This window comes from Maribacter aquimaris (assembly GCF_014596745.1).
GTDB classification, from domain to species: Bacteria; Bacteroidota; Bacteroidia; order Flavobacteriales; family Flavobacteriaceae; genus Maribacter_A; species Maribacter_A aquimaris.
In genome coordinates, this window is sequence record NZ_JABTCF010000014.1 from 57672 (window position 1) to 115342 (window position 57671).

Annotated in this window: 33 protein-coding genes, 2 tRNA genes and 1 pseudogene (2 of these 36 cut by a window edge); 15 read left to right on the forward strand and 21 right to left on the reverse strand. The window is 39.7% G+C overall.

The features are described from left to right. From HPE56_RS17995 to HPE56_RS18030, 8 genes and pseudogenes are all read right to left on the reverse strand, one after another. Positions 1–775 carry the 5' portion of an oligosaccharide flippase family protein gene (locus HPE56_RS17995; RefSeq protein WP_188245142.1) on the reverse strand. The gene continues 605 nt to the left of window position 1, outside the view, so 775 of the gene's 1380 nt are visible here — the first part of the coding sequence; its start codon is at positions 773–775; its stop codon lies beyond the left edge, outside the window. A 221-nt stretch (positions 776–996) separates the two neighbouring features. Continuing rightward, positions 997–1446, reverse strand: coding sequence for an adenylyltransferase/cytidyltransferase family protein (locus HPE56_RS18000; RefSeq protein WP_188245143.1), 450 nt, complete (start codon positions 1444–1446; stop codon positions 997–999). Between the two features lie 15 nt (positions 1447–1461). Then, positions 1462–3276 (reverse strand): asparagine synthase (glutamine-hydrolyzing), encoded by a 1815-nt coding sequence (gene asnB, locus HPE56_RS18005; RefSeq protein ID WP_188245144.1) that lies wholly within the window; start codon positions 3274–3276, stop codon positions 1462–1464. A gap of 341 nt (positions 3277–3617) precedes the next feature. Next, positions 3618–3863, reverse strand: a pseudogene (locus HPE56_RS18010) (GDP-mannose 4,6-dehydratase); the annotation flags it as partial. A gap of 58 nt (positions 3864–3921) precedes the next feature. Beyond that, entirely contained in the window at positions 3922–4923 is a 1002-nt protein-coding gene (locus HPE56_RS18015) for a hypothetical protein (RefSeq protein ID WP_188245146.1), read from the reverse strand. Next, positions 4923–6620: a DUF6909 family protein gene (locus HPE56_RS18020; RefSeq protein ID WP_188245147.1), complete on the reverse strand. Its 1698-nt coding sequence runs from the start codon at positions 6618–6620 to the stop codon at positions 4923–4925. The genes HPE56_RS18015 and HPE56_RS18020 overlap by 1 nt, the downstream gene beginning before the upstream one ends. Positions 6621–6690: 70 nt before the next feature. Beyond that, the gene (locus HPE56_RS18025) at positions 6691–8193 is read right to left on the reverse strand and encodes a GH3 auxin-responsive promoter family protein (protein ID WP_188245148.1); all 1503 of its coding nucleotides are present in this window, start codon (positions 8191–8193) and stop codon (positions 6691–6693) included. A 1-nt stretch (position 8194) separates the two neighbouring features. Beyond that, positions 8195–9064: a M23 family metallopeptidase gene (locus HPE56_RS18030; RefSeq protein WP_188245149.1), complete on the reverse strand. Its 870-nt coding sequence runs from the start codon at positions 9062–9064 to the stop codon at positions 8195–8197. A 490-nt stretch (positions 9065–9554) separates the two neighbouring features. Between HPE56_RS18030 and HPE56_RS18035 the strand changes: the two genes are divergently transcribed. From HPE56_RS18035 to HPE56_RS18050, 4 genes are all read left to right on the forward strand, one after another. Then, positions 9555–9740 (forward strand): Sec-independent protein translocase subunit TatA/TatB, encoded by a 186-nt coding sequence (locus tag HPE56_RS18035; RefSeq protein ID WP_109648430.1) that lies wholly within the window; start codon positions 9555–9557, stop codon positions 9738–9740. Positions 9741–10082: 342 nt separating this feature from the next. Then, positions 10083–12557, forward strand: coding sequence for an OmpA family protein (locus HPE56_RS18040; RefSeq protein WP_188245150.1), 2475 nt, complete (start codon positions 10083–10085; stop codon positions 12555–12557). A gap of 190 nt (positions 12558–12747) precedes the next feature. Then, a complete protein-coding gene (locus HPE56_RS18045; RefSeq protein WP_170117773.1) occupies positions 12748–12918 on the forward strand; it encodes a DUF6747 family protein in 171 nt (56 codons plus the stop codon). 236 nt (positions 12919–13154) lie between these two features. Next, positions 13155–13331 carry a DUF6747 family protein gene (locus tag HPE56_RS18050; RefSeq protein WP_188245151.1) on the forward strand — a complete coding sequence of 59 codons (177 nt, stop codon included), beginning with the start codon at positions 13155–13157 and terminating at the stop codon, positions 13329–13331. Between the two features lie 68 nt (positions 13332–13399). On the opposite strand, the gene HPE56_RS18055 is transcribed toward HPE56_RS18050, so the two are convergent. The 3 genes from HPE56_RS18055 to HPE56_RS18065 form a co-directional block, all read right to left on the reverse strand. Then, positions 13400–14386 carry a DUF4837 family protein gene (locus HPE56_RS18055; RefSeq protein WP_188245152.1) on the reverse strand — a complete coding sequence of 329 codons (987 nt, stop codon included), beginning with the start codon at positions 14384–14386 and terminating at the stop codon, positions 13400–13402. 12 nt (positions 14387–14398) lie between these two features. Beyond that, on the reverse strand, positions 14399–16042 hold the full coding sequence (locus HPE56_RS18060) for a LysM peptidoglycan-binding domain-containing protein (protein WP_188245153.1): 1644 nt from the start codon (positions 16040–16042) through the stop codon (positions 14399–14401). A gap of 114 nt (positions 16043–16156) precedes the next feature. Further along, on the reverse strand, positions 16157–17350 hold the full coding sequence (locus HPE56_RS18065) for a phosphoglycerate kinase (RefSeq protein ID WP_188245154.1): 1194 nt from the start codon (positions 17348–17350) through the stop codon (positions 16157–16159). A 135-nt stretch (positions 17351–17485) separates the two neighbouring features. On the opposite strand from HPE56_RS18065, the gene HPE56_RS18070 reads away from it, so the two are divergent. Together HPE56_RS18070 and HPE56_RS18075 are read left to right on the forward strand one after the other, a co-directional pair. Continuing rightward, positions 17486–18661 (forward strand): DNA polymerase III subunit, encoded by a 1176-nt coding sequence (locus HPE56_RS18070; protein ID WP_188245155.1) that lies wholly within the window; start codon positions 17486–17488, stop codon positions 18659–18661. Positions 18662–18672: 11 nt separating this feature from the next. Then, a complete protein-coding gene (locus HPE56_RS18075) occupies positions 18673–19071 on the forward strand; it encodes a DoxX family membrane protein (protein WP_188245156.1) in 399 nt (132 codons plus the stop codon). A gap of 55 nt (positions 19072–19126) precedes the next feature. Here HPE56_RS18075 and HPE56_RS18080 read toward each other — a convergent pair whose 3' ends face one another. From HPE56_RS18080 to HPE56_RS18105, 6 genes are all read right to left on the reverse strand, one after another. Next, positions 19127–19633 (reverse strand): OmpH family outer membrane protein, encoded by a 507-nt coding sequence (locus tag HPE56_RS18080; protein WP_188245157.1) that lies wholly within the window; start codon positions 19631–19633, stop codon positions 19127–19129. Positions 19634–19946: 313 nt separating this feature from the next. Beyond that, positions 19947–20774 carry a class I SAM-dependent methyltransferase gene (locus HPE56_RS18085; protein ID WP_188245158.1) on the reverse strand — a complete coding sequence of 276 codons (828 nt, stop codon included), beginning with the start codon at positions 20772–20774 and terminating at the stop codon, positions 19947–19949. Then, positions 20752–21312 (reverse strand): hypothetical protein, encoded by a 561-nt coding sequence (locus HPE56_RS18090; RefSeq protein ID WP_188245159.1) that lies wholly within the window; start codon positions 21310–21312, stop codon positions 20752–20754. Before HPE56_RS18090 ends, HPE56_RS18085 begins: the two co-directional genes overlap by 23 nt. A 145-nt stretch (positions 21313–21457) precedes the next feature. Further along, on the reverse strand, positions 21458–23326 hold the full coding sequence (gene mnmG / locus HPE56_RS18095; RefSeq protein ID WP_188245160.1) for a tRNA uridine-5-carboxymethylaminomethyl(34) synthesis enzyme MnmG: 1869 nt from the start codon (positions 23324–23326) through the stop codon (positions 21458–21460). A 4-nt stretch (positions 23327–23330) separates the two neighbouring features. Then, positions 23331–23753 (reverse strand): rRNA maturation RNase YbeY, encoded by a 423-nt coding sequence (gene ybeY, locus HPE56_RS18100; RefSeq protein ID WP_188245161.1) that lies wholly within the window; start codon positions 23751–23753, stop codon positions 23331–23333. After that, a complete protein-coding gene (locus HPE56_RS18105; protein WP_188245162.1) occupies positions 23746–27162 on the reverse strand; it encodes a hypothetical protein in 3417 nt (1138 codons plus the stop codon). Before HPE56_RS18105 ends, ybeY begins: the two co-directional genes overlap by 8 nt. 153 nt (positions 27163–27315) lie before the next feature. On the opposite strand from HPE56_RS18105, the gene gltX reads away from it, so the two are divergent. Both gltX and HPE56_RS18115 read left to right on the forward strand, forming a co-directional pair. After that, positions 27316–28821, forward strand: coding sequence for a glutamate--tRNA ligase (gene gltX, locus HPE56_RS18110; RefSeq protein WP_188245163.1), 1506 nt, complete (start codon positions 27316–27318; stop codon positions 28819–28821). A gap of 89 nt (positions 28822–28910) precedes the next feature. Next, positions 28911–29837, forward strand: coding sequence for an SPFH domain-containing protein (locus HPE56_RS18115; RefSeq protein WP_188245164.1), 927 nt, complete (start codon positions 28911–28913; stop codon positions 29835–29837). 254 nt (positions 29838–30091) lie between these two features. Here HPE56_RS18115 and HPE56_RS18120 read toward each other — a convergent pair whose 3' ends face one another. Further along, positions 30092–31777, reverse strand: a complete 1686-nt coding sequence (locus tag HPE56_RS18120; protein ID WP_188245165.1) for a glutamine--tRNA ligase/YqeY domain fusion protein — start codon at positions 31775–31777, stop codon at positions 30092–30094. Between the two features lie 268 nt (positions 31778–32045). Here HPE56_RS18120 and HPE56_RS18125 point away from each other — a divergent pair, with 268 nt between their 5' ends. From HPE56_RS18125 to HPE56_RS18155, 7 genes are all read left to right on the forward strand, one after another. Then, positions 32046–34301 (forward strand): T9SS type B sorting domain-containing protein, encoded by a 2256-nt coding sequence (locus tag HPE56_RS18125; RefSeq protein ID WP_188245166.1) that lies wholly within the window; start codon positions 32046–32048, stop codon positions 34299–34301. A gap of 9 nt (positions 34302–34310) precedes the next feature. Further along, positions 34311–36446, forward strand: coding sequence for a PorP/SprF family type IX secretion system membrane protein (locus tag HPE56_RS18130; protein ID WP_188245167.1), 2136 nt, complete (start codon positions 34311–34313; stop codon positions 36444–36446). Between the two features lie 457 nt (positions 36447–36903). Continuing rightward, a complete protein-coding gene (locus HPE56_RS18135) occupies positions 36904–54048 on the forward strand; it encodes a T9SS type B sorting domain-containing protein (protein WP_188245168.1) in 17145 nt (5714 codons plus the stop codon). Positions 54049–54066: 18 nt separating this feature from the next. Next, the gene (locus HPE56_RS18140; protein WP_188245169.1) at positions 54067–55011 is read left to right on the forward strand and encodes a PorP/SprF family type IX secretion system membrane protein; all 945 of its coding nucleotides are present in this window, start codon (positions 54067–54069) and stop codon (positions 55009–55011) included. Between the two features lie 102 nt (positions 55012–55113). Further along, positions 55114–55473, forward strand: a complete 360-nt coding sequence (folB, locus tag HPE56_RS18145; RefSeq protein ID WP_188245170.1) for a dihydroneopterin aldolase — start codon at positions 55114–55116, stop codon at positions 55471–55473. Between the two features lie 51 nt (positions 55474–55524). Continuing rightward, positions 55525–55595: transfer RNA gene (locus HPE56_RS18150), tRNA-Cys, on the forward strand. A 72-nt stretch (positions 55596–55667) separates the two neighbouring features. Beyond that, a tRNA-Cys gene (locus HPE56_RS18155) sits at positions 55668–55738 on the forward strand. Positions 55739–55776: 38 nt separating this feature from the next. On the opposite strand, the gene HPE56_RS18160 is transcribed toward HPE56_RS18155, so the two are convergent. The 3 genes in view from HPE56_RS18160 to rnr are tightly spaced (at most 60 nt apart) and all read right to left on the reverse strand, a layout consistent with a single transcriptional unit that may run on beyond the window. Further along, positions 55777–56451 carry a LysE family translocator gene (locus tag HPE56_RS18160; protein ID WP_188245171.1) on the reverse strand — a complete coding sequence of 225 codons (675 nt, stop codon included), beginning with the start codon at positions 56449–56451 and terminating at the stop codon, positions 55777–55779. Positions 56452–56459: 8 nt separating this feature from the next. Continuing rightward, positions 56460–57140 carry a head GIN domain-containing protein gene (locus HPE56_RS18165; RefSeq protein ID WP_188245172.1) on the reverse strand — a complete coding sequence of 227 codons (681 nt, stop codon included), beginning with the start codon at positions 57138–57140 and terminating at the stop codon, positions 56460–56462. A 60-nt stretch (positions 57141–57200) separates the two neighbouring features. After that, a protein-coding gene (rnr, locus tag HPE56_RS18170; RefSeq protein WP_188245173.1) for a ribonuclease R crosses the window boundary here: on the reverse strand, positions 57201–57671 show its final stretch. Its footprint extends 1719 nt past the window's final position; 471 of the gene's 2190 nt are visible here — the last part of the coding sequence; the start codon falls outside the window, past its right edge; it ends in the stop codon at positions 57201–57203.

The following is a 57671-nucleotide window of genomic DNA, read 5'->3' on the forward strand; positions in this document are numbered from 1 at the left end:
CAGCAATTAGCATAGAAGCCATTATTATTCTCATTCCTGCTTGGTATAAACCTACATTTTCAAGAGTAGATAATATAGATAGTATAAACGTATCAATATAGATAATAGAAGCTCCAAGAATTAAGTGCACTCCATAAGGTGTAGCTGTTCTTATAGCAATTAAAGATTTCTTAAAATTAAAAGTGACTTTTTTAAAAAAACTTTTTCTAAATGCAAAAAAACCAAAAATCATATAAATAACTCTTACTATAAGTAAAATTATCGAATAATAGATAATATTTTTGCTTCCGTAAAAATGATTTAATCCAAAAAGGGTTAATAAAAAGGACCCTTGGATGATATAACCAATAGCTTCTTTATCAAATCTATCTACAATTTTAAAATTGTTTAAATAAAAATTTCCGAAAGATATAGGAATTGCAGAAACAGCCAAAATAGCAATCACTTTGTTTGTGTTAACATCATATTGACTTAATAAAAAAAATAATCCAAATCCTGAAATAATAATTCCTGAAATAATAATTTTCGAAAAAATCATTGTGGATAATTCTTCATTTACCTCATCTTTCGTTTTACGAGTTAAGACTAAGCCCTTTAAATTAAAACCATAGTCCAAACACAACGTAGCGATTGAAGCTATTATAAAAGCGATTGAAAAGCTTCCAAAGTCGGAGACACTTACCATTTTCGCTATATAAAAGATTACAAATACATTTATAAGCAACTTAAAAAAAAGAGAGATGCTTAAAAAGAGGTATTTTTTATAAAGGTGCATAAACGAAGCCTATTAAACTTATATTAACCATCCACGGCAAATTGATAACCCCTTTTTTAAGGCCTATTATTATTGATCTTTTAGAATGTTTTCAATCTTGGAAATCTATATTGGAGTTCAAAAAATGTAATATATACGATGTTGATGATCAAATGTATTTATCATAAATCAAACATTTTTCAAAAAAACGGATAACATGTTAAACGCTAGAGTTAAAAAAACTATTTGTCTTCTTTTCCTCTTAAATCTTTTAATGTTTTATTAATTAAAGTAGAGGAGGTTCCTTCGGTATATGGAAAGTAAATTATTTTTACTCCAACAACTTTAAATTTTTCGTCTAGTTCTTTCCATTTGGGAGTATTTAACCAATCATCTCCAACAAACATAACATCAAATTTGAGGCGTTCCCACATGGCAAACTTATCCATATCGTTTTGCGGAACAACTGCATCAACATATTTAATGTTTCGAACTATTTCCATTCTTTCTTGATGGTTAATAACCGCTCTTTTGTTTTTGTAACTAACCAATTCGTCACTAGTAACACCAACTATTAAATTATCACATAATCCTTTTGCGTTCTTTAACAAATTTAAATGTCCTATATGAAATAAATCAAACACACCAGAGGTGTATCCAATAATCGCTTTTTCGTCTCCTCTTTTATACATTTATATATCTTTTTACTACCATTGCCATTCCTTGGTAAAGTAATTTTTTTTAAAAATCTCAATATTAATAAACATCCAAAGAATCTGTCCTGCCCTTACTTCTTTTTTGCTTTTTAAAATTAGCTCCTCAACAACTCCTTCTTTTAGCCAGGAACACTTAGAAAGAAGATTTCTTGCCTGATATTCAAGGTTCTCAAACCATTCAGTTAAAGGAACAGGAAATCCTACTTTCTTTCTTTCTATTACTTCTTTTGGCAAATATTTATAAGAGAGTTTTCTAAGTAGATATTTTGGAATATCCAATTCTTCACTATAATCCTCTGCATACATGTTACAAGCCTCTGATTTGGCTTCTTCATTCTTCCATTTTAGCTTTAACACATAAGGTATCTCTTTATATGCGAATTCCAATAATTCGTGATCTAAAAATGGCACTCTTGCTTCAACAGAAGCTTGCATTGTAGTCATATCAACTCGTTGCAGCAATCCTTTAACATGATATTTATGAAAATAATTAAATATGTTTTCTCTATTATCTCTTTCCTTGAATTCCTCAACAATCTTTTTATCAAATATAGCCCTATAATCTACTGGTGTACATATTAATTGATCTCTCATTAATCTTGGAACATATTCATATTTTTCAATTAAACTTTCGTAAAAACTTTGCTCTTTTGAAGAATTTTCATAATCAAATGGTAATCGGAATATCTTTCCATACCCCCCAAGCAATTCGTCTGCTCCTTCGCCAGAAAGTACTACGGTTATTTTTTCTTTTAATTTTGATGACATTACGGCTAATGGAATTTCATTGGGCACACCAAGAGGGGCATCTTTATATCTTATAAGGCGCTCCCAATTCGCCATATAATCTTCCTTTTTCATTAGAATCTCATGATGGTTCGTTTGGTATTGATCTGAAACAAGTTTAGCATAAGAAAATTCATTTATTTCAGCAAAACCAATAGTATATGTATTGATTTTTTCATTGGAATTCATGGCGGTTATCGCTGTGATTAAACTAGAGTCAACTCCTCCACTTAAATAGGTTCCTAAAGGCACATCTGCAATTAATCTATATTTTATTGCTTTATTAATTTGAAAATCAAACCGTTCAAGAATATCATTCTCGTCAAAATCATTTGAATAATTGAATCCCTTAGGGATATCCCAATATTGTACTTCATTCATTGATAATTCTTGATTTACATGTAAATAAGTGCCTGGATTTACCTGATAAATATTCTTAAAAAAAGTAAAAGGAGCTCTTATATATCTGTTTGCCAAGTATTCATCAACTGCTAATTCATTAAATACCGATTTAACAAGTCCACTTTTCAAAATTGCTTTGATTTCAGAAGAGAAAATAAGATTTGAACCGTCATTGTAGTAATAAAGAGGTTTTATGCCAAGTCTATCTCTAATTAGAAATAAATCTTTTGTTTGGGAATTATACAATGCTATTGAAAACATTCCATTTGATTGTTCAATAAACCAGTCTATCCCTTTTTCTTGTACCGCTGCAAGAATGACCTCAGTATCGGAGTTTGTTGCAAAGGAATAATTCAATTTTTCCTTTATTTCTTTAAAGTTGTAAATTTCACCATTAAACACAACATGCCATTGTTCATTATTTGAGTGCATTGGCTGGTTTGAAACCTCACGATTGTCAATTATACTCAACCTTCTATGCCCTAAAGCTAAATTTTCATGGATATAACTTCCTTCAGCATCAGGACCTCTATGTACAATAGATGAATTCATGGTTTGAATTCTTTCCTTTAGATTAGGAATTCCCTTAATTAAATATATTCCAGCTATTCCACACATATAAGTATATCAAAAGTTTATTGTTCCCTTAGTTGTATATTAAGTGCCTAATTAAATTGCTTCGAATCATTCGTGTTTATATGTTATTTTTCTTTTTGAGAAATTCAACTTATACACAAAATATTTAAAAGTTACATGTTTATGACGACTAGCAAAACTACAATTATTATTGTCACTTACAAATTTTGTGGCTTCATACAATACTTCATTGTTTTTAATATAAAATCAAATTACGTCATTGCATCTGAATCTATAAAATTACATGTGCCATATTTTTATTTCTAAATGATAAATATAATCCAAAGAACCTATCGGCAGCATTGATTATTCCATATCTACTACATAGATCGGTCCACATGGGATTCCGCTGCTAAATGAACTACACCATCAAACTTATATTTCTTAAAGATTTCCTCGATAAAATCAGCATCTACAATATTCCCTTTAAAGAATGTATAATTTTGATGGTTTTCAATATCCCTTAAATTCTCAAGATTGTGAATATTATAATTTTTATATGTATTTACAAATTTGCGAACAACATGGGAACCTATAAATCCTGCACCTCCTGTAATCAATAATTTCATTGCCCATATTTTATCTATAATTCAAGTTCTTTTTATGTAATTTAGAATATGTGTAATGTTATTCTTGAATATTATATGCTTTCTTATTGAGGAATTTCAGAAAAGAGCCCAAAAAGAACAATCCAATTAGTATTAAAGGTATCAATATAATATTCTTTCCAAAAAATGTTTTTATGACTTCTTGTGGCTTCCCGAAATTTATAATTTTGATGGGATCCGTACGTTCTGTGAGTTCCAATTTTTTTGATTCAATATCTTTAATCAAACTATTCTTAAGATCAAACAACCCTGTAATATTCACTGTTTCTTGATTGTCCAAAACAATTCTATCATTACCCTTCACCCCATCATTTTTTGCTATTTTTTTTGCATAGTTGGTAATTATCTCATCCACCTGCTGTAATAGTTGCTTATTTTCCTCTATCCGAGAAGTTGCATTTTCCCTATATACCGTTATTAAACCATCAAAATACTCATTGGTATTAATATACTCCATCACTCCTTTTGCCAATTGTTGCCCTACCTTAGTATCATTGAAGTAGAAGGTGATGCGATGGTTAAACGAGCTTTTATTCTGTAATTCAGCCCTAACAATATCAGCAATTGACTCCGTATTTTCAAAACTTTGAAGCAATTCCAGATATTTCATTTCACTTTCACTGCTCACCCGATTTTCATCTACAGGGTTAATTGTAATTTCCAATCCATCAAAATTAGTTAAATGAACTCCCATAGCTGAAAAAAAAACTGTGTCCTTTGCCTTTAAATTCGCTTGAATTTCATTAATAACATCATACAAATAGTTCTTGCTCTCCAATTGAGGTTTCACAATAACCTCTATTTTCAGTTTCTTGTCCACAATTCTATTTAGTCCAAAGCCTATCGCCCCCCCTAAAACAATCAATCCAACAAGGATTAAGGCATTCTTTTTTAAATAGAGGAATACTCTTAACAAACCCCTGAAAATGCTGTTAAACCCTTTTCCTATGAGTTGAAACAACTGTCCCAAATCAATTTCATCCGAAGCGTTGGTGTTGTTGGGTGTATTATTTTCTGCCATTATATCTTATGAATTGAATTAAATATTTGTTCTAAAATTCGGTCTGTTATCAAATAAGTGGGTTTTACCCCCGTCGTCCCCAATCCGCCTGAAGCTAATGTTCCTCCGGTTTCCAAAGGGTTATCCGAGGCATAATAGGCATATCTGACTTTTACGTCCTCACGAATACTCTTGCGTATTTTCGATGCCGATTGAATGGCCTTTTGATAATGTACCCCTTCCATCTCCAGACCAATGACATTCCAGGTGGACTTATGGAAAAATTTCAAAATATCCCTATTCTGCAAGGAAGTACCCAAAACCGTAACCATGGCACCCTCAAACACTTCTAAACCATATCCCTGGAAATCCTTCGCACATAATTCATTCTTAAAAGGATAATTATCCGAAGTGCCTTCAAATATATGTGCCGAAGGTATCATTAAATCCCCTTTGCCCCCTTCCAAAATCCCGGCCTTGCCCATGATTGAAATCGAAGCAACATCCAAGAAAACATCCCCTTTTTGCTTGCTTTTATAGGGTTTCAACAGCTCATCTATAGTTTCATAGGCTTGCTCCCCAAAGGCATAATCCATCACAAATATAACAGGTTTTTCTTCTTGGGGAAGTCCTTTTGGTAAATCGTAACAACAAGCATCCTCCCCAATCTTTGCCAAATCGAAAATCTGTACATCAATATTGGTGCCCGTATGATCATCTATGGTGATCATCCCATTTTTTCTTGCAATATCACTCACTTTCTTTTGCAACAAATGATTTTGATGGGAACTCAACGCTTTATAGATTTCCAATGAGCCGTCTTTCGGATATTCCTTGGCCAATGCCTTTTTAGCAAACAAGGAGTTCATTACGCTATGCATATTCGCACTTATGATATGGATCGGCCGCGATAATAAATCGTTTTTTGCCATTACCTCTTTGATCGTATTCGCCCAACGTTCCCCATGTATATGGTGCCCCAATCTTTCGCGCAACATCGAAGTAAAGGTAATCGCCCTTTTATTTCCCGTCACTTCTTCCTCTATAGCCAATTTCCCCATCCAGTAAATGATGTGAAGAAACTTTTCCGGTTCGGCTTTGGTAGCGAATTTTTTGTGGTATTCCAACACTTCCTCAAAGGGCCGGTTCAATATATTTGAGGTGTGGATCAATGCCACTTCACGTTCGGCCAAGGAAAGTTTTTTCTTTTGAACAGCGGCTTCCAGTTTACCCCAATCACGAATGGTTTCCTCAGTATCCTCTATGAGGACATGTTTACAGATTTTATGGGACTCAATGAATAAAAACGTAAGATGCGTAAGAATGTCATAAATATCGGAACGCCCTCGGGTAATCTCGATATTCATCTGCTCGTCATCGATGCGATAACAATTCCTTCTTCTTTTGGGTGGAATTATCGGTGCAAAATGGGCCTTTCCGTACCCCTCGTCCGAGGTAAGGTTTATAAACCTACATTGTTCAATACCTTCTGGCAAGCGTTCCAAAACGTATACAAGTCCGTCCAATTCTGCCTTTTCCTCGCCAATGGAACCATAAATTTCTGGCCGTAATTGTAACAAGGCATTCCTTAAGGTTTCCCCTGAAACCCCCATAGGTTTATAAAAACCCCGGTTGAACAGATGGCGCATCGTAATATACAAACGCTCTATGGCATTGGTGGATTCTTGCGCCCTGGTAGTAACTCTAGTATTTTTCATAAAAAAATTTCAAGCAAAATTACAATTTAAATATATAAAATTAAGGGGTGCTTTAAAGTTCTTGGGATAGCTATCCTTCTGTGGTAAAGTGCGATAAGGCATCAGCTACCTTACGGTCATTGGCCAGGCGTTGTACCTTATTTTGCCCGCCCAGCTTTCCTACCGATTTCATATATTCCTGGAAACCCCCATTCTTTATCGGACAAACTTTTAGGGTCTGTAAAATCTTACCGTCGATCAAATCAAAATAATAGCTGTTCTGGGCCTGTAGGGATGTATCCAGTATTTCAATGAATTTTTCCATATCCGATGGTTGCTTTTCAAACTCAATGAACCATTCGTGATAGGGCAAATCGTTTTCCTTGGGGGTTATTTGTGGGGCCACCGTAAACTCATTGATGCGTGCATCCGTCGCATGAACTGCTTTTAACATCGCTTCTTCCACTTCCTTGGCAATAACATGTTCCCCAAAGGCCGAAATAAAGTGTTTTATACGCCCCGAGACCATGATTTTATAAGGATTCAATGAAATAAACTGAATGGTATCCCCAAGATTATAGGCCCATAATCCTGCATTCGTTGAAATAATCATGACATAGTTAACCCCAAGTTCCACATCCTTTAAGGTCAGTCGTTTCCTTTCTTCATTGAAGAATTCATCGGCCTTTACGAACTCGTAAAATATCCCTGAATTCAAGAGCAACAACATCCCCTTTTCGGTCTGGGAATCCTGGTAGGCGAAAAATCCTTCGCTGGCAGGGAAAAGCTCTATACTATCGACTTTTCGTCCGATCAGGTTCTCGAACTTGGCACGGTAGGGTTCGTAATTCACACCCCCATAAATGAACAATTGGAAGTTCTTGAACAGTTCACCGACCTTTTTTTGGCCTTTGGTACTCAATTTTTCAAAATACATTTGTACCCAAGAGGGTATCCCGGCAATGACGGTCATATTCTCCTCGATCGTCTCATCAACAATGGCATCGACCTTGGTTTCCCAATCCTCTATACAATTGGTCTTCCAACTGGGCAATCTATTTTTCTGAAGGTAGCTTGGTACATAATGGGCTGAAATTCCGGAAAGCCTGCCCAATTTAATTCCGTTTTTATCTTCCAATATAGGACTCCCTTGCAGAAAGATCATTTTTCCGTCCACGAAATCGGCATGTCCTGTTTCATTAATATAATTTAATATCGCGTTCCTTGAGGCCTCCACTTGTTGCTTTATCGAAACATCCGTGATGGGTATATATTTTGCGCCTGAGGTCGTCCCTGAGGTCTTTGCAAAATAAATGGGCTTCCCTGGCCAAAGTACATCGGCATCCCCGGCCACTACTTTTTCCACATAGCCTTTGAGTTCTTCATAATCACGGATCGGCACATTTTTTACGAAATCGGCATGATCCTGTATTTGGTCGAAATTGTGTTCTTTTCCAAAAAGTGTATTACGGGCGGTATTCAACAATTCTTGGAATACCGCTTCCTGGGTTTCCAATGGGCGATTCACCCATTTGGTGGTTTTTTTAGCAACCTGTTTTGCAAATATTTTGGCCGCGAATGACTTTAATGACATATTATTTAAAATCTATAAAATCCAATGGGTTCACTGGATTTCCATTATCCCATAATTCAAAATGCAGATGGGGTCCTGTGGTAAACTCCCCTGTATTGCCAACGGAAGCGATAACTTCCCCTGCCCGTACGATATCACCCTGCGCCTTACTCAATGAACCATTGTGCTTATACACACTAAGAAGTCCGTCTTTATGTTCCAAAATAATAACATATCCGGTTTCCGCAGTCCATTCCGCAAAAATGACAATTCCACTGGCTACAGCTTTTATAGGGCTATCCTTAGGGGCAACGATATCAACAGCGAAATGCCTCTTCTCCCTGTCAAAAGAATCTGAAATTGACCCACTTAAAGGAGGAAACAGCACCAAACTGGATTTATCACTATTTGTTTCGAATAAGTTATACTTGTCTTCCAAGGCTACCTCAGCCCTTAGAAGGGAATCTTCCTTTATCGGATGAAGATCAATACTTGAAGGGTCTAATTTAAACTGTTCGAACAAGGAATCCCGATTGATCTCATTGTTTTCTATATCCCCTCTAAGCACCTTTCTGATATTATCTAAATACTTATTGGTATAATTTAAGACATTGACCAAGGAGTCCGTTTTATAGGTGAGCTCTGTAGCCTGTCTCTTTAATTTCGTGGATGAATATCCGGGAATGTATTCACGAAGTGGCGTGAAGGCAATCAGTAATATCGTAAAGCCAATTAAACCAATAATAAAAAGGGACCCCGAAACAAATACGTTTAACCGACTTAACTTAAAACTTATTTTTTCCTCAAATGTACTTTCATTAAGAATCACCAAGCGATACTTATGCAGTAGCTTTCTTTTGATAGCCTTTCTCTTTTTTACTTTTTTAGCCATTGTTCACAAAGATAAACTTAGAATTTAATTTTATGACCATCTTTAAAATTTATAATTGATCAAGATAGGGCAAAAACTCCCTCTAAATACGTTAATTTTTCTTTGTTGGTTTATACGATTAACATTTCCCCTTAAAAGTTTTAGGTGGGGTATCGTTGATATTTACAGGTTATTTATGGTTGAATACCACATTTAACCGAGATTATGCCTTCCCTATTTGTCCAACTTAATTTTTTCATAACAAAAAGCAAATCGCCACGATTCGCCAATAAAACTAAGGTAAAGCGCTCGATTAGGACCGATTAAATACTAATCGGTATCATGGAGGTTTGGTTACCCTTCACTACTTTAAAATACTATATTGGCAAGGTTTTCATTTTCTTAACCTTTATAATGCACGTATTTAGGAATAAAAAAAGGCCCCTTACGTTAATTTTAACAGCAAACTAATAAGTTTTTAGTACATTTGTTTTCCATAAAATCATATATTATGACAGCTTTACATATATTTTTGGCAATCGGCCCATGGCAAATAGCAATTGTTGTTTTTGCCGTTCTTCTTTTATTTGGCGGAAAAAAAATTCCAGAACTTATGCGTGGACTGGGAAGTGGGATAAAGGAATTTAAGGATGCTTCCAAGGAAGATGACAAGATTGAGGAAAATACCGAAAAGTAAACTTTTCGACACTATAATTTAAAACACCCTTGTATGGGTGTTTTTTTTGCTCCAAACCCAGCAAAATACTTAAGGGTATTTTCTGCTTCCATGGCAAAACGATAGTTCCTTGGCTCCCTCCTGATTTCGAACCTTATCACCCCACCAACTGCGATTATACACCGTTTTAAATGCCTATATATTAGAGGGCTATCGACGAAAAGCGCCAATACACGACAAAAATCCCTCCTTTCACAACAAAAAATATTAGGTAAGGCCAAGAACGCCTAGTTTCGGTCATTGATTCCTCATTGGATTCGATTACAACCAGACTAATCAAGACGAACTATAGTTTTTGCCCACATGAAATTCAATATAAACACCCTTGTTATTCCTTTCTTGCTGCTTTTTTGTTCTTATGTCGGGGCACAGACCTCTCCATCAACAAAACCAATTCAAGAATATGGTGATCTAGCATCTTCAATTAGCACGATAGAAAACACCCCACCAAACAATTCCACCCTATTTGAGGAGGCTGCAGAAAAAAATGATATTCCCCATCGGAAACTAACCCATTTAAACATAAATGACGGATACTACATCATAACCGATGTTTATTCAAAAATCCGAAATGCCAAAAAAGCAATAAAAAAGAATAAAAACAAGGGGTATGATTCAGGGTATATCCACAATCCCGAGAATAACCTCAATTATGTTTATCTAACCCATTATACCGATTGGAAACCCGCTATTGATGCCTGTACTTCGAACTTGGAGGGACATTATAGTAAATCTATATGGATCTTAAATAGTTCCTCTTCAGCCACTCCCGAAAATAATGAACCAATTCCTTTAGAAGATGTGACCTATGCCTTATTGGAAAGTCAAAAAACATCAGATGACGAGTTTCATTCAGACCCTATAAACAAGAGCAAGTTAATTCAAAAGGCAGATAGCTATTTTGATAAAATGTGGTATGCAGAAGCCGCTGAATTATACGAACAGGCTTTAAGTAAGGGAGAAAAAAACTATTCTTTTGAAATTATCCAAAAAGCAGGAGATGCCCATTATTTTAATACAGATATGGAAAAAGCCTATCACTGGTACAACATTTTGTATGAAAAATATGGCAAGGAAATGTCCGCTGATAATATCTTCAAGTATGCACACTCGTTAAAAGGCACAGGGAAATATGCCCGTTCCAAACGACTGATGAGGTTATACAATCGTAAAATGAAGGACCCCAACGCCGCTATAACCGATGCGACAAGCCAAAAGGCCTTACCCAACGAAGTCATCTTAGATGAATTGAGGAATACAAAACAAGAATTCGATATTCAGAATTTGGCCATAAACTCCAAGTATTCAGAATTCGGTCCCATGTTCCACAACGAGGATGAAATAGTTTATGCATCTGCAAATGATACATCAATTTTCACTACCAGAAAGTACAAATGGAACAATCAGCCCTATTTAGACCTTTACGCAGCAAAATTGAATGAGGAATCCCAGGAACTCAATAATGCCCTAAAATTTTCAAAAGCAATCAACACAAAATATCATGAGGCTTCGGTTACTTTTTCACCCGATAATGAAACCATGTATTTTACCCGTAACAATTATGGTAAGAAACTGAAAAGGGACAATAAAGGTGTAAACCACTTAAAAATATATAGATCGAAGAAAATTAATGGGGAATGGACAACAGCTACCGAGGTACCTTTCAATAGCGATAATTATTCCACAGGTCATCCCGCTTTAAGTCCTGATGGAAAAAAATTATATTTTGTGTCGGATATGCCCGGGAGTATAGGTCAAACCGATATTTTCGTGGTCGATGTACTCGAAGGAGGCCAGTTTTCAGAACCTCGAAATCTGGGTCCTGGCATAAATACAGAAAATAAGGAAATGTTTCCTTTCATAAGCAACGAAAAATTATATTTCTCCTCGGATGGCCATGTCAGTCTTGGCGGATTGGATATTTTTGAGGCAGCTATTGATGACGAAGGCGGTTTCTTGGAAGCAAAGAATTTAGGTCAACCGATCAATAGTAAAAAGGATGATTTTTCCTATATCATTAATGAAGAGGACCAAAAAGGATTCTTTGCCTCCAACAGGATCGGTGGCAAAGGGGATGATGACCTATATTCCTTTAAAAGATTGAAAATCGAGGAAGTTCCTGAAAACCTAAATGCAATAGCAGGGGTGATCACTGAACTAGTAACAGGGGATGTAATGCCAAAAACATTGGTGACCTTGCTCGATGAGAATAACATTACACTGAAAGAAATGGTCGCTAATGAGGATGGCAGTTTCTTGTTTGAAGATCTTGAAGGCAATACCAAGTACTCTATAAAAGTAACAGCCAATGATTACTTCGACGAAACTGTTGCGGTTTCCACCAAGGAAAACGAGATGGTCAATACTGAAGTTGCCATGCGCAGATTAAAGGAAATGATCGCTGTCGAAGATGGTATTCGTAAGTTGAAAACAGAAATGATATATTTCGATTTCGACAAGTCCTATATAAAATCCGAATCGGCCAAGGAACTGGATAAATTGGTTCAGGTAATGACCGAATACCCTAAAATGGTAATTAAAATCGAATCACATACCGACTCCAGAGGTGAGCGGGCCTATAACAAATATCTGTCTGACAAACGTGCCAAATCAACAAGGGACTATATCATATCCAAAGGAATAGATGCCAGTAGGATACAAAGTGCCATTGGATATGGAGAAGAAAAATTGATCAATGAATGTGACGGTTCGGTGAGGTGTACTGAAGCTAACCACCTAATTAACCGTAGATCCGAATTCATTATTGTAGCTATGTAGACCTATTCCCAATCAGGAATTTTCAAAACCGTGAATCATCACCAATTCACGGTTTTTTTGTACCCTACCACGACATACACCACAAGCTAAGGAACATTTACAACAAAATCAGCCCCAAATGATACTTAATCAACTGATTATCTGTTGTATATAGAACCAAACATCTTTGTTTAACCTAAAACCAACCCACATGAAAAACGTATTATTGATAAAAGAGATTTATTTGGAAGCCTTTCGGAATTTAGGACATGCCCTACTCAAATCTTATTTTAAGGCCTTTTCCTGGTTCTGTATCGCCAGTTACATTGTCATGCTATATGCATTCATATTTAGGGTGTCTACAGGCTTTGCTTTTGATTAAACAGGCATATCTAACCATCCAACATGTAAATGCACTCAAAAGGGCGCATTTTTTTATTTATGTACATAAGCCTAAAATTATAAGGGGGTCATTTACCGTTAATATTTACCGTTCATGGGAATAATATAATTTGGTTTTATTCCTCATCTAATAAAAGGGTATTTCAGCCCTTTTTTTTTATTCCTTAGGAGCAAATAGGGACTTTAGCACCTTCACTAATAAAAACCAATGGGCGTATGAACAAATTATTACTTTTGAAGGAGATTTATTTTGAGGCATTTAGAAACTGGAGTAGTCTGTTTTTTAAAAAATATTTTAAGGTTTTTTCCTGGTTCTGTTTTGCTTTAATAGTACTTGCTATTTATGCATTTGTATTTAGGGTATCCACAGGATTTAGTTTTAGCAATTTATAAGGAACTGATACCAAATAAAAAAGCCCTGAAACATAACGTTTCAGGGCTTTTTGCTATTAACCATTAGGTTATTTATTGAATCGCAATGTTTTCATGATGGCTTCGAGCTCGAACATGGAATCGCGTTTCTCCGTAGATGGGGCAAAAGTAAATCCTTCCACTACCATTTTTCGATTGTGCTCCTTGTCGTTTACGATATAGGTGATGAACGGTCCGGCCATAGGATAGTTTTTAATATCCCATAGACCCCGTACCTCCGCAGCCTTGTTTCCGGCAATTACAGAAGGAAATACCGAGGGGGAGAATGCCGGTTCAGTGCGCATATGGGTCCTTTTACCAGGAACATCAGGTCCGGGAATATAGAGGTTACCAATAGAATCGCGCATACGGACAATATCCTTCACAAAAGTGGAATCGACAGAAAAACTATTCCAAGGCATCGTATAGGTAATAATGTTCATTGTCCCTTTTTGTATCTGCCTCTCATACCAAACAAAATTATCTTCGGACTTTACTACCTTATACACAGAAGGTATGTTCAGGTTTACCCCAAACTTATCCTGTAAGTCCTTTTCCTTATTCAATGACTTTAAAAAGCGCTGTTGTGCCTCTTTTAGTTCGAGGTCTTTGAATGTACGAATGAATTCCGGGGCTTTCTCCTCGATGTTATTGATAATCTCATCATCCGTAGTCCCTTTTACAACCGCTACTTTCTGGGGTTGGGCATACATATTGCTTTTGATATGCGCCAAATTCAAGGTGTCTTTTTGCACATAAAGTATGTTTCTACTATTACGTACGGAACCCGAAAACACTTCGGGTGGAATCTGTGTAATGGAAAATATTGGTTCATCCATTGTCAAACCTAAGGCTGATGCGGCAAAATATTCCCTTACCTTGTCACCAACGTTTGACTTCCAAGTCTGATTGTCGATAACAACGATCAATGAGTTATATGCCCCAATAGAGCTAGGCAAGTAATTTTTAGTGCCACTCTCTTTGCAGGATAAAATAATGACAAAAAAAAGGGCAAACAATAACTTAAAATGTTTCATGGACTTTTTTATTTACGATGAACAATTGCACAATTTCAATTTCGTGCCAGGTTTTAGGTTGTTACCACTAATACCGTTCCATTCTCGTAAATTTTCGATACTAATTCCTGGATACTTTCGTGAAATGGTCCATAATGAATCACCACTTTGCACCGTATGTATTTTTGATGCCGGTACTTTTGAAGTACTGGCAACTGTTTTAGCACCTTTTGATGTGCTTTTGGATGCGATTACCGGATTCCTGGTGAAAATGGTCAAGCGCTGGCCAACCCTAAGGTTATTGCTCCTTAAACCGTTCCATCGTTTGATCTGGCTAACCCCAACACCATAACGCTCCGCTATTTTCCCCAAATAATCCCCACTTCGGACCCTATATCGTATACGGTCATCCGCTTTTACCAACTGTGGCAAAGGGGATTCCTGGCTTTTAAGCTGCTCCTTCACATGGGCATAAATAGCCTCTTCATTGGTAACGAACTTGCCCATTTTCGCCCTTGGTAACCTAAGGGTATATTCCTTTCCTTCTACATAAGGGATGATATTCAGTTTATAGGAGGGGTTCAATACTTTCAATTCATCAACGCCAATACCTACCATTTCTGAGATTTGGTCAAAGGAAATCAAACTTTTAACATGTATGGTATCCGTCTCAAAATAGTTCCGATCCACTTTTTTGGCCTTTAAACCATGTTCATCGGCATACTCCAACAAATACATCGTGGCTAAAAAAGCAGGGACATAACCCGCGGTTTCACGTGGAAGGTTTCTACGTATGTTCCAATAGTTCTTATATCCCCCAGACCTTCGAATGGCCTTGTTCACATTGCCAGGTCCGGAATTGTAGGCTGCCAATGCCAAATCCCAATCTCCGAAAATACCATAGAGTTTGGATAGGTATTTACAAGCTGCCTCAGTGGATTTAATAGGGTCGCTGCGTTCATCGACATAACTGTTTACATCCAGCTTGTACATTTTACCTGTACCGTACATGAACTGCCATAGCCCTGTTGCCCCTACGCGGGATCTGGCTCTTGGGTTCAATGCCGATTCCACAATGGACAAATATTTCATTTCCAATGGAATGTCATATTTATCCAACTGTTCCTCGAACATGGGAAAATAAAATTGGCTCGCCGTCAACATCCGCTCTATAAATCCTCGCTTACGAACCAGGAATGATTTGATCACATTCTCCAAAGATGTATTGTAGGCAACATTGAAAGGTGTTTTTTGGTTCAACCTTTCCAATCGCAATTTAAGCGTATCTGTATTAAGGGTGTTCTCAACAACCGTAGTCGTATCCAATTCGGATACCATCTCGTACATTTCATCAAAAAGCGAGGCACTTTCATACAGCTCCTTCATCCAAAGACTATCGTACTTGGCTGCAATGTCAAGATCTTTTAAATCATAGGACTTCTTGTCACCTATCGTAACAACCGGTAAGCTATTATCATGAATCGCATTGGATGTTTCTAGGGGCTCCATTTGTTCCACCCCTTCCATATCCTTGGCAAGTGAATCCAAGGGAATATCCTTGGCCTCAACGATTTTAGCTTGTTCTTCCGAAGTGTGATTCGCTGCTTGGGAGAATACCGAAATATTCACAAAAACAACCAAAAACAGGTTCAAGCACCAAAATTTATATGAATACATAGGACATTCTTTAGTTATAGGGAACTAACGAAAATCGCGTTTTTTTCTGAAAGAATAAAATTTAAACCCTTAAAGTATCGAATCCAACCAGAGTCCCGTTTATCGATAACGCCTTTAATCCTCTAATATTGCTGCGATTCCGGGCAATGTTTTTCCCTCAAGACTTTCTAACATAGCCCCTCCTCCGGTTGAAACATAACTCACTTTATCCTGGAAACCAAATTGCTTGACCGCAGCCACGGAATCACCTCCCCCTACAAGGGAAAATGCTCCATTTTGGGTTGCTTCATCGATAAAGTTACCGACACTGATGGTACCCTTCGCGAATTTCTCCATCTCAAAGACGCCAACAGGACCATTCCATAAAATCGTTTTACTCTTCAATATCACCTCCTTAAAGATTTCAAGGGTTTTTGGACCTGCATCCAACCCTTGCCAACCATCTGGTATCTTATCTACATCGACAATCTGTGTATCGGCATCATTGCTGAAGTCGTTCGCAGCCAATACATCAACAGGAATATGTACTTGTACCCCTTTAGCCTTGGCTTGTTTCAAGATGCTCAATGCCAAATCCATTTTGTCGTCCTCACAAATTGAATCCCCGATCTTACCACCTTGTGCCTTAACAAATGTGTAGGTCATACCACCCCCTATGATAAGGTGATCTACCTTGTCAAGGATGTTCTCTATAATGGTTATTTTAGAGGATACCTTAGCACCACCAAGAATGGCCAATACAGGTTTTTCCCCGGTGCGCATTACCTTTTCAATAGATTTTATTTCTTTGGCCAATAAATATCCGAAGCATTTTTGACCTGGAAAGAATTGGGCAACTATCGTTGTAGATGCATGTGCCCTATGTGCTGTTCCAAAAGCATCATTGACATAAATATCACCTAGTTTTGACAACTGTTTCGCGAACTCCACATCCCCCGAAGTTTCCTCACTATGAAAACGAAGGTTTTCCAAAAGAAGGACTTCCCCCCCTTTTAATTCGGCAACTGCCTCTTCGGCTTTCGAACCTACGCAATCCTCAACGAATTTTACCTGCACCCCGATAATCTCGGAAACCTTTCCACAGATATGTTTTAGGGACATGGCATCGTTAGGTTGACCTTTGGGTCTGCCCAAATGACTCATTAATACCGCACTACCACCATCTTCCAATATCTTGATTATTGTTGGTTTTGCGGCTTCAATCCTATTCGTATCGGTTACATTGAATTCCGCATCCAATGGGACATTGAAATCAACTCGTATCAATGCTTTCTTCTGGTCAAAATTAAAATCGTCAATCGTCTTCATGGTAGTATGCTTTAGTAGTGTGCTTAAAATGAAATGCAAATGTAAAGATTTATAAGGTTCTTAAAAAATAGGGCACCATAATTTCATGAGTTTAGATGCATTTATTTACTTGGACAAAAGATCTATCTTTGAACCATGCTGTTTAAAGAAATTTTAGGCCTGACCCATATTAAGAACCATTTGGCCTCGAGTGCCAATGCGGGTCGTATTCCGCATGCCCAATTGTTTATAGGACCAGAAGGGTCTGGTACCTTGCCAATGGCCATAGCTTATGCCCAATATATTATTTGCGGTAACCAAAATGGGGAGAACAATGGGCAAAATCAAGTGTGTAACACCAAGTGTGATTCCTTTTCCCATCCTGACATGCATTTTGCCTTTCCCGTGGCCAATTCGGACAAGGTAAAAAGTCATGCCGTTAGCAACCATTACATGGAGGAATGGCGTAAATTCATCAAGGAGCAACCTTATGGGAATCTTTTCGATTGGTACCGTTTGATTGGTATTGAAAAAAAACAGGGGCAAATTGGTGTTGATGAAGCTTTTGACATTGTCAAAAAACTTTCCTTAAAATCGTACGAGGGAGGTTATAAAGTGATGTTGATCTGGATGGCCGAAAAAATGAATACCGCGACGGCAAATAAACTTTTAAAACTTATTGAGGAGCCCCCAGACAAAACCGTTTTCCTTTTGATCGCCCAAAATGAGGAACAGATCATACAGACCATTAAATCGCGATGCCAGATTTTGAATTTTCCGCCTTTGAGCGAAGAAGCTATAGCCAAAGGATTGGAAAACAAGGGTTTATTGCGCGATGAGGCGTTACTCCTAGCGAATGAGGCCAATGGAAATTTTAACAAGGCCTTGGATTTAATGAATAGGGATTCCGAGGATTTGGTCTTTGAAAAATGGTTTGTGCAATGGGTCCGCAGTGCTTTTAAAGCCCGGGGCAACAAAGCTGTTATCCACGAACTGATTCTTTGGGCCGAGGAAGTTGCAAAGACCGGTAGGGAAACCCAAAAGAAATTCCTACATTATTGTATAACGGTGATGCGTCAAGCCATGCTCATAAATTTCAATGTTAAGGAATTGGCTTTTATGCGGATGCATATAGATGGATTTAAATTGGAAAAATTCGCGCCTTTTGTACATGAGAATAATATCTTGCCCTTAGTTGCAGAGTTGGAAAAGGCCATCTACCATATTGAACGTAACGGGAACTCGAAAATAATACTAACGGATCTTTCGATTAAATTGACCCGGTTGTTACATATTAAAGCATCACCTTATCTGGACCAGAACCCATCTTGAACAATTTGTAAATGAAAACACTACTGCACAACATCACGGAAATACTTCTCTTATTGTTTTTGGTAATAACCTTTATTCAAAGTGGACTTGACAAGCTAACGGATTGGGCCGGCAACCTATCGTGGTTAAAGGGCCATTTTGAAAAAACCCCTTTAAAGAATGTTGTGCCTTTGCTACTGGGCGTTATATTGGTATTGGAAGTTGTCGTGGGCATCCTATGCTTTATAGGTATCTATCAATTCGCTACCATCGGAGAAAGTGAATTTGCGTTTTACGGTGCGATCCTATCCTGCATCGTATTACTGATGCTACTTTTCGGACAACGCGTGGCCAAGGATTATGATGGTGCAAGAACGATAGTCATTTACTTAATGCCTGCAATATTCCTAGTCTACTTACTTCAGTCCTAAAAGAAAAAAACCCCGACAATACTGTCAGGGTTCCTAGAAATAAATATCAAACAATTTATTTTTTATACTTGTCGTTAAGGATCTTGGTGATTTCCGCAGTAAGATCATTGGCATCCTTTCCGTACAATACACTACCGCCGTCACCGCCGCCAAGAATATAGGAATATGAATTGGCTTCACCATAAGCCCTGATTTCTTCTTTGACCTTGGTTACCAAACTGTCCATATCGGTTTGCCCTGCCATTTGAAGTTGTTGCTCTTCTTGTTGAAGTTGTTGCCCAATGAACTGGCCCTTTTGTTGAAAAACACCGTACTCTTCTTGGGCTTTTTGCTGTGACATTTTTTGTGCCTTTACTTGAAAGGCTTGTGCTTCCAATTGAAATGCTTGGGTAATACTATCTTTCTTTTTACCGAAAGTTTCCAATTTGGTTTTGTATTTGGCCTCAATATCGGTTTTCTCCTGGTAGTCTTCCATCAACTTGACATTATCGACAAATCCAATTTTCTCTTGTTGGCAAGATACCATTATCAATACCACAGCTGCCATTACTAATTTTTTCATTTTGTATAATTTAAATTCCCGCTTAAAAAAGGTTGGTTTTTTGAATTGGGCAAAAATAGGAAAGCTTTTTAGAACTTTTACTTTAATTATATAATTTGTGAATTTATCGCACCTCATGCATTTAGCCATCAAATAGGTGCAACATGCTTTTATTTTTACTATATAGATTATAACTATAGGTTTATATCATTTTGATTCATAATATCTATTGTTTTTGACCTTCTAAAAGAAGCGTACAGGCCAATAAACAAAATCACACACCTAGTTACACCCTTGTATCCAAAAGTGCTGTCAAAAAGCCTTAAAACAAGTTTTATCGCCTTTTAAGGATATAAATATGGGAAGAATACTCCCGGCTACCCACGGCTTTTAAATTGGACCATAATCCTACGGCAAACGCCCTCACATAATTTTGGTTTCCCGTTTTATATTTTTCAGAAAGCAATGAAACATAAAAGGAATCAAAAAGCATGGGCTTCACCCGAACGACTTTCATACCATATTTCCCAAATAACTTTTCAATAGACATTTTGGAAAAATGCCAAAGGTGTCTTGGCACATCATAAGCCGCCCAGAATTCTTTGTAATGTTGCGCATCATAGGATTTGAAATTAGGGACAGCGACAACAAGTGTTCCTTCTTCGGAAAGTACCGAAACCAAATTTTTGATTTGTTCATCGAGATTTGGCAAATGCTCCAAAACATGCCAAAGGGTGACTACCCCATATTGCTTTTTCAAAACGGTATCCAAATTGGAATTCAATTCTACCCCTTTTTCCGCTGCCCTATTCCTGGCATCTAGGTTAGGTTCCACACCTTCAACTTGCCAATGGTTGTTTTGGGCCGTTAAAAGAAAATCGCCAGTCCCTGCCCCAACATCCAATAAGGTTCTATTTCCGCCATTGTACTTTTCTATGAGCGCCACTTTTTTATTAAGGCTGTACTTTTTTACCCGTTGGTAAATTTTTTCAACTACAGTTTCTTTGGCATCGGTATGCGAAATATAGTTTTCACTATTATAATACACATCCAAATCTTTGGGCTGTGGTTGGGTAGACAACATCTGCAACTCGGAATCATGAACAAGTTCAAAGTCCTCCCCCGTAACAGAATAATCCTTAGTTTTTAAATATGATTTCATTATAATTTTGCGTAGCCAAATATTCGTTTTTGAGACCCCGAAGATACTTTAAAACCCTTTCACGTGAAAGCGAATCGATATGTAAACAATCCTTTTCCAAATCACTGTAAACTTCAATTGCAATATACCAATGACCCTTTCTTGAAACGGGATTATCCCCATCGGAAAAGATGGGATCCATTTCATCGTTACCCAAAGCGGCATTTACAAACACATCCATCACCACAGGAAAAAGGTTCAAGGCTTTATCTGGAATTTCCACTTCATAAAATGAAAAAAAGTACTGTTCTCCCTCAATGGTAAAAGGAACATCATCATAAACATTTTCATTATCCAATATAAACTTGGTGTCCACAAAATTATAAAACGCATTAGCCACCTTAGGGTCCTCGAAAACAAACATTTCCCTTTTTGGTAAGGTTCTTTTAAAAGACTTACCGCGGGTAATTCTGTAATCATCAATGTCAGGCGCAATTCGTAAGGGGATGCATGAAGTTAAAAACAAAACAAGCAGTACACCAGGAAAAACATTTCTCATTTCAATGTATTGATAATATCAAAACCCATCAAAAATCAAGCCATTCTAACCCCTGACCCTACTGGAAAAACAACAACACAAGCTATAAAATGGAATAGGCGATTCTATTCAAACCCCTAATTGTTCCACGTGGAACAATTTGCGCTTACCTTCCCATGTACACCAAAAGCACACTGATATCCGAAGGTGAAACTCCACTAATGCGTGACGCTTGTGAAATGGTAACAGGCCTTATGGCCTCCAATTTTTCCCGTGCCTCAAAGGAAAGCGATTTCAATTTTTTGTAATCAAAATTATCAGGGATTTTGACATTCTCTAAACGATGCAATTTATCGGCGTTGTTCTTTTCCTTCTCTATATATCCCGCATATTTTATTTGGATTTCAGCTTGCTCCATTTCTTCCCTTCCCAAATCATTCTCTGCCACATAATCAGAAACAGCTTTCAATTCCATCATATGCCCCATAGTAACATTTGGCCTGGAAAAAACCTTGAACATTTTATCCGATTGTTTTACCAAGGCGGAATTGACTTGGTCCAAAATAGGATTAATATCCTCTGGAATCACACTGGTCTTCTTAAAGAAAGAAACCAATGCAGCAGATCTACGTTCCTTTTCCTCCATACGTCTTAAACGAGTTTCAGAGGCCAAACCTATAGCGTAGCTCATGGGTGTCAAACGCAAATCAGCATTATCCTGACGTAAAAGGGTTCTATATTCGGCCCTAGAAGTAAACATTCGATAAGGTTCCTCTGTTCCCTTTGTAATCAAATCATCGATAAGGACACCAATATAAGCTTCATCCCTTTTTAATATAAAAGGTTCTTTTTCGTTCAATTTCAGGTGGGCATTAATACCTGCCATCAAACCTTGGGAAGCTGCTTCCTCATACCCCGTAGTTCCATTAATCTGTCCAGCGAAATAAAGATTCTCAACAAGTTTTGTTTCTAAGGTATGCTTCAACTGCGTTGGCGGAAAGTAATCATATTCTATGGCATAGCCCGGTCTAAAGAATTTCACTTTCTCAAAGCCAACCACTGATCGAAGTGCTTTAAACTGAACCTCCTCTGGAAGGGATGTGGAAAAACCATTTACATAAACCTCGACCGTATCCCAACCTTCTGGTTCTACAAATAGTTGATGGCTATCCTTATCGGCAAACCGATTGATCTTATCCTCAATAGAAGGACAATAGCGAGGACCAATACTTTTGATGCGTCCATTGAACATCGGAGAGCGATCAAAGCCTTCCTTCAATAGATCATGTACCAATGTACTCGTATGACTCATATAACAATCCCGTTGTTCTGTGAGCACAGGTGTATCCAAATACGAAAATTTCTCCGGTATGGCATCCCCAGGCTGGACAATCATTCTTGAATAATCCAAAGAACGCCCATCAACCCTGGGCGGTGTACCCGTTTTCATTCGACCACTTTCAAAACCTAATTTGGTAAGTTGTTCCGTTATTCCTGTAGCCGCCTTTTCCCCGGCACGGCCCCCTCCAAATTGTTTGTCCCCAATATGGATCAAGCCGTTTAGGAAAGTACCATTGGTCAACACTACAGCCCTACCACGGATATCAATACCCAAGGAGGTTTTTACCCCAACCACTTTATTGCCTTCCAACAACAAACCTTGAATCATTTCTTGATAGAAATCAACATTTGGCGTACGTTCCAAAGCCAAGCGCCATTCCTCTGCAAAACGCATTCGGTCACTTTGGACCCTAGGGCTCCACATTGCAGGACCCTTGGATTTATTAAGCATTTTAAATTGAATGGCAGACTTATCAGAAATGATTCCACTATACCCTCCTAAGGCGTCTATCTCCCGAACAATTTGTCCCTTGGCAATACCACCCATAGCGGGATTACAAGACATTTGTCCAATGGTTTGTAGGTTCATCGTAGCCAACAAGGTTTTAGAACCCATATTCGCCGCAGCGGCAGCAGCCTCCGCACCAGCGTGACCCCCTCCTACAACAATTACATCATATACTTCTCCAAACATAACTTTACATTTGTTCCACGTGGAACAATTTAATTTTTTCCTCTTCCTTACTCCGCATCATCTTTATATCCTCTTCCATTTTATCATTATAATCCATGATGTGTAAAAGTCCGTGAGCCATAACCCGCAATAATTCCGTTTTAAAACAGCCCTTAAAAGAATTGGCATTCTCTCTAACACGTTCAACGGAAATCAAAATATCACCGCTTATGATATCCCCCTCTCTATAATCAAAGGTGATAATATCAGTATAGGTATCGTGATTCAAATATTGTTGATTGACCTTTAATAAGTACTCATCATCACAAAATATATAATTAATTTCCCCTACCGAAAAAGCCTCGGAATCTACAACCCTATTTAACCAATGGATATAATTGGGTTCTGAATCCAAGATAAAATCCGTCTCATAGAAAAAATTAATCATTCTTTTCGAAATATTCCTTAACCTTAATTTGAAAATTTTGGCGCAAAGGTAATGCTTGTCTATTTAATATTTCAGTGTCGTTCCTATAATCGCCCAATATACTAGGCCGACTTAATATGGGATTTTTGAAAGTATCAAGATTAGAATTACTTTCCCTTTCAGATTTCTTACCTTTAGTAAGCGTAGCATCCTCCAATTTCAACAATTCGTGCTCTATGTTATTGATTTTATTCAGTGCTCTATTCGTAACACCATTTTCTATCAGGTCATTCTCAAAGTCCTCCATTTGTTTCAATAACTTTTCCCCTAATTTTCGATCCTCATTATCGATCATATCCTTTAACTGCTCTCCTAATTCCTGTCGTAAGATTTGTTGTTCCTTATAGATTTCATAGATTTCCTTCAATTCGGATTCGCTCATTCCCAAACCACTTCCCGCATCCTCGCCATTAGCATCAGAACCTTTACTGTTTTCCTTTGAGTCTCCCTTCGCTTTCCCATCACCTTTCCCATTATTTCCAGAATCCCCATCCTCTCCTTCTTCACCTTTTCCTTTCTCCCCAGCATTCGGTTTAGACCCCTTAGAATCTCCCAAACCTTTCAATTTTTCCTTTAAACTACCTTGACCTTTAATGATATCCGGTAATTGAAAGCCCTTTTCCCCTTTCCCCGATCCTGAATTAGGCATCATACTTTGTTGCATGTTATCCAAAATATTGGCGAGAAAATCCGCTAAACCATTACTTGCATTCAATACATATTTTTGATAAGAAACCCCTTGGTACATTTGGTTCTCAGCAATACTCTCCAAAGACTTATCAATATTATAATATACCTCAGTAATCTGTTCATTAACATATTCGGATAACTCTGCTCTTCGCAGCGACAATGAAAACAGACTATCATCCACATGCTCAAAGAGACTTCTTAATTCATGCTGTTTTTTGATGGTACCCGAAAAATTTGCAATTTCAAGATCAGATTCCTCCAACACATTAAACAAATTTTCTTGTTTAAAGGAAAATATAACCAGATTATCGAGAATTTGCCGAAGCATTTCTGCATCCTCAGTAATGGTAGAACCATCTCCGGATTCAGATGTGGAAGCGCTTAACTTTTCGGACATCTCCTTAATTTTTTGGGCAGCCGATTTTTGTTTGTTTTTAACATCCTTCTCTTTTTGAGGGTCAGGAGTACTATTATCCTCATTACCTACCTGTTTCTCTATTTCCTTTAGCGCATCTTGTTGGTCTTCCTTGATGGATATCTCCTTACTTTTATCACTATCCAATGTCAAAGGTTTCTTCAAATTATCATTATCCTCTTGAAGCTCTTCCAACTCATCCACCAATTCTTCAAATCCTTTATTCAATTCTTCCTGACTTTTTTGAAGTACTGGTAATTCCTTTTCTTCCTCAGATAACCTTTCTTGCCGTTCCGCCAACTTATTAAGATCACTCGCTAATTGAGCAGCTTTTTCTGTTACATAATATCTTTTGGTGAGTTCCAGCAACTGTTCAAGATTACGTTTACCATTTTGCTGTTTTTTACCCAACTCCTCCAATCGCCGACTGAGTTCTTCCTTATCAATTTTATCAGCAATCTTTTTTAGCTCATCCAACAACCGCTCATTCCTTTTGGCTTCCAATTCCTGTCGTTCCAGACGTTCTTGAAGCAGTTTATTACGTTCATCATTATCCGAAGACTTCTGTAAATTATCTTTCAACTGATCACTGAACTTCTGCATCAATTGTTCTTGTTGCTCCTGCTTATTTAGAAAATCCCTAATTTCATTTTGGTCATTAAAATTCAAGATGTTCTTTTCCTTTTGTACTTTGTTAATCCTTTCAAGTACTTTGTCCTGATCCTCCAACTTATCCAAGGTACGGTCCATATTCTTAATAATGGCCTCTTGATCCTCTAGGGCTTTCTTTTCCAATTCCGACTGATTCAGCAAACGGGATTCAAAAACCCGACTGGAAACCATCTTACCCCCATGAATGGCATCATTGTCAAAAACCCTAAAAAAGTATTGATAGTCCACATTTTCCTTTAAATCCAAACCAGAAGGAAAAGTATAATAAAACTGGTGGAAACTAGTTTTGGGTTCACTAAGAACCATACTTTGTGAAGATTGATTCTTCCCTTTTTCATACCAAACCACTTCAACACGATTGAGTCCATAATCATCAGAGGATTCACCAACGAAATACGACACATTCGGATTCAAGCTATCCAAAACCTGATCCACTTTAATTTTAGGATAAGCATCCTTTTTAACGGTTAAGACAAAACCTAATTTTTCGTAATCGGTAACATTTTCATTGGAAGATGTAATTTCATACTCATAGGTATTATAGATATGATTGGACAACATAAAACCGTCTGGAGAAGCACCGAAATTCCATACGGTATCTTTATCGATCAAATGAACCTCCTCCGTATTATTGCCGATGATTTTCCAAGTTGCCAAGGTTCCTTCCGGTACTATTGCATTGCCGGTACTTTTTAGAACCTCATCTTGAAGATTCAAATATGCAGGGTACTTAAACCTAACTTCAAAATTCTGGATTTTAGGAGTTTTCAACACATTCAGATGATAAACTTCCGAAGATACCTTACCTGAAAAAAATTCAAAATCGCAACTTTCCAAAGGAGGTGAAAAAGTATGTTTGAATTCATTGTTATCCTCCTGAAGAATAAGGTCCTTTCCATTTATCCTAATAAATACAGCGTCTGGACGAACATCCCCAAGGGTGGTAACCTTAATCGTATACGATTTATCCTCTAAGACATTTAGCTCCCTTGTTAGAAGTTCAAAGGAAAATGGAGCTGGTGGTGCATAAGCCAAATCATAATTCACCACCCTGGTATACGTATTGAAAAAAGAACTCCAATTACCACTTAAATAGATCAATCCCACCAAGAACACGGGTACTCCAAAATACTTTATATACCTTAAATTTTCTTTGAAATCAATAGCTTGTGTAAAAGGTACCGGTTTTAATACTTTTGACCTTTGTTCTATACTTGCAAGTAATAATTCCGATTGGTTTTTATCCTCTGCCAAATCCAAAAGATTCAATAAACGATCTGCCACATTCGGAAAATGTTTCCCAATTAAACGAGAAGCTTCTTTGCTGGTTATACCCCTTTTAATCCGAAAGATGTACAGTATAGGAACAAAAATAAATCGGTAAAACAAAAAGCCCGTCAAAATTAAAAAGCAGAAAAATAATATGGCACGTCCTGTGGTATTCAACCAAAGGAAATATTCGACACCCAAGACCATCAACAAAAAGAAAACACCCATGACCACAAAAAGAAGAACACCTTTGATCAACTCCTTGGTATAATACTTCTTAGAGAAATCATTTAATTTATCTAATATGTCATTATAGGCCTGCAAATTCCAATTAATTTTAAGCCAAGATAATTTATATCTTGTATTTGTGCATCAAAATCTTGTTAAAAGGCCATAAAAACATAATGTATTCAGCAGATCAACCTCCTTGGGTGCTTCGAGGTATTGACTTATCTTTGTTTAAAAATAAACCAGTCGATGAGTTCAAAAGTAAGAGTCAGATTCGCCCCCAGTCCAACAGGACCTTTACATATTGGTGGGGTAAGGACCGCATTATTCAATTATCTTTTCGCTAAGCAATTAAAAGGTGATTTCATTCTTCGCATAGAGGATACCGATCAGACACGCTATGTTGAAGGTGCCGAAAAATATATTATTGAGGCTTTGGAATGGTGTGGTTTACCCTATGATGAAGGTCCAGGTCAAGACGGCGGTTTTGGCCCCTATCGCCAAAGTGAACGTAAACATATATATAAGGAATATGCTGAGGAATTAATTGCCAAGGGTCATGCCTATTACGCCTTTGATACCCCTGAGGACTTAAACGGCCACCGTAAAAATCATGAAGCCCAGGGAAAGACCTTTATATATAATTGGCACAACAGACTGAAACTAACCAATTCTTTGTCGCTTACTCCAGAAGAGACCAAAGCAAGATTAGACGCTGGGCAGGACTACGTCATACGTTTTTTGACTCCCCAAGACCAAAAGTTGCACTTAACCGATATCATTAGGGGAAATATTGAGATTGATACAAACATCCTGGACGACAAGGTTTTATTCAAAAGTGATGGTATGCCCACCTATCATTTAGCCAATATCGTTGACGATCACTTAATGAAAATTACCCATGTCATTCGTGGAGAGGAGTGGCTACCTTCCTTGGCATTACACCAAATGCTCTACACCTCGTTCAATTGGGAAACACCCCAATTTGCCCATTTACCATTAATCATGAAACCCGTCGGCAAAGGAAAATTAAGTAAACGGGATGGAGACAAGATGGGCTTTCCCGTCTTTCCATTATCATGGAATGATTCCATAGGGTATCGCGAAGCCGGATATTTTCCGGAATCCGTAGTCAACTTTTTGGCCCTATTGGGTTGGAACCCCGGAACCGAACAAGAACTATTCAATCTACAAGAACTTATAGATCAATTCAGCCTTGAGCGTGTACATAAGTCAGGTGCCCGTTTTGATCCCGATAAAACCAAATGGTATAATCACCAGTACCTACAACAGAAACCAAATAGTGAATTGGCCTCCTTATTTCAGCCACAATTAATAGAACGCGGCATTTCCGAGGAACTTGTGAATTTGGAATACCTCGAAAAAGTAGTTTCACTTATCAAGGAACGTGCAGATTTCATTTCAGATTTCTGGGAATTAAGTGACTATTTCTTTGAAGCCCCGAAAACATACGATGAAAAAGCGGTACGCAAACAATGGAAAGAAGATACTCCATTACTCATGGCCGATCTTATACCCGTGCTCGAAAACATATCGGATTTTTCATCTGAAAATGTTGAAAACATCGTAAAACAATGGATTTCGGATAAGGAATTATCTTTCGGAAAAGTGATGCCCCCTTTACGTTTAATAATTATAGGCGCAATGAAAGGCCCACATATGTTCGATATCCTTGCGATGATCGGTAAAGCGAATAGCATTGGTCGTATCCAAAAGGCAATTAGTACCTTGTAAATAGGAACCCCAAATAAAATCGATCCTGTTTTTACCAACATACCAATACCTTTTCGTAAATTGAATCAATAACTTAAATCATATCTATCATGGGTAACTATTTATTAATACCATTAATATTATTTATAATTATTACTATTGGTTCGGGCATATTCATTGTAAAACAACAAACTGCCGTACTCATAGAAACATTCGGTAAATTTACAAGTGTGCGACAATCCGGAATTCAATTCAAGATTCCTTTTGTTCAACGTATCGCGGCACGCGTAGGTCTAAAAATCCAACAACTGGATGTTATTGTCGAAACAAAAACCTTGGATGATGTTTTTGTAAAGCTGAAAATATCTGTTCAGTATGTTGTCATCAAAGAAAAAGTATATGAAGCTTTTTATAAATTGGAATATCCCCATGAGCAAATAACATCCTATGTCTTTGACGTAGTACGTGCCGAAGTACCTAAAATGAAATTGGATGACGTCTTCGTTAAAAAGGATGACATAGCCATTGCAGTCAAAGCTGAGTTACAGGACGCCATGATCACCTACGGATACGATATCATCAAGACCTTGGTTACCGATATTGATCCCGATGCCCAGGTAAAAGCGGCCATGAATCGTATAAATGCCTCAGAAAGAGAAAAAATTGCAGCCCAGTTCGAAGGTGATGCTGCCCGAATCCTTATCGTAGAAAAAGCGAAGGCCGAGGCAGAAAGTAAAAGACTACAAGGACAGGGTATTGCAGATCAACGACGGGAAATTGCCCGGGGCTTGGAAGAATCTGTTGAAGTGTTGAACAAGGTTGGAATAAATTCCCAAGAAGCTTCTGCGCTAATTGTCGTAACCCAACATTATGATACCTTACAATCCATTGGTGAGGAAACGAACACCAATTTAATCCTATTACCGAACTCCCCTCAAGCAGGAAGCGATATGTTAAACAACATGGTTGCCTCATTTACAGCCAGTAATATGATTGGAGAGGAAATGAAAAAGATCAATACTAAAAAAGAGAAATAGAAACATACTCCTAGAACCCAAAAACCACTTATGAATCATAAGTGGTTTTTTTATTTATAAAAATTATTCTAATTGGTATGGATTTTACTTCTGAAACAGTGAATTCTTATTTTTAGCTATTTTAAGAGACGATCTACAGCCTACCCTTAGAATCATATTGACCAAAATTAAAAACGGCTCCACATTGCTTAAAATAATCCGTTTTCAATAGATAATACCGATTGATATATTCTATTTAATAAAGAATATCAATCTTAGTTGTTTTGCTGTAATTTTGCCCATGTATCACGCAATCCCACAGTTCTATTAAAAACCAATTTTTCAGGAGTCGAATCCTTGTCTACACAGAAATAACCCAATCTTTGGAATTGCACACGGTCCTCCACTTTGGCGCTTTTTAAACTAGGCTCCAAATACCCTGTGATGACATTCAAAGAATCCGGGTTAACAAATTCCATAAAATCCTTGTCCTTATGGGTATCCGGACTTTCATCCAAAAACAAGCGATCATATACCCGTACCTCGGCCTTTACTGCATGTTGTATTGAAACCCAATGCAAAGTCCCCTTTACTTTTCGTAAACTTTCCTCTGAACCACTTCCACTTTTACTTTTTGGATCATAGGTACATTGTATTTCGGTAATGTTTCCTTCTGCATCCTTGGTACAACTTTCCGCCTTTATGATGTAGGCATTTTTCAAACGTACCTCACCACCGAGTTTTAATCTGAAAAATTTGCGATTGGCCTCTTCCCTAAAATCATTCTTCTCAATATAGATTTCCCGAGAGAATGGAACTTGCCTTGATCCTGCCTTTTCATCTTCAGGATTGTTTTCAGCCTCCAACCATTCTTCCCCTCCTTCTGGGTAATTGGTGATAACCACCTTTATGGGATCTAAAACCCCCATCACCCTCGGGGCGATTTTGTTCAAATGCTCACGAACATGAAATTCCATCAAAGAAACATCAATTAAATTTTCCCTTTTTGCAATACCAATGGTATCCGCAAAATTTCGAATCGATTCCGGTGTATAACCTCTACGTCGCAAACCTGAAATGGTAGGCATACGGGGATCGTCCCAACCTTCAACGACATCTTCCTCGACCAATTTCAATAATTTTCTTTTGCTAACTACCGTATGACTTAAATTTCTTCGCGCAAACTCCCGTTGTTTAGGTCGCACCTTATCGCTATCATAAACCTGATCCAAAAACCAATTATATAATTCACGATGGGGTAAAAATTCAAGGGTACACAAAGAGTGTGATACTTGTTCTATATAATCACTTTCCCCATGCGTCCAATCATACATTGGATAAATACACCAATCGGTATTTGTTCTATGATGGGCTTTATGCAAGATCCGGTACATAATGGGGTCGCGCATTAACATGTTCGACGACGCCATGTCTATTTTAGCTCGAAGCACATGGGTTCCTTCTTTAAAATCCCCCTTTTTCATGGCCTCGAACAACTCCATATTTTCCGCTACAGTCCGATTTCTATAAGGACTAGGAGTTCCTGGTTCTGTAGGTGTACCCTTTTGCTCAGCCATTTCCTCAGAGGATTGACTATCTACATACGCCTTTCCCTTTTCAATCAACAACACCGCCCAATCGTACAACTGTTGGAAATAATCAGACGCATACCGTTCGGTATCCCAGTGGTATCCCAACCATTGCACATCCCTTTTTATGGCGTCAACAAATTCCTGCTCCTCCTTCACGGGATTGGTGTCATCAAACCTAAGATTGACCGGTGCATTATACCGTAAACCCAAGCCAAAATTGAGACAGATTGAACTAGCGTGTCCTATGTGTAAATACCCATTAGGCTCTGGTGGAAAACGAAATCGCAATTTATCCTTGGAAAAACCGTTATTAAGGTCCTCCTCTACAATATGTTCAATGAAATTCAATGATTTTGGAGCTTCACTCATTTGATTTGTTTTAAGCAAAGCAAATGTAGCAAAATTGCAGGGATTACAGCCTATTAAATGGCCTAGCATACAAATAGGAGGATTTCACAACAGAAATACGATACAGCACAACAATAAATTTTTTAGGCTGTTAATAAGTTTAATATTTGTTTTTGAATACTAACACAATAAAACGGAAATACAGCACACCCAACTGTAAATCTTTAAAAACGAACCCCAAATCAACCCTTTCAGACGGTAAACTATTGTTATTTAAAAAGCACTACTTATGAAACCTACATTAAATTACCATGTCCGTCTTTTTCTGATTGCATTTATGCTAATGGGTCTAAACACCATTTCGGCACAAATACTAGTAAACGCCCCCGAGCCGGCCGATAATCCCAACTTGGCGGGTAACACAGCTTGGACCGCCATTTGCGCGGGAGTGGGTGGGTTCAATGAATATTATGTGAATATTTCATGGGCAGGCACCGCGAACAGTGGCAACGAGTTCATTCTAGAACTCTCTGATGCCAGTGGGAATTTCAGCAATCCAGTGGAATTGCTACGTGTCGGTGACCAAAACAGTAACTCCTCAAAAGAGTTCAGTGCTGCATTTTCAATACCCACAGATACGCGGGGACAAGGATATACCATGCGGGTCAAATCAACCGATCCCGAATATACGAGCAGTGCATCGTCACCATATCATATGTATTATATGGATGTTACCACCAACATAAACATCAGTGCCGATGGTAGTGGAGTCCCTCCCGGAATGGTTTGTTCCACAGGGCCTATAACCTTACAGGTTGACAATGTTTCCAATCCAGAAACCTATCAGTATATTTGGTATATGAGTGGTACCCCAATTACTGGGGAAACCGGTCACACCCTGAACGTATCAACTTCAGGAATGTATTATGCCCTTATCGATTATGGTAATGTATGCTCTGGTTCCGGTAATACCGATTCCAATATCGTGGATGTAACCATTGGATCAGGTGGTCAAGGTATATTTATAAACCCTCCAACCAATACTATTCTTTGTGCAGGGGAAACCGAAACCTTAAGCATTAATACAACCGATCCATCATGGAGCTATATTTGGTTTAAGGATGGTGTCCAGATTCCCGGAGCTACCGCATCCTCCTATATCGTGGATGCAAGTAGTGCTGATTTTGAAGGCGACTATCAAGTGGAAATATCAGCAAGTGCCATATGTAATGAAAGATCTGCTGCCATTACCATGTCAAATGCGGATGAATTTACCGTGACCAGGGACAATGCTGAAAATATGGTCTTATTACCTACACAGACCAAAAACCTAAACATTATAACGACAGCCATTTCACCAACCTATAAATGGTTTAGAAACGGTTCGGAAATATCAGGTGAAACCAGCAACAGCCTAAATGTTACCCAAGAAGGCAGCTATTATGCCGAGATTACCCAAGGTGGGGGAACATGTCCAGGTACGATCAAAAATTCGGAAACAACCACGGTTGTCGTACCCGACTCCTTTGAGTTGATTACGGATTATGCCGCTGCATATACTGCCTGTGAAACGACCAATATCGTACTTCAAGTAGAGACTATCAATGCCGTATTATCAGATGCCAGTACTATCGATGTAACCTCCGATATTGCCACCGACTTTTCATTTCAATGGAAATTGAATGGCACCGATGTTTCCGGGGCAACAAGTAATTCAATCAGCTTAACCGATACCACTGAAAATGGGGACTACACCCTTGAAGGTGTTATTGGTTCCTATAACGCCACAAGCAATAGCTTAAACGTTCAATTGCTTACCTCAGAAACATTGAACATCCAAAGTACAAGTACGGTGTATTGCAGTGCTTCCGACATAGTTACCTTAAGCACCCCAACAGACCTATCAGGGGAAACCTTTGAATGGCAAAAAGATGGTGTAACCGTAAATACCACAGATAGTGCTTTTGATATAGATGCCATAGGTACATACCGTTTGGTTTTAAATAAAAATGGTTGCTCCTTGACATCGAACGAAATCACCATACAACCTTTGGATGAATCCTTGATCACCTTGGACCCCTCATCCGATGTGGTTTTACCGGAAGGGACTTCAAGAACAATCAGTGCAAGTGGAGGTACCGCCTATCGTTGGTTCGATGCTTCCAACAATGAGATCAGTACCACTTCTTCACTTAATGTTAGCGAAGCAGGTACTTACACGCTTATCGCAAATATTGATAATTGTGAAATATTTCGAGAAATAAACGTTACCCTATTAGATACCTTTAAGATACCCAATGTTATCAGTGTTAATGGAGATGGTATCAACGACCAATGGGTCCTGCCTAATTCATATTCGAATAAGGCCGATGTTAATGTGATCATTTACAATGAAAAAGGAGAGGAACTATTGAATGAATATGATTATAAAAATTCATGGCCATCCTCATCCCAAGCGTTTCCAAAGCAGAACATGGTATTTTATTATAAGATACGGAATGCCCAAGGAATCCTGAAACAAGGTACAATAACTGTAATTAGATAAACTAATACAATGTTTAAGAATAGATTTTTATTTATACTCATGCTTATTACGGCGCTGACCCAAGTCAATGCCCAAGAAGACTCACCATTTGTTACCTATGATGTGCCTTCCCAAAACTTGTTGAAGTATAACCGATTCTTGATCAACCCAACGTTTTCAACGGTTCGGGAAGATGTTTCGTATATAAATCTATTACATAGAAACCAATCGGTACAATTTGATGATAACAACCAGAATTACTTCTTAAGTTATAGTGGTAGAATCAGTGATAGGACAGGTCTAGGTTTAAGTCTCTATTCCCAACGGGAAGGTACCGTATCCAACTTTGGTGTTTTGGCCAATTATGCCTATGGCGTTAAATTAAGTGATAAAAGTAATTTTACTTTCGGTGCCAACGTATCCTATTACAATAGTGGTTTCGACCAAAATCGTGTGACCACGGTTGAGGAGGATCCCTTCCTTGCAGGTCTTCAAGATAGTAATCTTCTTTCATTTCAACCCGGTTTCAATATCTCGTATGGTAAGTTCGATTTCGGCCTTTTTGCCGAAAACCTATTCGATTATAATCTAAAAACCAGTGAATCGGTCACTGAATTTAAAGACAAGACCTTTTCTGGACACGTACAATACACCCACGAATTTGAAAATGCCTCCGGTATTCTTGAAAGCGGTCGGTTAATGCCGTTGGCACGTGCCCGTAAAGTTGGTGAGGATGATGTCGTTTTAGGGGGTAGTCTCATACTTGACCTTCCAAAAATCGGTTGGGTCCAAGGAGGCTATGACAGTTTTTATGGAGCTTCAGCAGGGGTTGGTTTCAACTTAAGTAAACGTCTTTCCTTAGGTTACACCATGGAAAAAGGGTTATCCAGTAATTTTGATAACTTTGGTGTTACCCATGAGATTTCATTTGCATATTCCTTTACCCCTAATTTGACCGAAGACCGTGTACTACTTGAAAAAGATAATGATCTGGTAGATGCCGATGAACCCATTCGCGAAGATGCCATGGCCAGTTCCGATGATCTGGAAGACCTTAAAAGAAAGCTAGCGGAAAACGATGCTATCATCGAAGAACTGATGTTTAGGCAAGATTCCTTGGAGGCCAATCGTAAGGCAGACCTTCAAAAAAGGTTTGAGATGGTTATGCGCATGGTAAGAAATGAAACGAATGGTACACGACCCGACCTGGAAGAAAAGGCTAAAACAATGTTTCTTGGGGGTAAACCTCCTGTTGCCCTTGCGGATAACAACACAAGTAATGATGGTCGAAAACCATCGGGTAATCCAGGATATACCAATCAGTCTTCTAATGGACCAAAAGCTATCGAAAATCCCGTTTTTGAAACAACAACACCTTCTGATAGGGTGAAGGATGCCGTGGCAACAACTAACTCTGGTTATACGACCAAACCTGAAACTACAAGGGATAGGGTACAACACGATTCTCCCACACACAACGAAGTACAACATACCATTAAAAGTCGCAAGTTTCGTGATTTAGAAGGTGTTGCAGATGGTTATTACGTAGTCGCCAATGTTTACAAAGGCGGTGTATACATGAACAGGTTCATTGAAAATCTTGAACAAAAAGGCCTATCAGCAGATTATATTGACAATCCCAATAACGGACTTAAGTATGTTTATTTAGAACGTTACGATACTTGGCAAGAAGCTGTAGCAGCCCATAACAGCAATATTGATGGTAAATATGATGGGGCAACATGGATCATGAATGTAGACAATCGCTACACCAATGAAGCCTATGCCGAAAATTCAAACAAAATTAAAGAGCGATCTTCAAAATACAACACAGATTTACTACAAAAGAATGTCATTGTTAAGGACAAGGTTGCCGCCAATAACCTTGAGCTAAAAACCCAAATCATCCAGGGTATTGATTCCGGTTATTATTTGATTGCCAACGTTTTTGCCAATCCGAACAATGCCAAACGATTTGTGAAACTATTGAACTCTTACGGATTGCATGCCAGTTATTTCATCAATCCAGAAAACAACTATAGGTATGTTTATTTAAAGAAACACCAGTCTTGGAACAACGCACTTATTTCGTACTATACGAAACTGAATGATTCCTATGATGACCAAATGTGGATTATGCGGGTTACCCCAAATCAAATAGCATAAACCAAACGGTCCTTTTACAAAAAATATCCCATTATACCCATCGCAGACTAGGTGTTGGTTTTTTTAAAAACCCACCTGTTTCATAACCCTATTTTTGGAGGTACATTAACATTATAAATTTCAATATTAATCATCCTTAGTAAAAAGGATGATTTTTTTTATGGCCGTTAATCACCATGGAACGTCCTCTTTCCAATTCCTTTAAACCCAATTCCAAAGCTTTTCCTACAACAATCGATTTGCTCCAAAATAGGTTGTAATCCAGAGGGACAAACCGCATGTATACAACGTTTCACAACATAAAACCGACGAACTACAACATTAAATTTCCTCACTGATTTTAATAGGTAATATTTGTTAATGGTAGTTCTTGGAATGTTCGTATTTCGAGACTGTCTAAAACAATCAATACAGAGATTGAATCAAACAAACTGTTAAAACCAAACTTTCTGACCCAATGGAAATTAAGTCGCCCAAAATACATGTATTAGCTTGTTTTCTCTTTTTAGGTGTTCTTTCATCCTTCTCCCAAGTTAAAAACGACTTTGATGTACGTTATGAGGCAGATATTCGTGGTGAAATCACCTTTGTCGGCAATAACATTGTCAACCGTCAAGTTGATCCCCATTGGGAAGGTGCATACGAAAGATGGGGATGGTGGTGGATATGGAATCCGCGCGCCAATTGGGTCTCAGACGTAGTAAGTCCGAACACCCCTTACAACTCAACCGGTAATTCATCCGAGTCGAACGATGTCCTCAATATGCAATATATTGATATTGACAGTGATCCCGGCACATTCAGTTCCAGTAGTGCTACCTTGGACATTCCTGATGTAGATTGCTCCTTGGTCCGGTATGCCGGTCTGTATTGGTCAGCCGTTTATGTCAATTCAGATCGAAGTAATATTGATAATATAAAATTCCAAGTACCAGGGGGTACCTATCAAGATATCACCGCCGATGAAATTCTTTTTGATGGTGATGGTGATCCTGATTTCGGTTATTATAGTCCGTATGCCTGCTACAAGGATGTAACCTCCATTGTTTCGGGGCTTTCCAATCCCAATGGGGAATATTTCGTGGCCGACGTACTCGCTAGTTCTGGAAGTAGTATTTCGGGTGGCGTTTCCGGTGGATGGAACTTGGTGATCGTCTATGAAAACCCCAACCTTCCTGGTAGTAAATTCATAACCACTTTTGATGGGTATGCCGGTATTGCCTCTGCAGCTCCGGATGTAGATATTCCCATCAGTGGTTTTACAACCCTGCCTGCGCCCTTCAATGTAAATGCCAATATTGGTATCGCTGCCCTGGAAGGTGATAATCGAATTCGTGGTGATGGACTTGAAATCAACGCAAATGGTTCTTTTAGCGCTCTTTATAGCACACAGAATCCAGCTAATAACTTCTTCAATTCGAACATTACTATTGATCCGGATATTGTAACCACCCGAAATCCGAACAGTGTAAATACCTTGGGATGGGATGTAGATCTGTTCCCGGTGACCAACCGACCTAACAATAATGTTATTCCAAACGATGCTACAAGTGCTATACTAAGACTTAGTTCTACCCAAGATAAATACGATGTGTTCTTCACGTCATTCGATGTAGAGATCATAGAACCAAAAATCGTATTGGAAAAAAAGGTGAAAACCCCTGGTGGGGATGACATTACCGGGCAAGGTGTACATCTTGGCCAAATCCTCGACTATGAGCTTACCTTCCAGAATATCGGAAATGATGATGTAGACGGCTATATCATAAGGGATGTACTCCCCGTAAACGTTGCTCCACCTAATGGCATTGATTTCACAGATTCAGATTTCGTACTGCCTTCAGGGGTAACCTATTCTTATGACATTGCTTCCCATACCATAGAATTTTCCATTCCAAATGCCCTGGTAAAACAGGGACTTACCCCGTATTCCATTCGAATGCGCGTACAGGTAGCCGAAAACTGTTTTGATTTTGTTGATGCTTGTTCCGATCTAATCCAAAACTTAGCATACTCTACCTACCACGGTATTCAGAACGCCGCCCAAGTTACCGATGATCCCAGTGTCACGGATTTCGATGCATGTGGATTCGTTGTCCCTGGGGCAACGAACTTTTTATTGGACGACCTTTCTGACTGTAACTTTTCCCGTACCGTAGAACTCTGTGGTACCGAAGCTATATTGGATGCCGGTGATAATTTTGATGGTTACGTATGGGTAAGGGACGATAATGGCAATAACCTGTTCGATTCGACCGACACCGTAATTACCGATGGTGATCCCGATAACGACCCTAGTACCATGTCGGTAACCGAGGTTGGAACGTATATTGTAGACAAAATAGCCACCGATCCATGTAAGGGTTTTAAAGAAATAATCACCGTGGTACCTTATGGTTCAGGAACCATTCCCAACCCTGTCATAGAATATTTCAATTCCGTAAACAGTGATACCGATCCTTCCAATGACCTGGCCGGGGAAATAGTACAATGTAGTGTTGATAATGACCTTCTTCCCAAATTATTCCTTTGTGGGATAGGGGATACACGCCAAATCCAGGTAAACATACTCGATGCCCAGAGCATTGTATGGGAAAAATTGGATGAGGGCAGTTGTGACGCCACCGGGGATGATTGTGCAAACAAAAACCTCACCTGTACTTGGAGCCCTGAAGGAACAGGGAATAATTATCTCGTATCGAGTGAAGGAAAATATAGATTATCGGTTACCTATCAGAATGGATGTACCAGTCGTTTTTACTTCAATGTATTCCAAAATACATTGGACATAGCCTATGACTATAACGATATCATATGTACTACACCCGGTAATATAACCATCACCAATTTAGGTGCCGGTTACGGTTACCAATTGGTTGATGATGCAACGGGTAATATCATAACCCCTTTTAGTGCCAACAATGGACCTAGTTTCGATTTTGGAACTGGCGAAAATGGGGCTTATAGGGTACAGGTAACACAATTGGACAATGCCGGAAACCCTATTGACGATGCATGTATTTTTGAAACACCGGTTATTGGGATTGTTGAAAGGGATGTACAATACGAAGTTGAGGTAACCCCTGCAAACTGTACCGTTTTAGGTACAGCCACAATTCGAGTGACCAATGCCGATGCCAATTATGAATATGAAATTCGATTGGATGATGGTACTAACGGAGGCCAAGGTACTTTGGTTGACAGTGAATCTGCCCAGACCAATAACAACTTTACGTTTAACGGTCTTAATCCAGGCAATTATATCGCCGTAGTACGCACGGATGACGGGTGTAATTATAGTGAGCAAATCACGATTATCGATGAAAATGATCTGGACTTGGATGCCCGGGTACTACAAGCCATTACCTGTGATCCAGGAACCATACTCATGGAATCAACAGGAGGACAAGCTCCGCATGTCTACGCCATATGGGAATATGTAAATGAAAGTGGGACAACGGTGACCTCATATGCAACCATCAATGATATTCCGTCAACTGAATTCCAAACCAATACCACTTTCGAAGTACTCGCCCCAGGTGATTATACGTTTGTTGTAGTTGACGATAATAACTGCCCTGTGTTTTCGAACATGGTTTCGATTGAATTTCGGCCAGCTGCTGAATATGATCCAGTTACCATCACCGATGTCCAATGTTTCGGTGACACGACAGGTGAAATTCAATTCAATCTCACCGATGACCATGGATACGCTATAACCTATTTCTTGAGTGATGATACCGATACCCCATTAAGCTCTAACAATTCCGGCTATTTTACGGGATTGGCTGCTGGGGATTACTCGGTACGTATCAATCAAATATTTGGTACCGCCTCATGCGATTATACCGAGGATATTACCATTGCAGGGCCTACAAATGCGTTAAGTGCTGATTCTGCCCTGATCAATGACTACACCTGTGTACAGGATGCTGTAATCGAGGCCCAGAATGTAACAGGAGGAACCGCTCCATATTCCTACAGTATTGATGGTGTCACCTTTATTCCTGATACAACACCCAATGCCCACAGGTTTGAAAATTTAACTGATGGCACTTATACCATTACCGTTAGGGATGACAATGGATGTACATTCCCTACTCCAGCCATTACAATCTTACCCTTAAACGAACCCAGTGACCTAACATTTACGGCTACGGCCCCGAATTGTCCTACCCAGACTTCAGATGTTACCGTAACCGTTGTAGATGGGAATACACCTTATGTTTTTGATATTATTGCTCCGTCATCCATAGCGGCTACTTCCACATCCGGAACGACTGCCAATTTTGACGGACTCGCACCCGATACGTATACTTTTAGGGTTACTGACAATAAAGGATGTACGTACACAGAAGACTTTACCATCACCCCTGTTACACCTATTACCGTTGCAGGTACCTTGGTCAATAATGTTACCTGTGTAGGGGCTTCAGATGGGGCCGTTGATTTTACTGTAAACGGTTTTTCAAGCACCTATGCATACAGCATTGACGGTGCCACTTCAATAACTGCACAAACTGCAAACACTATTAACCTTACGGGCCTTTCAGCAGGTGATTATACCATTATCGTCACCGATGAGGTTACGAATTGTACCGATACACAAACAATAACGGTAAACGAACCAACCGACCCATTGGCATTTACATTCAATGTTACCCCATTGGGTTGTACTTCGGATGGTTCTGTAACCATTACCGCGACCGATGGTTGGGGAGGCTATTCCTATGAAATCACCCAACCCGATGCGGTTGTTCTTGGGCCACAAAACAGTAATGTATTTTCTGGAATCAATCAAACCGGAGTACATACCATTCAAGTAACCGACGCCGGAGGATGCGTTGTAACGGATACTTTTACCATTGATACACCTACTAACCCAACCATATCACTGGACGCTACTACGGACCTTTGTTTTGATCCAGCGGGTGGTGTTAGCCTAACTGCAACAACAACAAACGGTGTTGCACCTTATTCTTATAGTTTAAACGGAGGGCCAACGCAGACCGGAAATGTATTTAACAACTTAACACCAGGTTCTTATACTGTGGTCGTTACTGATTCTTATGGATGTAGCGCTACATCCAATACGGTTGTAATAGCACCCCAATTATCGGTTTCACCTGTACTTACCAAAGAATTGGATTGTTCTTCTTCTCCAGAGGCAATCATAGATATTACCATAAATGGCGGTTATTCAGCTTTCACCTATCAAGTAAATGGTGGTACCAGTATCCCTGTTACCGGTAATACTTTTACCTATACCACTGCCGTAAATGGTTCCTTTACCTTCTTGATTACCGACGATGAAGGTTGTACGGCCGAAACAACGGTTGTCGTGGATCCTATTACAAACCCTACGGCAACAACGAACCCTACTGATCCAACCTGTAATGGACTAGCGGATGGTAGTGTAGAAGTGGTTATTGATCCCAATTTTGGAACGGCACCATACCAAGTGAATTTCAATGGGGCCGGACTTTCATCCCAAACGCTTTATACCGGACTAGCTGCAGGTACTTATAATTACATCGTTCAGGATAATAAGGGATGTACGTTCAATGGAAGTGTCACCCTAACAGCACCTGACCCCATAACTGCGGATGCCGTATTGACACAACCCTATACCTGCTTGCAAACAGGTACAATTCAAGCTCAAAATGTTTCCGGAGGAACCTCTGGTTACACGTATAGCATCGATGGTATTCATTTTGTGCCTTCGGATACCTTTACCGGGCTAACCGATGGTACCTATACCCTTACCGTAAGGGATGCCAACTTATGTACCTTCGTTACGAATGTGGTCACGATATTGCCATTGGATCCCCCAACGGATATATCCTTTGTTGCCACACCTCCAAATTGCCCTTCGGAAACTTCCGATGTTACCCTTACAGTAACAGGGGGTACAGGAGCAATTGATTATGAAATTACAGCTCCTGCGGCTGCAACTACAAATACTACAGGTGCAACTACAGGTGTTTTTGCCGGACTTGCTCCAGATACCTACACGTTCTTGGTCACTGATGCCAACGGATGTACCTATACCGAAAATTATACAATAGACCCAGTTACCCCAATTAATGTAGTAGGGGTATTGGTCAACAATGTTTCCTGTATGGGAGCAGCTGACGGTGCAATAGACTTTACCGTAAGTGGCTTTACCTCAACGTATCAATATACCATTAATGGGGGTACACCTGTTACGGGCCAATCGGCCGCAATAATCAATAGAACCGGTCTTCTAGCCGGTGATTACACGATTATAGTTACAGACGAAACAACGAATTGTACCAGCACCACAGCGGTCACCGTAAGTGATCCACCGTCGGCATTGGTCATCGACAGTATTGTACCTACAGACCCAACATGTTTGGATTCTGGTTCGGTTACCGTTAATGTTTCGGGAGGATGGGGAAATTATTCTTATGAATTCATAGACCCAAGCTCGGCACACACAACGAATTCCACAGGAATCCTTAATGGACTCACCGATACCTCCGCGGCCTATACGGTCAATGTTACCGATGCCAATGGATGTACGATTACCGATAGTTTTACATTAAATCCAGCTATTGCTCCAGTGTTAAGCGTTAGTGCGAACAGTCTTTGTTATGACAGCACTACAGGACTCATATTGACCGCGAATGTTACTTCAGGTGGAACGGCACCATTTCAATATAGATTGAATGGCGGAGCGTACCAAAGTGAAGCTGATTTTACTGGTTTGGCACCTGGAAGCCATACCGTTGAAGTAATAGACAGTAAAAACTGTTCTGCATCAGCCACTATCGATGTATTCCCAACCTTGGCAGCTTCTGCTAACTTGGTTAAGGATTTGGATTGTAGTGCAACGCCGGATGCAGAAATAAGCATTTCCGTCAGTGGAGGAAACCCAACGTTCAATTATGAAGTACTACGGGATGGTAGCTCTGTACAAGCCAGTACAGCTGTTCTTTCCAATCCGTTCGCTTATACCACCACAACGGCCGGTACCTATGAATTTATAATCACGGATACGGAAAGTTGTACCGTGACCACAAATCAAGTGGTGATTACGGCCAATAATCCGCCAACCGTTGTTGAGGTAGTTGCCAACCCTTTATGTACTACAAGTACGGATGGTAGTGTAACCTTAACTATTACAGGAGGTACAGCACCTTATCAGATCGTATTCGATGGCAGTGCCCCTTCAACACAAACCACCTATACAGGTTTGGCTGCAGGTACCTACAATTATACAGTTACCGATGCCAAAGGCTGTGTAACCAATGATAGTGTAGATTTGATTGCACCCCCTGCCCTCGTGCCAGGTACCATTGACGTTGTTCAGGATTATACCTGTATCAATGCCTCAGCAACCCTTCAGGTTATAAATTACTCGGGTGGAACTCCGGGATATACCTTCAGTTTGGATGGTGTTAATTTCCAAGTTTCCGATACTTTCAATACCGGAATTACAGCGGGCACTTATTCCATTACCATTAAAGATGCCAATGGATGTATCGCTAGTACTCCAACGGTTACCATAGATCCGTTGGACCCACCAACAGACCTTACGTTTATTGCAACGGCACCGACCTGTCCTGCCATAAATTCGGATGTAACAATTACCGTTATTGACGGCAATGCGCCATTTAATTATGAAATCACGGCTCCCGCCGCTGCAACTACCAATGTAACAGGGGCAACAACAGGCGTGTTTACCGGTTTGATTCCTGGAACATATACCTTCAAGGTAACCGATGCCAAAGGATGTGCATTGGAGGAAAGCTATACCGTGGTTGATATACCTCAAGTAACGGCTATTTCCCAATTAACCAATAACGTAAGTTGTTTTGGGGCTGCGGATGGTGCATTTACTTTTACGGTCAGCGATTTTGCAACTACCTATAGCTATACGGTTGAAAACAGTGCTACTACTGTAGTTCAATCACAAAATAACATCAATCTAACCACTCCGATTTCGGTAGCGGGCTATGCAGCCGATACGTATACGGTAACGATTACCGATGATACGACCAACTGTTCCACAACGACCAGCATGGTTATTGAAAATCCGCCAGCGGCATTGGATTTCACATTTACCAATACACCTGTAACCTGTATCCAAAATGGAAGTATAACCGTTACAGCCATTGATGGATGGGGTAGTTATGAATATCAATTGGAAAATACAGTTGGTCCTGCCATAGTCTATGCCTACCAAGGTTCAAATACATTTACCGATGTACCTGCTGGTACGTACACTATTTATGTACGTGATGCTGGGGGTTGTATTGTTGATAAACCCATTACTTTGGACCCCGCGGAAACCCCAACCATTGCGTTGGATCCAACAACGGATTATTGCTATGATGGTACTGACCAAGCGTCATTGGTAGTAAGTATTTCCGATGGAGTCGGTCCTTATACCTATACCATCAACGGTGGTGCACAAACAGCTGTTGTCGGAAACCCATTCACTATTGCCAATCTTGCACCTGATACCTATGATATTCAAGTTACAGATGCCTATGGTTGTGTGTCGAATGCGCTTAACGGTATCAATATTCAACCACAACTGGCAGCAACCGCTTCATTGACACAAGACTTGTTATGTACGGGCAATGCAATAATTGATGTTACCATCTCTGGTGGGTATACCCCATACGCAACCTACCAAGTACAGTTCAATGGTGGTGGCTATGGTGGTACCACAGCTTTAGCAGGAAGTACTTTTACTTATAATGGAGCAGCGGCGGCAGGGACGTACCAGTTCTTGATTACCGATGCCAATAATTGTACGGTTGAAACTAATGAAGTCAGTATTTCCCCAACAGTTTTGCCACAGGCCAGTGCTGTTGTAACTGATGTTGCATGTTTTGGAGGGGCTGATGGCTCTGTGTTTATTGACATAGACCCTAATTTCGGAACCGCTCCATATACCATAAGTTTTAATGGTAGTGCATTTACATCAACGACTACCTATTCTGGACTAACCGCAGCGACGTATCCTTTCGTGGTAAAGGATGCAAGAGGTTGTGAATATTCCAATGATGCTATAATAGGAGAACCTGTCCAGATTATTGCGGGAATAACTGCTAGGGATGTAACCTGTAGTAATGTACCTGGTGGCGGCAATGTACCTGGTGGTGTGGATGTTACCATTACATCCGGAGGTGTTGCCAGCTTTACTTATACACTTTATGATAGTGCTAATAATATTGTTACCCTATCTAGTGGAGATCCCAATCCTGTTACCTCTGCCAGTACCACACATTCATTTGACGGTGTTGATTTTGGTGATTACTATGTACGGGTTGTCGATGCCAACGGTTGTGAAAGTGACTTAGGATCGGTACGTGTACTATCGAACCCATATTTAACCATGACTGCATTTATTCCTCCACCAGATTGTCCTACAGGAGGTACAGCCCAAATAACAGCGTCTGGTGGGTCCGGTGATTACAGTTTCCAAATTTATGGAATTGGAACAGCCCCTACATCTGAGGTTCCTGGAGGTGTTAATGAAGAAGTCGCAACATTCACTGGTTTAAATCCAGGACAGACCTATATCATTGAGGCCGTAGATAATATAAACCATTGTACTAGTTATCAAGAAGTGGTTATTCCTGATGTTTCATCAATCTCTGTAAATATTGACAACTCTACGGATATTACTTGCGCCACAGCAGAAGACGGAACTATGACCTTTACTGTGGACAATTATGACCCAAGTGTTACCAGCATCGATTATTCAATTCTAAATGCTGTTTCCAATACACCCGTTGTTGGCTCTGGTACATATAGTGGAACTATAGGCCCTGGCCCTGCAGGTGGACCACAAACCCTAACGGTGAATGATTTGCCACCGGGAGATTATATAATTTTTGTAGAGGAATCAACACTCCCTTCTTGTAGTACAACCGAAACATTCAGGATCCTTGAACCAACTCCAGTCGCCTTGAATTTCGTAAGTCAGGTTGCCGCCAATTGTAATAATGATGCTGAGGTAACCGTAAGGGCCAGCGGTGGTACAGGGCCATATAACTATGCTTATGTTCTTGATGGGGCTGCCATTCCAGGAGCATTCCCTCAAGGGTCCACATTTACGCTCGATCCTTCATTAGGCTTGGATTGGGATGTTTATGCACAAGATTCCAACGGGTGTATTTCCCCTGCTTTGGATATAACGATTACGGAAGATCCTTCCCCATTAATAAGCGTATCTTCCACGAACCAATGTACGGCCACTGAAGGTGCCTTTGAGGTTGATATCACCTTGGATGCTGTTGGAATGGCTCCTTATACCATCAGTGTAGATGGTGCTGCACCCCAAGCAGGTAGTTTGAGTTTGGCCGGGGATACCATGACCATATCCGATTTGGGTTCCGGTAACCATACCTTTACCATATCCGATATCAATGGGTGTGGGGAAACTGAGAATATTACTATTTATCCACCATTGGATCTAAGTGCGAACATCACGGCTGCAGATAACTGTGACCCCGCCGATTCCGGTGCCGTTACGATTACCGCAAATGGAGGTTCAGGAAACTATAGTTACACCCAAATTACCCCTGCTGGTCCTACCCAGGTTTCAGGCGTATTTACCGGACTAACACATTCCATCGCCTATACCTTTGAAGTGGAGGATACCACCACGAATTGTACAACCCCAGTAACGATAACCTTACCAGCTCCTGTAGACCCAACATTTACGTTGGCCGCTACGGATGTAAGTTGTTTTGGAGGAACCAATGGTACCATAACCGTTACCTTGGATGCCGGAAATATTGATGTTCCTTATGAATATAGTTTGGACGGAGGTACAACAACTCAGCCTTCCAATGTCTTTACCGGACTTTCACAAGGGACCTACAACGTAACCGTAATCTCAGCCAAAGGTTGTGAGGACACCAAATCAATTGATGTGGATGAGCCCACCCAATTGGATATTGCTGCTTCGGCTTCGGCCTTTAGTTGTAATGATACGGCCAGTACGATTACCGTAACGGTTAACGATGCTACTCCTGGAAATCCATCGGGAACAGCTCCTTTCGTCTATAGTTTTGACAATGGTGTTAATTTCCAAGCAGGAAATACCTATCAGGTGCCTTTTGGTTCCCCCGATGTCAATGTTGTCGTTAGGGATGCACATGGTTGTTTGGATACTGAAGTAGTCGCTATTCCGGCCATGCAGGAAGTTACGGCTTCAATTACCCAGCATCAAGCTATAGATTGTTCCAATGGAGCGGAAATAATAGAACTTGTACCATCAAATGGTTCAGGCACCTATACCTATGCCGAACTTCCAAGTGGTAACCCCGTGGCTGATCCCACTAATATTGTTTTGACTGCTCCTGGAACCTATGTATATGAAATCACCGATACCGTTACCAATTGCTCGGACATCGTTGAATATATCATTGCTCCCTATAACCTGATTGATGTAACCGCTACAGTTACTATGGATGCTGATTGTAGTGATAGTACTGATGGGGAAATAAGCGTTACCCTAACAGGTTACACAGGAACGTTCAACTATCAAGTATTGGACAATACCGGGACTTTGGTTACCGGCCAATCCGGAACAGGTACTGCTTTAACCGACCCACACACATTTACCGCATCTTCGACACTAGCTGCAGGTACCTATACCGTACAGATTACCGAAACCGCTTATCCTGAATGTGTTGCCACTTCCAATAGTGTAACCATCGATGCTCCAGAGCCATTGGCGTTGAACTTACTTGGTAACATAAATGCCAATTGTAACGCAACCAACGCTATTGTCACTATGCAGGCAACAGGGGGTACCGCTCCATATTCCTATGGTGCAGCCATTAGTGGCGCTGGGGATCCAGGGGTGTATCCTTATGATACTACCGTTGAATTAGACCCAACAACAAGTTTAAATTGGGATATATATGTGCAAGATGCCAATGGTTGTGTCATTGCAATTCCTTATGCCGTAACCGTGGCTACCGATACCACTCCGGATATTTCATTGGCCTTGGATGATGCCTGTGCCGATGAAGGGAATTTCGGTATCACCGTTTCTTTGGATGCCATAAATACAGGGGTAGCCCCATATACCATGAGTATTAACGGAGGTGCTTTCCAAAGCATTGCCAGTTTCCCTTATACGTATACGGGTCTTACCGCAGGTGCGTATTCCATAGAGATCAGGGATGCCAATAATTGTGGTGAAACCGAAGCTATTACCATTGATGCTGAATTGACAGCAAGTGCTTTCGTTGTTTCCCAACCTACTTGTACAACTAACGATGGTGTCATTGAATTTACCGTAAATGGAGGTTCAGGTTCGTTTACTGCTGAATTGTTACGATCGGATTTAACTTCGACCGGAATAGCCGCAACAGGAAACCAATTTACGGGAGTTGCTTTTGGTGACTATATCGTAAGGATCACCGATGATACATTAGGAACACCTAATTGTAGTGTTGATGCTCCAATTTCTTTGGAAGAACCAACCCCTGTAACCCTGAACACCACCCAGAAAACGGATATTACTTGTTTTGGTGCTGCCAATGGAACGATTACGGTTAGTTTGGTTACTCCTTCAACCGGGGTAAATGATAATCCACCGTATTCGTATACTATAGATAATACTATTGATCCCGCTATCACAAATGGTACGGGTAGTTTCTCTGGATTGAACCCAGGTAACTATACCATTACCGTTACTTCGGAAAGAGGTTGTATCGCCACGGATAACATTACAATCAATGAGCCTACAGCGTTGGTGGTCACAGCAAGTGCCACTAATTTTGCCTGTGCTCCGGATAACACGGTCAATGTTTCCGTACTGACCATTGACGAACCTAGTACAGGAACGGCCCCTTATACCTATAGCATTGATGGAATCAATTTCTTTACCACCAATACCTTCAATGTAATTGATACGGGAGCAACACAAACGATAACCGCAACGGTAAGGGATGCCAATGGCTGTTCCAATTCCGATACGGTTACCCTAAACCCATTGCCAACCATAACCGCCGTAAACGTTAGCCAACAAACGGCTATAACCTGTGCCAATGATGAAGTTGCACGTGTAACGGTTACCGGTGGTTCAGGTGACTTCACTTTTGAATTGTTACCAACTGGAAGCGCTGCATTGCAAACACCAGGAGCAGGAAACTATACTGCCGACTTTACATTGACAACCCCAGGGGATTATACCTTTAGGGTAACCGATAATGTGACCGGTTGTTATTTCACCACCGCTCCGTATCATATTGCACCCTATGACCTTATTGAGGTCGTCGCAACTCCTATTTCACCAGTGACTTGCTTCGGGGACAATGATGGGGTTATGGAAATCAATGTTACCGATTATACCGGAAACTATTCGTATGAGGTCTTCAACAGTGATGGAACAACAACTTCGATAACGAATACTGGTGTGGCACCAGGGGTGTTGAGCATTCCCGGATTGTCCGCAGGAAACTTCTATGTAGTTCTTACTGCAACGGATACCCCGTTCTGTCCGGCTACATCGAATACCATTACCATAGGTTCACCAGATGCTGCGCTTAATCTTGTTGAAATAAACAACATTAATGCGAACTGTACTATTGGTGCCCAAGTAAGTGTTCAGGCCACTGGAGGAAACGGTTCATATACCTATGCCTTTATGGAAGACGGTATAGCTCCTACTCCAGGGGATTATACTGCAAATGCCAGTGCTACCCTCGACCCAGCCACCAACCTTAATTGGGATGTTTGGGTAATGGATGCTAAGGACTGTACGCATATGATCGATGTGGTTATCACAGAAGATCCATTGCCAACAGTTAGTGCTCCAGCCTATGCTATTGACCAATGTACCTCCAACGGAACATCCTATACCTTTACCGTAACTGGAGGTTCCGGTATTGCACCACTTGAATACAGTATAGGAAACGGATACCAATCCAGTGACACCTTTACCGTATCCGCTCCAGGAACCTATACGGTTACTGTTCGAGATGCCAACGGATGTACGGCAACCGATACTATTGAGATTTTACCTCCTCTCGGTCTAACGCCTACCGCAACGGTTCAGCCTAGTTGTGCCTTAAATGATGGTGTAATTACCGTTACCGCCACTGGTGGATCGGGTACTTACGAATATGACCTATTTGATAGTAGCAGTGTAAGTGTAACCGGTGGACTGCGACAAGCCTCCAATATCTTTAACGGACTGGCACCTGGCACGTATACCGCCTTTATTTATGATACCAGTGCTTCAGGCTGTGACGCCCAAGCACCCATAACCCTCGAAACACCTACTCCTGTTTTATTTACATCGAACAAAGAAGATGTATCCTGTAACGGAGGTGCTGATGGATCAATTGAAGTGATTCTTGCTCCTTCCAATGATAATCCACCGTATACCTATACCTTGGATGATGGAACGAACCCACCAACGGTACAAACCAGTAATTTATTCACTGGTTTATCCCAAGGAACCTATGATATTACGGTAAGTTCCGGTAAGGCATGTTCAGATACACAACAGGTGATAATTGATGAGCCCGATCCCGTTGATGTAACCGCAACAGCGACTGATTTTGCCTGTAATCCAGATAATACGGCATCGAGTTCAGTTATTACTGCAGTCGGTATTGATGGTACGGAACCTTATACGTTCAGTATTGATGGTATAAACTTCTTTACGTCAAATACATTCACTGTTTTGGATACTGGTATTGATCAACCAATTACGGTAACCATAAAGGATGATAATGGTTGTACGGACACAACAATAGTGAACATTGAAGCATTGAACAAGTTTACTGCTACGGTTAGCACAATTACCGATATTTCTTGTGCAGGACCGGAAGAAGTAACCATTACGGTAAACGACAATGGTGATGCCACCAATGTATATACCTATGAATTGTTGCCTGTTGGCAATACTAATGCTGTTCCTACAGGAACGCCAACTTATAACACGGCCACGTTTAACTTAACCGCTGTGGGCAGTTATACCTTTAGGGTTACGGATACGGCCACTGGATGTTATGTAGATGCTGCGGCTTATGAAATAGCACCTTACGATTTAATCGAGGTATCCGCAGTTGCTATAGATCCTGTTATTTGTTTTGGTGATGGCAATGGTTCAATAGAATTAACTATTGATGGCTATCTAGGAGCTTACGATTACCAAGTATTCGATAGTAACGATAATCCTATTGGATCTTCGGTTAGTACTGATACCAGTGTAAACCCAAGAATGATTACCGGACTTTCTGGTGGTAACTATTATATACGGGTTACTGAAACCGCGGCTCCTTTGTGTTCCGATGATACCAATACGGTTACCATCGCATCGCCCGATATGGCGTTGACCGAAACAACAACTGTTTTGAGCGGGGTTGAATGTACCGATGATCAAGGGGAAGTAAGGGTAAACCCAACAGGTGGAATAGCTCCTTATGACATTACCTTGACCAATACCACTACAGGGGATTCCTCCGGTACTTTGAATGATGTAACCGGTGCGGTATTCTCAGGCTTGTCTGCTGGTGACTATAGCGTTACCATAGTGGATGCAGGAGGTTGTTCCATAACAAATGCGTATCCCGTTTTATTGGATATGCCAACACCAGTAACAGCAAATGCCATTCCGTTGACCACTGCACTAACCTGCTTTGGTGATACCACGGGTAGTGTTTCCGCTGTGAATGTATTGAACGGAAGTGGAAACTATGAATACCAATTGAACTATTACGATGCTTCAGGTACGACTATTGAATTTACCAGCACTCTTCAAAGTGGTCCTGACTTCAATAATTTAGGAGCAGGTATCTTTAGTATTACCGTATCCGATGGATGGAATTGTGGTGTGGAAACCAATAAGGTTACCATCACAGAACCTACACTTATTGAAGCAACATTGATCCGTACAGATCCATTAACCTGTGCTACAGGTGTGGAATTCGAATTGAGTGCTACAGGCGGAAGTGGTGTTTATGAGTACAGCTTGGATAATATTACTTTTAGTCCGATGACCAGTAATCCAATGCCTTTGCCAGAAAGTGGTATGTTGGGCTCAGGATCACACCAATACTATGTACGTGATCTAGGAGGTGCTTGTGAATCGGTACGTTCCAATGCTATAACTGAAACCGCCATTGTACCCCTTGCGTTGACCGTAGACACGTCAGCCGCTGTGATCAATTGTAATGGAGAGGCTACGGCGATCATCTATGCCAGTGCAGTAGGTGGTTTAGGTAACTATCAGTATGAATTGTATACCGATGCATCCTTGAGTATGGCAACACGCGTAGCCGGTCCTCAAGGTTCTGGTAAGTTCACTGGACTTCCCGCAGGTACCTATTACGTGAATGTAACCAGTGAGGATTGTACCACTCCGGCAGAGGAGGTTGTAATCATACAACCAGAACCTTTGACCTATACCGAAGATGTCATGGACGTCACCTGTTTTAGTGACACCAATGGTAGTATAACCGTTACCCTTTCAGGTGGATCTGGTGGATATCAATATGCGATTTCCCCTAACCTTAACCAATTCGATACAGAAAATACCTTTACCGATTTGGCCCCTGGGGATTATACGGTAATCGCCCAAGATATGAACGGATGTTTCGAAATATTGGAATATACCATTGGTCAACCGGATATGTTACAGATTTCCGCAACCACCACACCTGAGATTTGTGTGGGTGAAGCCAACGGTACAATTACCGTATCAATAACAGGAGGTACTGCCCCATACAGCACAAGTCTAAATGATAAATCGAACTTTGTTCAAGATCAGTTGGATTTTACAGATGTCGCTGCTGGTAGTTACCTATTGTTTGTGAGGGATGCCAATGGTTGTGAGGATAACATCAATGTTGAGGTTGGCGCAGGTGAAAATCTAAACGCCACTGTTGAACCGGTATACGAATGTACCGGTGATACCCCGAACAATTATATTGTGGTAACCTTGGAAGATCCTTCCATTGCCGGTGATGTATTGTATGGAATGGATTCAACGGATCCAGCTGATATGCAATTGACCCCTGACTTTAGCAATTTGGCACCAGGTACACATGCATTTACCATTGCCCACAGTAATGGTTGTGTAAATACCGTCGAATTTGAAATTCTAGGATTTGATCCATTGACCTTGGAATTGCAGAACAACAATATCAATGAAATTACTGCAGTTGCCACAGGAGGAAGAGGGGAATACACCTTCTACTTCGGAGATGTTGACAATGGTTCTGATTACACTTATATGATCAATAGGACTGATACTTATGTTGTTAGGGTTGTTGATGAGAACGGTTGTGAGGTCATTACGAACATAGCAATGGAATTCATAGATATCGAAATTCCCAACTTCTTTACACCTGATGGAAATGGTGAAAATGACATATGGTTGCCTAGAAATATTGAGTCATACCCAGAAATACTAATTAAAATTTATGATCGTTATGGTAGAGTAGTTGAAGATAATGTAGTCAGTAAAAACGGATGGGACGGCCTATACCATGGTGCAGAACTACCAACCGGTGATTATTGGTACATCATTAAACTACAAGGTGAATCTGATGATCGTGAATTTGTTGGACATTTTACCCTATATCGCTAAACTTAACCTATAATTCCAATGCGTACTAAAATAGTAACAGTTCTACTTTTTGTAAGTGCCTTTATGATGAAGGCCCAAGAACTTACCATTCCCCAACTATCGCAATACTTAGCTGATAACCCCTTTGTAATGTCACCCACGTATGCGGGTATTGGGGATCATGTTAAGATTCGTGTAAACGGACTTACCCAATGGGTAGGTATCGAAGATGCCCCAGACACCCAATCCTTAGCTGCCGATATGCGTATTGGGGAAAGATCCGGGATAGGAGCCTTATTATACAACGATAGTAATGGTGAAACCAAACAACGAGGGGCTAGATTGTCCTTTGCCCACCATTTGACCCTAGATAGATATGATGATGAGTTTCTATCGTTTGGATTGTCGTACAACTTCAACCAATTTCGAATAGATATTGAAAATTTCGATGCTTTGGATCCCAGTGTTACCGATGACCGGGCCACTACAAACCATAACTTCGACGTTGGGGTCATGTACCGTTACGACAAGTTTTATTTTAGTTTGAATGCCTCAAATATATTGAATAAGGATCTGACTAAATTCAATCCCGTATTTGAACCCAATACCCTTCGTAATTATTATGCCTACACAGGATATCGATACACCAAGAACAAGAACAGTCGATTGGAAATTGAACCTTCGGTCTTCTTTCAACTTTTTGAGAGCGATGGTCGTTCGGTAACCGATTTGAACGTGAAATTCAGATGGTATGATTTTGAAGACTACTACTATGCTGGGGTAACCTATCGATTTTTGAACGATCAAATAGGTGATCCACTATATATTGCACCTATTGTAGGGCTCAAAAAGAACAATTTCTATTTTGGATACTCCTATCAAATCATCTTAAATGAAATACTAGGGTATAGTTCCGGAACACATGTGATTACCTTAGGTGTGGATCTATTCCAGGGAATCAGTAATTGTAGGTGTACCTATTAAACAACGAACTACTTTCAGACATCCTATTTAAAGATAAATTACATATATAGTCTTCTGATTTCATTGGATTGATTTAAGTTTGCGGAAAATTTCAATAACCTAATGGGGATAATCAAACTAAAAAACATAAGGGTACACGCACGCCATGGCTGTTTGAACGAAGAAAATATCATAGGTAGTGAATATAGGGTTGATATCTCGTTGAAATCAGATCTTAAAAAGGCCTCTATTTCCGATAACCTTCAAGATACCGTAGATTATGTACATATCAATCACATTATAAAGGAGGAAATGGACATTCCTTCCAAATTATTGGAACATGCCGCTAAAAGAATCATAGATCGGGTTTTTAAAGAATTAACATCCGTAGCTAAAATAAAATTGGCCGTTTCCAAAATAAATCCACCTATAGGGGGTGATGTAGAAATGGTAACTGTTGTTTTGCGTTCAAAAAGATCGTAAACAATAGTTTTGATACCTTAAAATAAGGTGCTACCTTTGCACCTCGAAAATGGCATCGTGGCCGAGTGGCTAGGCGCAGCTCTGCAAAAGCTTGTACAGCGGTTCGAATCCGCTCGATGCCTCATAAGACTCCTTACGTTTCAAAGAGTCACTTTGAAACAGATGGATTAGGGTACTAAGTTTACACTTCAAAAGGCATTGTGGCTGAGTGGCTAGGCTAGGCCCCGCAAAGGCTTATACAGTGGTTCGATTCCATTCGATGCCTCATAAAAAAACCTCCTTGTTCAAGGAGGTTTTTTTTTACTATTCCCTTATCTGTTCTATTTGTTCAATCCCCTTTTCAATATTGAATTGATCCTTTGGTAAAAATCCTTTGGTAATAAGGACTAAACCACATATGATCAATATAATACCCAGGATTTTCTTTATTCTAGAAATTCTTTTGTAGGTCAATTTACGTTTCAATTGCTTGGCCAATAAAATCTTGAAAATATCAGTGGTCAAATAGGCTCCGAGCATGGCAGCAAAGAAAACCATAATACGATTGGGATCATTGTTTAAACTTGGTCCGACCACAATAATAATACCCAACCAAAAAACAAGTACACCAATATTGATAAAATTCAACAAGAAACCTTTGACAAATAAACCCAGATAATCGCTCTTCTTGGTTCGTAATGCCGGCTTATCTTTTTTAATATCGGTCTTAAAGTATGTTGTAATACCATAAACCAATAATATAACGCCACCAAAAACATAAAGACCGGGTTGGTTGCTTAAATTTTCCAACAATTGAAAACTACTGAAATAAGCCAACGTCAAAAAAAGAATATCCGCAAGGATAACCCCTAAATCAAAGGACAAAGCCGCCCTAAAACCTTTTACCGCACTGGTTTCGAGAAGAACAAAAAAAACAGGCCCTATCATAAAGCTTAACAAAAAACCCAATGGAATCGCTGCCTGAATATCGTCTAACATCTGTGCCTTTACATTCTAGTTATTATACCTCCAAATACTGTTTTCTCCTCCATTTTTTTTGGGTCTCCATAAACCAATACTTCACCACCTGCCTTAACGGATGCCTTTACGTAATCCGTGGCATAAATCTCTGCCTTGGAACCGGCATTCACATTGATGGTCGAAAACTTCGTAATCAAATCCTTTCCCTCATAGACACCGCCGGTATTTATGGCTACATCCTGTAGATCCGCAGTACCCGAACTTTTGATAACCCCTCCTGTGACCGCTTTTATCAACAACTGTTCAACCTCGGCATTGATATCCAATTCACCACCTTCTTGAGCCTTAAGTTCCAAAACATCCTGGCTAATGGCCTCTTTAGAGTAAATTCTAGCATCTTCATTAACATCGACCACTACCAATTTATCGGTATAATACAAATCGATGAATGTTCTATATCCACTGAATATCTTGGTGATCTGCATCCGTATCTTCAACACTCCCTGATTATTGACAATAACCACGTTATCGGTATTAGCACCAGTTATAACGGCCTTATTTTCAGTGGATTTTATCAAATTAACAGATAAACCATCAAATGCCTTCAATTCTGAAAATGGCTGTAAATCCTGAGTAATTTTATTGTCTTGTGCAACTGTTATTTGATAAACAAAAACGAGCAACACAAGCCCAACCAAATTTTTCATTGTTTTAGTTTTTAGGTATTTTCTTACTAACTTAAACAAATTCTATTCCAAAAAACGATTTTACTCGTTCTTTCCGATGAGTGTAAAGTCAAGATGACGTTTTATTAGATCCGTGTTCTTTACCATTACAACAACCTCATCCCCTAATTGATATGTTTTCTTGGTACGTTCACCAACAATAGCATATTCCTTTTCATCAAAGATATAATAATCACCTTTTATATCGCGAATCCGAACCATTCCTTCACACTTGTTCTCAATGATCTCTACATAGATACCCCATTCGGTAACCCCAGAGATAACTCCCACGAATTCTTGATCTTGATGATCCTGCATAAACTTAATCTGCATGTACTTAATGGAATCGCGCTCCGCATTGGCCGCTAAACTTTCCATATTCGAGGAGTGCTTGCATTTATCCTCATAGATTTCCTCCTTGACCGATTTACCATTATCCAAATAATGCTGTAATAGACGATGTACCATTACATCCGGATATCTTCGAATAGGTGAGGTAAAATGGGTATAATA

Excerpts from the sequence above, each read along its gene's own strand:
- HPE56_RS18000 (WP_188245143.1), bottom strand. The coding sequence starts at position 1,446 with ATGTATAAAAGAGGAGACGAAAAAGCGATTATTGGATACACCTCTGGT.
- asnB (WP_188245144.1), bottom strand. The coding sequence starts at position 3,276 with ATGTGTGGAATAGCTGGAATATATTTAATTAAGGGAATTCCTAATCTA.
- HPE56_RS18015 (WP_188245146.1), bottom strand. The coding sequence starts at position 4,923 with ATGGCAGAAAATAATACACCCAACAACACCAACGCTTCGGATGAAATT.
- HPE56_RS18020 (WP_188245147.1), bottom strand. The coding sequence starts at position 6,620 with ATGAAAAATACTAGAGTTACTACCAGGGCGCAAGAATCCACCAATGCC.
- HPE56_RS18025 (WP_188245148.1), bottom strand. The coding sequence starts at position 8,193 with ATGTCATTAAAGTCATTCGCGGCCAAAATATTTGCAAAACAGGTTGCT.
- HPE56_RS18030 (WP_188245149.1), bottom strand. The coding sequence starts at position 9,064 with ATGGCTAAAAAAGTAAAAAAGAGAAAGGCTATCAAAAGAAAGCTACTG.
- HPE56_RS18035 (WP_109648430.1), top strand. The coding sequence starts at position 9,555 with ATGACAGCTTTACATATATTTTTGGCAATCGGCCCATGGCAAATAGCA.
- HPE56_RS18040 (WP_188245150.1), top strand. The coding sequence starts at position 10,083 with ATGAAATTCAATATAAACACCCTTGTTATTCCTTTCTTGCTGCTTTTT.
- HPE56_RS18045 (WP_170117773.1), top strand. The coding sequence starts at position 12,748 with ATGAAAAACGTATTATTGATAAAAGAGATTTATTTGGAAGCCTTTCGG.
- HPE56_RS18050 (WP_188245151.1), top strand. The coding sequence starts at position 13,155 with ATGAACAAATTATTACTTTTGAAGGAGATTTATTTTGAGGCATTTAGA.
- HPE56_RS18055 (WP_188245152.1), bottom strand. The coding sequence starts at position 14,386 with ATGAAACATTTTAAGTTATTGTTTGCCCTTTTTTTTGTCATTATTTTA.
- HPE56_RS18060 (WP_188245153.1), bottom strand. The coding sequence starts at position 16,042 with ATGTATTCATATAAATTTTGGTGCTTGAACCTGTTTTTGGTTGTTTTT.
- HPE56_RS18065 (WP_188245154.1), bottom strand. The coding sequence starts at position 17,350 with ATGAAGACGATTGACGATTTTAATTTTGACCAGAAGAAAGCATTGATA.
- HPE56_RS18070 (WP_188245155.1), top strand. The coding sequence starts at position 17,486 with ATGCTGTTTAAAGAAATTTTAGGCCTGACCCATATTAAGAACCATTTG.
- HPE56_RS18075 (WP_188245156.1), top strand. The coding sequence starts at position 18,673 with ATGAAAACACTACTGCACAACATCACGGAAATACTTCTCTTATTGTTT.
- HPE56_RS18080 (WP_188245157.1), bottom strand. The coding sequence starts at position 19,633 with ATGAAAAAATTAGTAATGGCAGCTGTGGTATTGATAATGGTATCTTGC.
- HPE56_RS18085 (WP_188245158.1), bottom strand. The coding sequence starts at position 20,774 with ATGAAATCATATTTAAAAACTAAGGATTATTCTGTTACGGGGGAGGAC.
- HPE56_RS18090 (WP_188245159.1), bottom strand. The coding sequence starts at position 21,312 with ATGAGAAATGTTTTTCCTGGTGTACTGCTTGTTTTGTTTTTAACTTCA.
- mnmG (WP_188245160.1), bottom strand. The coding sequence starts at position 23,326 with ATGTTTGGAGAAGTATATGATGTAATTGTTGTAGGAGGGGGTCACGCT.
- ybeY (WP_188245161.1), bottom strand. The coding sequence starts at position 23,753 with ATGATTAATTTTTTCTATGAGACGGATTTTATCTTGGATTCAGAACCC.
- gltX (WP_188245163.1), top strand. The coding sequence starts at position 27,316 with ATGAGTTCAAAAGTAAGAGTCAGATTCGCCCCCAGTCCAACAGGACCT.
- HPE56_RS18115 (WP_188245164.1), top strand. The coding sequence starts at position 28,911 with ATGGGTAACTATTTATTAATACCATTAATATTATTTATAATTATTACT.
- HPE56_RS18120 (WP_188245165.1), bottom strand. The coding sequence starts at position 31,777 with ATGAGTGAAGCTCCAAAATCATTGAATTTCATTGAACATATTGTAGAG.
- HPE56_RS18125 (WP_188245166.1), top strand. The coding sequence starts at position 32,046 with ATGAAACCTACATTAAATTACCATGTCCGTCTTTTTCTGATTGCATTT.
- HPE56_RS18130 (WP_188245167.1), top strand. The coding sequence starts at position 34,311 with ATGTTTAAGAATAGATTTTTATTTATACTCATGCTTATTACGGCGCTG.
- HPE56_RS18135 (WP_188245168.1), top strand. The coding sequence starts at position 36,904 with ATGGAAATTAAGTCGCCCAAAATACATGTATTAGCTTGTTTTCTCTTT.
- HPE56_RS18140 (WP_188245169.1), top strand. The coding sequence starts at position 54,067 with ATGCGTACTAAAATAGTAACAGTTCTACTTTTTGTAAGTGCCTTTATG.
- folB (WP_188245170.1), top strand. The coding sequence starts at position 55,114 with ATGGGGATAATCAAACTAAAAAACATAAGGGTACACGCACGCCATGGC.
- HPE56_RS18160 (WP_188245171.1), bottom strand. The coding sequence starts at position 56,451 with ATGTTAGACGATATTCAGGCAGCGATTCCATTGGGTTTTTTGTTAAGC.
- HPE56_RS18165 (WP_188245172.1), bottom strand. The coding sequence starts at position 57,140 with ATGAAAAATTTGGTTGGGCTTGTGTTGCTCGTTTTTGTTTATCAAATA.